60 protein-coding genes, 8 pseudogenes and 2 riboswitches (2 of these 70 running past the window's edge) are annotated in these 57,671 nt (G+C 37.0%); of the genes and pseudogenes, 47 read left to right on the top strand and 21 right to left on the bottom strand.

The genetic code is table 11. The annotated features are described in order from the left end of the window. Window positions 1-294 carry the 5' portion of a metallophosphoesterase family protein gene (locus AC3ANL_RS23035; RefSeq protein ID WP_488326659.1) on the bottom strand. It extends 1,074 nt beyond the left edge of the window, so the window shows 294 of its 1,368 coding nt (coding positions 1-294); it begins with the start codon at window positions 292-294; its stop codon lies beyond the left edge, outside the window. Between the two features lie 362 nt (window positions 295-656). On the opposite strand from AC3ANL_RS23035, the gene AC3ANL_RS23030 reads away from it, so the two are divergent. From AC3ANL_RS23030 to AC3ANL_RS22965, 14 genes and pseudogenes are all read left to right on the top strand, one after another. Continuing rightward, complete coding sequence (locus AC3ANL_RS23030; RefSeq protein ID WP_160725156.1) at window positions 657-848, top strand: hypothetical protein; 192 nt, start codon at window positions 657-659, stop codon at window positions 846-848. 294 nt (window positions 849-1,142) lie between these two features. Next, a riboswitch (glycine riboswitch) is annotated at window positions 1,143-1,244 on the top strand. 257 nt (window positions 1,245-1,501) lie between these two features. Further along, window positions 1,502-2,890, top strand: a complete 1,389-nt coding sequence (locus AC3ANL_RS23025; RefSeq protein ID WP_488326658.1) for an amino acid permease — start codon at window positions 1,502-1,504, stop codon at window positions 2,888-2,890. 112 nt (window positions 2,891-3,002) lie between these two features. After that, window positions 3,003-3,104, top strand: a riboswitch (glycine riboswitch). A 253-nt stretch (window positions 3,105-3,357) separates the two neighbouring features. Further along, window positions 3,358-4,608: a serine hydroxymethyltransferase gene (gene glyA, locus AC3ANL_RS23020; protein WP_488326657.1), complete on the top strand. Its 1,251-nt coding sequence runs from the start codon at window positions 3,358-3,360 to the stop codon at window positions 4,606-4,608. Window positions 4,609-4,689: 81 nt separating this feature from the next. Continuing rightward, window positions 4,690-4,929: pseudogene (locus AC3ANL_RS23015) on the top strand (formyltransferase family protein); the annotation flags it as partial. Between the two features lie 300 nt (window positions 4,930-5,229). Beyond that, a complete protein-coding gene (locus tag AC3ANL_RS23010; RefSeq protein WP_488326656.1) occupies window positions 5,230-5,820 on the top strand; it encodes a GntR family transcriptional regulator in 591 nt (196 codons plus the stop codon). Between the two features lie 11 nt (window positions 5,821-5,831). Then, entirely contained in the window at window positions 5,832-7,034 is a 1,203-nt protein-coding gene (locus tag AC3ANL_RS23005; protein WP_488326655.1) for a CaiB/BaiF CoA transferase family protein, read from the top strand. Next, on the top strand, window positions 7,035-7,937 hold the full coding sequence (locus tag AC3ANL_RS23000) for a hydroxymethylglutaryl-CoA lyase (protein ID WP_488326654.1): 903 nt from the start codon (window positions 7,035-7,037) through the stop codon (window positions 7,935-7,937). A 2-nt stretch (window positions 7,938-7,939) separates the two neighbouring features. After that, entirely contained in the window at window positions 7,940-8,971 is a 1,032-nt protein-coding gene (locus tag AC3ANL_RS22995; RefSeq protein WP_488326653.1) for a TRAP transporter substrate-binding protein, read from the top strand. A 13-nt stretch (window positions 8,972-8,984) separates the two neighbouring features. Then, complete coding sequence (locus AC3ANL_RS22990) at window positions 8,985-9,482, top strand: TRAP transporter small permease (RefSeq protein WP_488326652.1); 498 nt, start codon at window positions 8,985-8,987, stop codon at window positions 9,480-9,482. After that, window positions 9,479-10,753 (top strand): TRAP transporter large permease, encoded by a 1,275-nt coding sequence (locus AC3ANL_RS22985; RefSeq protein ID WP_488326651.1) that lies wholly within the window; start codon window positions 9,479-9,481, stop codon window positions 10,751-10,753. The genes AC3ANL_RS22990 and AC3ANL_RS22985 overlap by 4 nt, the downstream gene beginning before the upstream one ends. A 100-nt stretch (window positions 10,754-10,853) precedes the next feature. Then, window positions 10,854-10,979 (top strand): annotated as a pseudogene (locus AC3ANL_RS22980) (TetR-like C-terminal domain-containing protein); the annotation flags it as partial. Window positions 10,980-11,136: 157 nt separating this feature from the next. Then, complete coding sequence (locus tag AC3ANL_RS22975; protein WP_488326650.1) at window positions 11,137-12,159, top strand: DUF3231 family protein; 1,023 nt, start codon at window positions 11,137-11,139, stop codon at window positions 12,157-12,159. A gap of 55 nt (window positions 12,160-12,214) precedes the next feature. Next, window positions 12,215-12,340: pseudogene (locus AC3ANL_RS22970) on the top strand (hypothetical protein); the annotation flags it as partial. Between the two features lie 414 nt (window positions 12,341-12,754). Continuing rightward, window positions 12,755-13,153, top strand: coding sequence for a VOC family protein (locus AC3ANL_RS22965; protein WP_488326649.1), 399 nt, complete (start codon window positions 12,755-12,757; stop codon window positions 13,151-13,153). Between the two features lie 45 nt (window positions 13,154-13,198). Here AC3ANL_RS22965 and trmL read toward each other — a convergent pair whose 3' ends face one another. After that, on the bottom strand, window positions 13,199-13,669 hold the full coding sequence (trmL, locus tag AC3ANL_RS22960; RefSeq protein WP_488326648.1) for a tRNA (uridine(34)/cytosine(34)/5-carboxymethylaminomethyluridine(34)-2'-O)-methyltransferase TrmL: 471 nt from the start codon (window positions 13,667-13,669) through the stop codon (window positions 13,199-13,201). A 350-nt stretch (window positions 13,670-14,019) separates the two neighbouring features. On the opposite strand from trmL, the gene AC3ANL_RS22955 reads away from it, so the two are divergent. After that, window positions 14,020-14,682 (top strand): NAD(P)H-binding protein, encoded by a 663-nt coding sequence (locus AC3ANL_RS22955; RefSeq protein ID WP_488326647.1) that lies wholly within the window; start codon window positions 14,020-14,022, stop codon window positions 14,680-14,682. A 305-nt stretch (window positions 14,683-14,987) separates the two neighbouring features. After that, window positions 14,988-16,088: a glycerophosphodiester phosphodiesterase gene (locus AC3ANL_RS22950; protein WP_488326646.1), complete on the top strand. Its 1,101-nt coding sequence runs from the start codon at window positions 14,988-14,990 to the stop codon at window positions 16,086-16,088. A 170-nt stretch (window positions 16,089-16,258) separates the two neighbouring features. Here the strand turns inward: AC3ANL_RS22950 and AC3ANL_RS22945 are convergent, their stop codons facing one another. Both AC3ANL_RS22945 and AC3ANL_RS22940 read right to left on the bottom strand, forming a co-directional pair. Then, a complete protein-coding gene (locus AC3ANL_RS22945) occupies window positions 16,259-16,399 on the bottom strand; it encodes a hypothetical protein (RefSeq protein ID WP_488326645.1) in 141 nt (46 codons plus the stop codon). 107 nt (window positions 16,400-16,506) lie between these two features. After that, window positions 16,507-17,064, bottom strand: a complete 558-nt coding sequence (locus tag AC3ANL_RS22940) for a cupin domain-containing protein (protein ID WP_488326644.1) — start codon at window positions 17,062-17,064, stop codon at window positions 16,507-16,509. 84 nt (window positions 17,065-17,148) lie between these two features. Between AC3ANL_RS22940 and AC3ANL_RS22935 the strand changes: the two are divergent. The 5 genes and pseudogenes from AC3ANL_RS22935 to AC3ANL_RS22915 form a co-directional block, all read left to right on the top strand. After that, window positions 17,149-17,232, top strand: a pseudogene (locus AC3ANL_RS22935) (ferritin-like domain-containing protein); the annotation flags it as partial. Between the two features lie 81 nt (window positions 17,233-17,313). Then, on the top strand, window positions 17,314-17,736 hold the full coding sequence (locus AC3ANL_RS22930; RefSeq protein WP_488326643.1) for a DUF5661 family protein: 423 nt from the start codon (window positions 17,314-17,316) through the stop codon (window positions 17,734-17,736). A 289-nt stretch (window positions 17,737-18,025) separates the two neighbouring features. Next, window positions 18,026-18,424 carry a DUF5412 family protein gene (locus AC3ANL_RS22925; RefSeq protein ID WP_488326642.1) on the top strand — a complete coding sequence of 133 codons (399 nt, stop codon included), beginning with the start codon at window positions 18,026-18,028 and terminating at the stop codon, window positions 18,422-18,424. 65 nt (window positions 18,425-18,489) lie between these two features. Continuing rightward, window positions 18,490-18,816: a hypothetical protein gene (locus AC3ANL_RS22920; RefSeq protein ID WP_488326641.1), complete on the top strand. Its 327-nt coding sequence runs from the start codon at window positions 18,490-18,492 to the stop codon at window positions 18,814-18,816. A 20-nt stretch (window positions 18,817-18,836) separates the two neighbouring features. After that, window positions 18,837-19,121 carry a DUF6584 family protein gene (locus AC3ANL_RS22915; RefSeq protein ID WP_488326640.1) on the top strand — a complete coding sequence of 95 codons (285 nt, stop codon included), beginning with the start codon at window positions 18,837-18,839 and terminating at the stop codon, window positions 19,119-19,121. Between the two features lie 142 nt (window positions 19,122-19,263). Here AC3ANL_RS22915 and AC3ANL_RS22910 read toward each other — a convergent pair whose 3' ends face one another. Further along, the gene (locus AC3ANL_RS22910) at window positions 19,264-19,692 is read right to left on the bottom strand and encodes a DUF2383 domain-containing protein (protein WP_488326639.1); all 429 of its coding nucleotides are present in this window, start codon (window positions 19,690-19,692) and stop codon (window positions 19,264-19,266) included. A gap of 168 nt (window positions 19,693-19,860) precedes the next feature. Here AC3ANL_RS22910 and AC3ANL_RS22905 point away from each other — a divergent pair. Next, window positions 19,861-20,212, top strand: a pseudogene (locus tag AC3ANL_RS22905) (hypothetical protein). A 178-nt stretch (window positions 20,213-20,390) separates the two neighbouring features. Continuing rightward, on the top strand, window positions 20,391-21,356 hold the full coding sequence (locus tag AC3ANL_RS22900) for an NAD(P)H-dependent glycerol-3-phosphate dehydrogenase (RefSeq protein WP_488326638.1): 966 nt from the start codon (window positions 20,391-20,393) through the stop codon (window positions 21,354-21,356). Between the two features lie 1,359 nt (window positions 21,357-22,715). Here the strand turns inward: AC3ANL_RS22900 and AC3ANL_RS22895 are convergent. Continuing rightward, window positions 22,716-22,916 (bottom strand): hypothetical protein, encoded by a 201-nt coding sequence (locus AC3ANL_RS22895; protein ID WP_488326637.1) that lies wholly within the window; start codon window positions 22,914-22,916, stop codon window positions 22,716-22,718. 354 nt (window positions 22,917-23,270) lie between these two features. After that, on the bottom strand, window positions 23,271-23,546 hold the full coding sequence (locus AC3ANL_RS22890; protein ID WP_488326636.1) for a hypothetical protein: 276 nt from the start codon (window positions 23,544-23,546) through the stop codon (window positions 23,271-23,273). 173 nt (window positions 23,547-23,719) lie between these two features. Between AC3ANL_RS22890 and AC3ANL_RS22885 the strand changes: the two genes are divergently transcribed. Next, the gene (locus AC3ANL_RS22885; protein WP_488326635.1) at window positions 23,720-24,481 is read left to right on the top strand and encodes a CPBP family intramembrane glutamic endopeptidase; all 762 of its coding nucleotides are present in this window, start codon (window positions 23,720-23,722) and stop codon (window positions 24,479-24,481) included. Between the two features lie 142 nt (window positions 24,482-24,623). On the opposite strand, the gene AC3ANL_RS22880 is transcribed toward AC3ANL_RS22885, so the two are convergent. After that, window positions 24,624-25,022 carry a cupin domain-containing protein gene (locus tag AC3ANL_RS22880; protein WP_488326634.1) on the bottom strand — a complete coding sequence of 133 codons (399 nt, stop codon included), beginning with the start codon at window positions 25,020-25,022 and terminating at the stop codon, window positions 24,624-24,626. Between the two features lie 23 nt (window positions 25,023-25,045). After that, window positions 25,046-25,792: an SDR family oxidoreductase gene (locus AC3ANL_RS22875; RefSeq protein WP_488326633.1), complete on the bottom strand. Its 747-nt coding sequence runs from the start codon at window positions 25,790-25,792 to the stop codon at window positions 25,046-25,048. A 286-nt stretch (window positions 25,793-26,078) separates the two neighbouring features. Between AC3ANL_RS22875 and AC3ANL_RS22870 the strand changes: the two genes are divergently transcribed. Continuing rightward, the gene (locus AC3ANL_RS22870) at window positions 26,079-26,627 is read left to right on the top strand and encodes a TetR/AcrR family transcriptional regulator (protein WP_488326632.1); all 549 of its coding nucleotides are present in this window, start codon (window positions 26,079-26,081) and stop codon (window positions 26,625-26,627) included. Window positions 26,628-26,731: 104 nt separating this feature from the next. Here the strand turns inward: AC3ANL_RS22870 and AC3ANL_RS22865 are convergent, their stop codons facing one another. Next, window positions 26,732-27,802 (bottom strand): AI-2E family transporter, encoded by a 1,071-nt coding sequence (locus tag AC3ANL_RS22865; protein WP_488326631.1) that lies wholly within the window; start codon window positions 27,800-27,802, stop codon window positions 26,732-26,734. Window positions 27,803-28,436: 634 nt separating this feature from the next. Here AC3ANL_RS22865 and AC3ANL_RS22860 point away from each other — a divergent pair. The 3 genes from AC3ANL_RS22860 to AC3ANL_RS22850 all read left to right on the top strand — a co-directional run bounded on the left by AC3ANL_RS22860 (window position 28,437) and on the right by AC3ANL_RS22850 (window position 30,478). After that, window positions 28,437-29,297 (top strand): alpha/beta hydrolase, encoded by an 861-nt coding sequence (locus AC3ANL_RS22860; protein WP_488326630.1) that lies wholly within the window; start codon window positions 28,437-28,439, stop codon window positions 29,295-29,297. A gap of 93 nt (window positions 29,298-29,390) precedes the next feature. Further along, entirely contained in the window at window positions 29,391-29,768 is a 378-nt protein-coding gene (locus tag AC3ANL_RS22855; protein ID WP_488326629.1) for a hotdog domain-containing protein, read from the top strand. Window positions 29,769-29,992: 224 nt separating this feature from the next. Next, the gene (locus AC3ANL_RS22850; protein WP_488326628.1) at window positions 29,993-30,478 is read left to right on the top strand and encodes a peptide ABC transporter substrate-binding protein; all 486 of its coding nucleotides are present in this window, start codon (window positions 29,993-29,995) and stop codon (window positions 30,476-30,478) included. Window positions 30,479-30,601: 123 nt separating this feature from the next. Here AC3ANL_RS22850 and AC3ANL_RS22845 read toward each other — a convergent pair whose 3' ends face one another. The 6 genes and pseudogenes from AC3ANL_RS22845 to AC3ANL_RS22820 form a co-directional block, all read right to left on the bottom strand. Next, window positions 30,602-31,951, bottom strand: a complete 1,350-nt coding sequence (locus AC3ANL_RS22845) for an MFS transporter (protein ID WP_488326627.1) — start codon at window positions 31,949-31,951, stop codon at window positions 30,602-30,604. Between the two features lie 289 nt (window positions 31,952-32,240). Then, window positions 32,241-33,097: pseudogene (locus AC3ANL_RS22840) on the bottom strand (peptidase dimerization domain-containing protein); the annotation flags it as partial. A gap of 94 nt (window positions 33,098-33,191) precedes the next feature. Then, a complete protein-coding gene (locus tag AC3ANL_RS22835) occupies window positions 33,192-34,217 on the bottom strand; it encodes an LLM class flavin-dependent oxidoreductase (protein WP_488326626.1) in 1,026 nt (341 codons plus the stop codon). 156 nt (window positions 34,218-34,373) lie between these two features. After that, window positions 34,374-35,381, bottom strand: coding sequence for an LLM class flavin-dependent oxidoreductase (locus tag AC3ANL_RS22830; protein ID WP_488326625.1), 1,008 nt, complete (start codon window positions 35,379-35,381; stop codon window positions 34,374-34,376). Between the two features lie 30 nt (window positions 35,382-35,411). Continuing rightward, window positions 35,412-36,377 carry a TIGR03571 family LLM class oxidoreductase gene (locus tag AC3ANL_RS22825; RefSeq protein WP_488326624.1) on the bottom strand — a complete coding sequence of 322 codons (966 nt, stop codon included), beginning with the start codon at window positions 36,375-36,377 and terminating at the stop codon, window positions 35,412-35,414. Between the two features lie 20 nt (window positions 36,378-36,397). Beyond that, on the bottom strand, window positions 36,398-36,721 hold the full coding sequence (locus AC3ANL_RS22820; protein WP_488329812.1) for an ArsR/SmtB family transcription factor: 324 nt from the start codon (window positions 36,719-36,721) through the stop codon (window positions 36,398-36,400). A 227-nt stretch (window positions 36,722-36,948) separates the two neighbouring features. Here AC3ANL_RS22820 and AC3ANL_RS22815 point away from each other — a divergent pair, with 227 nt between their 5' ends. The 3 genes from AC3ANL_RS22815 to AC3ANL_RS22805 all read left to right on the top strand — a co-directional run bounded on the left by AC3ANL_RS22815 (window position 36,949) and on the right by AC3ANL_RS22805 (window position 38,663). Beyond that, window positions 36,949-37,311, top strand: a complete 363-nt coding sequence (locus AC3ANL_RS22815; RefSeq protein WP_488326623.1) for a hypothetical protein — start codon at window positions 36,949-36,951, stop codon at window positions 37,309-37,311. 188 nt (window positions 37,312-37,499) lie between these two features. Beyond that, window positions 37,500-38,480 carry an SDR family oxidoreductase gene (locus AC3ANL_RS22810; RefSeq protein ID WP_488326622.1) on the top strand — a complete coding sequence of 327 codons (981 nt, stop codon included), beginning with the start codon at window positions 37,500-37,502 and terminating at the stop codon, window positions 38,478-38,480. A gap of 18 nt (window positions 38,481-38,498) precedes the next feature. Then, window positions 38,499-38,663 (top strand): hypothetical protein, encoded by a 165-nt coding sequence (locus AC3ANL_RS22805; protein WP_488326621.1) that lies wholly within the window; start codon window positions 38,499-38,501, stop codon window positions 38,661-38,663. A gap of 87 nt (window positions 38,664-38,750) precedes the next feature. Here the strand turns inward: AC3ANL_RS22805 and AC3ANL_RS22800 are convergent. Next, a pseudogene (locus AC3ANL_RS22800) lies at window positions 38,751-39,010 on the bottom strand (hypothetical protein); the annotation flags it as partial. 988 nt (window positions 39,011-39,998) lie between these two features. Between AC3ANL_RS22800 and AC3ANL_RS22795 the strand changes: the two are divergent. The 10 genes from AC3ANL_RS22795 (at window position 39,999) to AC3ANL_RS22750 (ending at window position 48,275) form a co-directional block, all read left to right on the top strand. Beyond that, window positions 39,999-40,781 (top strand): SDR family NAD(P)-dependent oxidoreductase, encoded by a 783-nt coding sequence (locus tag AC3ANL_RS22795; protein ID WP_488326620.1) that lies wholly within the window; start codon window positions 39,999-40,001, stop codon window positions 40,779-40,781. A 983-nt stretch (window positions 40,782-41,764) separates the two neighbouring features. After that, window positions 41,765-42,199: an OsmC family protein gene (locus tag AC3ANL_RS22790; protein ID WP_369447247.1), complete on the top strand. Its 435-nt coding sequence runs from the start codon at window positions 41,765-41,767 to the stop codon at window positions 42,197-42,199. A 725-nt stretch (window positions 42,200-42,924) separates the two neighbouring features. Next, a complete protein-coding gene (trxA, locus tag AC3ANL_RS22785; protein ID WP_488326619.1) occupies window positions 42,925-43,239 on the top strand; it encodes a thioredoxin in 315 nt (104 codons plus the stop codon). A 250-nt stretch (window positions 43,240-43,489) separates the two neighbouring features. Then, entirely contained in the window at window positions 43,490-44,008 is a 519-nt protein-coding gene (locus AC3ANL_RS22780) for a DJ-1/PfpI family protein (RefSeq protein ID WP_119118298.1), read from the top strand. A gap of 122 nt (window positions 44,009-44,130) precedes the next feature. Next, window positions 44,131-44,643: a cysteine protease YraA gene (gene yraA, locus AC3ANL_RS22775; RefSeq protein ID WP_488326618.1), complete on the top strand. Its 513-nt coding sequence runs from the start codon at window positions 44,131-44,133 to the stop codon at window positions 44,641-44,643. A 99-nt stretch (window positions 44,644-44,742) separates the two neighbouring features. Further along, on the top strand, window positions 44,743-45,459 hold the full coding sequence (locus tag AC3ANL_RS22770) for an SDR family oxidoreductase (protein ID WP_488326617.1): 717 nt from the start codon (window positions 44,743-44,745) through the stop codon (window positions 45,457-45,459). A gap of 153 nt (window positions 45,460-45,612) precedes the next feature. Then, window positions 45,613-46,512 (top strand): aldo/keto reductase, encoded by a 900-nt coding sequence (locus tag AC3ANL_RS22765; protein WP_488329811.1) that lies wholly within the window; start codon window positions 45,613-45,615, stop codon window positions 46,510-46,512. Window positions 46,513-46,770: 258 nt separating this feature from the next. After that, the gene (locus AC3ANL_RS22760) at window positions 46,771-46,905 is read left to right on the top strand and encodes a BA3454 family stress response protein (protein ID WP_488329810.1); all 135 of its coding nucleotides are present in this window, start codon (window positions 46,771-46,773) and stop codon (window positions 46,903-46,905) included. Window positions 46,906-47,166: 261 nt separating this feature from the next. Continuing rightward, window positions 47,167-47,595 carry an RrF2 family transcriptional regulator gene (locus tag AC3ANL_RS22755; protein WP_488326616.1) on the top strand — a complete coding sequence of 143 codons (429 nt, stop codon included), beginning with the start codon at window positions 47,167-47,169 and terminating at the stop codon, window positions 47,593-47,595. Window positions 47,596-48,110: 515 nt separating this feature from the next. Next, window positions 48,111-48,275 carry a hypothetical protein gene (locus AC3ANL_RS22750; RefSeq protein ID WP_488326615.1) on the top strand — a complete coding sequence of 55 codons (165 nt, stop codon included), beginning with the start codon at window positions 48,111-48,113 and terminating at the stop codon, window positions 48,273-48,275. A 166-nt stretch (window positions 48,276-48,441) separates the two neighbouring features. Here AC3ANL_RS22750 and AC3ANL_RS22745 read toward each other — a convergent pair whose 3' ends face one another. Both AC3ANL_RS22745 and AC3ANL_RS22740 read right to left on the bottom strand, forming a co-directional pair. After that, window positions 48,442-48,768 carry a hypothetical protein gene (locus tag AC3ANL_RS22745; RefSeq protein ID WP_488326614.1) on the bottom strand — a complete coding sequence of 109 codons (327 nt, stop codon included), beginning with the start codon at window positions 48,766-48,768 and terminating at the stop codon, window positions 48,442-48,444. Between the two features lie 4 nt (window positions 48,769-48,772). Beyond that, a complete protein-coding gene (locus AC3ANL_RS22740; protein WP_488326613.1) occupies window positions 48,773-49,780 on the bottom strand; it encodes a DUF3231 family protein in 1,008 nt (335 codons plus the stop codon). A 943-nt stretch (window positions 49,781-50,723) separates the two neighbouring features. Here AC3ANL_RS22740 and AC3ANL_RS22735 point away from each other — a divergent pair. From AC3ANL_RS22735 to AC3ANL_RS22710, 6 genes and pseudogenes are all read left to right on the top strand, one after another. Then, window positions 50,724-51,068, top strand: a pseudogene (locus tag AC3ANL_RS22735) (group II intron reverse transcriptase/maturase); the annotation flags it as partial. Between the two features lie 98 nt (window positions 51,069-51,166). Beyond that, window positions 51,167-52,702 carry a spore germination protein gene (locus AC3ANL_RS22730; RefSeq protein WP_488326612.1) on the top strand — a complete coding sequence of 512 codons (1,536 nt, stop codon included), beginning with the start codon at window positions 51,167-51,169 and terminating at the stop codon, window positions 52,700-52,702. Between the two features lie 28 nt (window positions 52,703-52,730). After that, a complete protein-coding gene (locus tag AC3ANL_RS22725) occupies window positions 52,731-53,810 on the top strand; it encodes a Ger(x)C family spore germination protein (protein ID WP_488326611.1) in 1,080 nt (359 codons plus the stop codon). Window positions 53,811-53,836: 26 nt separating this feature from the next. Further along, a complete protein-coding gene (locus tag AC3ANL_RS22720) occupies window positions 53,837-54,925 on the top strand; it encodes a GerAB/ArcD/ProY family transporter (RefSeq protein ID WP_488326610.1) in 1,089 nt (362 codons plus the stop codon). Between the two features lie 568 nt (window positions 54,926-55,493). Next, window positions 55,494-56,078, top strand: a complete 585-nt coding sequence (locus AC3ANL_RS22715; RefSeq protein WP_488326609.1) for an ATP-binding protein — start codon at window positions 55,494-55,496, stop codon at window positions 56,076-56,078. Between the two features lie 428 nt (window positions 56,079-56,506). Beyond that, window positions 56,507-56,770: a hypothetical protein gene (locus tag AC3ANL_RS22710; RefSeq protein ID WP_488326608.1), complete on the top strand. Its 264-nt coding sequence runs from the start codon at window positions 56,507-56,509 to the stop codon at window positions 56,768-56,770. Window positions 56,771-56,830: 60 nt separating this feature from the next. Here the strand turns inward: AC3ANL_RS22710 and AC3ANL_RS22705 are convergent, their stop codons facing one another. Together AC3ANL_RS22705 and hxlB are read right to left on the bottom strand one after the other, a co-directional pair. Continuing rightward, window positions 56,831-57,550 carry a 3-ketoacyl-ACP reductase gene (locus AC3ANL_RS22705; protein WP_098933817.1) on the bottom strand — a complete coding sequence of 240 codons (720 nt, stop codon included), beginning with the start codon at window positions 57,548-57,550 and terminating at the stop codon, window positions 56,831-56,833. Window positions 57,551-57,666: 116 nt separating this feature from the next. Then, window positions 57,667-57,671, bottom strand: the final stretch of a protein-coding gene (gene hxlB / locus AC3ANL_RS22700; RefSeq protein WP_488326607.1) for a 6-phospho-3-hexuloisomerase. It continues 553 nt past the right edge of the window; 5 of the gene's 558 nt are visible here — the last part of the coding sequence; the start codon falls outside the window, past its right edge; it ends in the stop codon at window positions 57,667-57,669.

Here is a 57,671-nt window from a genome sequence, read left to right as displayed (position 1 = left end):
CAAGGCTATTGTTTCCGTTTTTTTCGAGTAATCCCCCCATGGTCGATCATGTTGGTCAATGTTGGTTAGTTGATTCATTTCCCTCTTCAAAAACCATGACTCTGTTCTAATAAGATCAAAGATATCACCTAATAGGACAATTTTTATGTCTTGTTCTTCAGCAGCTAAATTTTTAACCGCTTCCTTTGCCTGATATGCCAGCTCGGTAAAAGTATCTCTAAAGTTTTCTGCTTCTAACTGGTGCCTGCCGGCGGTTCGATCCATAAGATGTAAATCGCTAATAAAAATAAGCATCTAATAGGCACTCCTTTCAACAAAAGGCCAAATCCCCAATTATCCAAAATAGTCTAAGTAAAGTCATAGTATTTTGTTTACATATAAAGAATTGGAAAAGCGCTATTCTTCAACATTAATACCTCTATTATAATGGTAAAAACTCATTTAAGGTGAAAGGTATGGAATATTTTACAATTGATAAAAATATTGGTGTGTAACCCCACAAAGATGGTTCTTGTGCTTAGAAAATTCATTCAGGGTGTTATAAAATTGCCAATCCTCAGCTTGCCGTGGATTTTCAATATATAGATTTATTTAAATAAAGTTTAATCATGCTATACTTGGAGAACGAATTAGGTTTCTAAAAGGAGTTGGAAATTTTGAAGTATATAAAATCGCAAATGCAACAGCTAATCAAAGATAATAAAGAATTGCATACACGCTTAAAAGAGTTGAAGGCAGAACATGGCCTTGAAAAAAACAATGCCCTTAAGGCGTTGTACCATTCAGAAGTGGCTGACGGGGGAAAATACCAGTTAGCTTACCAAGCACTTGACCAGCCCAAAAAGTAGACTCACTTAAGGGCATTAAGGGTCGTAAAATCCCCGGATATTAAGTAGTAACAGAGAGTATGGAACAATTCCATACTCTCATTTAGTATGTTGAGGGTTCTTCCCTTGTTACTGCCGTTCAAACCTCCTTTACCCGTGTTTCAGTTAGACATTTAAGCCCATTTCTATTTTCCTGAAAAAAGAAAATTCTAAATTTTAATTATAACTCGATTGACAATGAAATGAGTCTATGAGAATATCATACTTAAGAATGCGCTTACATTTTTGATAATTAAAATAATTGAATATTTACGGTTGATTGTATTGGGAGAGAGTGATGAATATCGCCGCCGAAGGAGCAAATTCCATAAAATCCTTGGAATAAATCTCTCAGGTAAAATAGACCATTACATGACGTAGCTCTGGAGAGTGCATATTTCTTTATATGCCACCAAAGGGGATCCACTGCTTTTAGTGGGAAAAACTTTCAGGTAAAAGGACAGAGAGGGTAGAAACATTGCCCTCTTCTGTCCTTTTTTGTTGTAAAAAACAACCAATTCCTGAAATTTTACGAGGCAGCTCAGCATTGAGCATAATCAAAGTTGTTATCAACAACTTTGATTATCTGAATAGTAAAGAAATACATTCTAAGCTAGTAGGGAGAGGGGAGTCATATGCAAGAACAAACATTGTCGAGGGGTCTAAAGAATAGGCACGTGCAATTAATCGCTATTGGAGGAGCAATCGGAACTGGATTATTTCTTGGAGCAGGTAAATCGATTCATTTAGCAGGTCCGTCAATTTTAATTGCTTACTTGATTACAGGAATCATTTGCTTTTTAATCATGCGCGCACTTGGAGAACTGCTTTTAAGCAATTTGAAATACCATTCTTTTGTTGACTTTGTAAGAGACTATTTAGGTAATACGGCAGCATTTATTACGGGCTGGACTTACTGGTTTTGCTGGATATCAATTGCAATGGCCGATTTAACGGCAGTTGGTCTCTATACTCAGTTTTGGTTTCCAAGTGTACCACAGTGGATGCCAGGATTAATTGCATTAGTCATTTTGCTATTTATGAACCTGGCAACCGTAAAGCTTTTTGGCGAAATGGAATTCTGGTTCGCATTAATTAAAGTCATTGCAATTCTAGCATTAATAGTTATTGGGATTTTTATGATTATTAAAGGCTTTTCCACAAATTCAGGCGCATCCAGTTTCACGAATCTATGGAGCCACGGCGGCATGTTCCCAAATGGCATAAATGGATTTATCCTCTCGTTCCAGATGGTCGTGTTTGCGTTTGTTGGCATTGAACTTGTAGGACTTACTGCAGGTGAAACAGAAGACCCGGAAAAAGTTATCCCAAAAGCAATCAATAATATTCCTATTCGGGTATTAATTTTCTACATTGGCGCCCTAATTGTCATCATGAGTATTTATCCGTGGAACGCCATCAATCCAGCGAAAAGCCCATTCGTTCAAGTATTTGTGGCAGTTGGTATCGCAGCCGCAGCCGGTATTGTTAATTTTGTCGTTCTAACATCCGCAGCTTCGGCATGTAACAGCGCCATTTTCAGTACAAGCCGGATGGTATATTCACTTGCCAAAGATAAAAATGCACCTGTGCCATTTGCAAAACTTACTTCTCGTCAAGTACCTTCCAATGCCTTGTTCTTTTCCACTGTTGTCATTCTCATTGCCGTTATTTTGAACTATGTTATGCCAGAAGGAGTATTTACACTAATTACAAGTATTTCTACAGTATGCTTCATCTTTATTTGGGGAATTACTGTCATCAGTCATTTAAAATACCGCAAATCAAGACCTGATCTGGCAAAAGTCAACAAATTTAAATTGCCGCTATATCCATTTTCCAATTACCTGATCCTTGCCTTCCTGGCATTTGTTCTTGTCGTGCTTGCTCTTGCGGAAGATACTCGTATTGCCTTGTTTGTAACTCCTGTCTGGTTTATTTTGCTAATAGCCATTTATAAAATACGAAATATGGATGCAAGTCAGGAAGAACAGCTAAATCCGGAAAAGGTCGTAGAAAATTAAAGCAGCAACTTAAAATAGGTGTGTTCTTTAGTGACTTTGGTACCGTTTTCAATAAATGCCTTGACTTGAATAACTTTTACAATTATTCTGAAAAAAACAAAAAATAAAGCGAATGATGGTTGTGGGAGAGTGCATTTTACACGCCACCGAAGGAGCAAGTTCCAAAAAAACCCTTGGAATCAATCTCTCAGGTAGATGGAACCACAACTGGACGCAACTCTGGAGAGCGCGTATACCATTATGCCACCAAAGGGGAAGGTTCGAAACGGAACTAAACTCTCAGGTAAAAGGACAGAGAAGGGAAAAAAAGCTTTTAGCTACCCTTCTACTGTCCTTTTTTGCGTGCAAAAAAGCAGGCTTTCGTTCCAGTTTTCTTGGAATAGAAGAGCTGTAGTGATAGTGAGGTTAATCTTCGAGGTTTGACAGATCATGGGGTAGTTAGAACGATATTTCAAGGAGGAGTAAGTATGGGATTACAACAAAATGATTCAACTATTTTTGAAGCAATTAGGAAAGAGCAAGACCGCCAGCTCCAAACATTGGAGTTGATTGCATCTGAAAACTTCGTTAGCCAGGATGTATTAGAAGCAATGGGAAGCGTGCTGACAAATAAATATGCAGAAGGTTATCCGGGGAAGCGTTACTATGGTGGATGTGAATTTGTCGATGTGGCAGAACAAACAGCGATTGAACGCCTCACACAGTTGTTTGGCACTAAATATGCAAACGTTCAGCCTCACTCAGGTGCACAAGCAAATTTTGCTGTATTTTTCGCACTGCTTCAGCCTGGTGATAAAGTGATGGGGATGAACCTTTCACAGGGTGGGCACTTAACTCACGGAAGTCCTGTAAGTGTTTCAGGGAAATGGTTTGATATTGTGTCCTATGGTGTAAGAGAGGATACTCAATTGATTGACTATGATGAACTGGAAGCCATTGCGAAAAAGGAAAAACCAAAATTGATTATTGCAGGGGCAAGTGCTTACCCTAGAACGATTGATTTTGCCCGCTTTAGACAAATTGCTGATCAAGTTGGCGCAAAATTCCTGGTAGATATGGCGCATATTGCCGGGCTTGTTGCAGCCGGTCTTCATCCATCGCCAGTTCCATATGCCGATGTTGTCACGAGCACTACGCATAAAACGTTAAGAGGCCCGCGCGGCGGCATTATTTTAACAAATGATGAACAAATCATAAAAGCTATTAATAAATCGGTGTTCCCAGGGATACAAGGCGGTCCGCTCATGCACATCATTGCAGCCAAGGCGGTTGCCTTCAACGAAGCATTGCAGCCAAGCTTTAAGGACTATGCGAAACAAGTCATAGACAATGCAGCCACACTTGGCGAGACCTTGAAAAATGAAGGTGCAGCCCTTGTATCTGGTGGAACGGATAACCACATTGTCCTTTTAGATTTACGTCCGTGGAACCTTACTGGAAAAGAAGCAGAAAAGTTACTAGAAGAAGCGGGCATTACCGTCAATAAAAATACGATTCCGTATGACCCGGAAAAGCCGTTTGTGACGAGCGGTATCCGGATGGGAACAGCAGCTTTAACGACTCGCGGCATGAAGCAGGATGAAATGGTGAAAATCGGAAAAGCCATTGCAGCTGTTCTGAAGAGTAAAGGGGACAAAGCTGTGCTTGAGAAAGCAAAGGAAACAACTAAAACGATTTGTGCCGCCTATCCACTATTTGAACAGGCAATCACAGTCTAAGAAAGGGGCATGCGGATGGAATTTCAAAGTTGTTTTGACATTATCGGACCGATTATGGTAGGACCGTCGAGTTCTCATACAGCGGGTGCATTTAATCGTGGTGTAAAGTTAATCGGGGCAACTGCCCACTACGTAACGAATGATCTTGATGAAGGACCGATTATTGAACAAGATGTCCAACGGATAAATCATCGTTATGCAGTGGAAGATTTAAAGACTGCCGGACGTCATGTGGAAAAGAGGGTGCTTGCCGAAGCCGTTTCCTGGCATGTTGAAGATAAAGTACTGGTCCATGGTAATAAAACGATTGTTTTTGCATGAGTTGATATCATCTTGGGAAAGATAGGCTTTTTTTCTTATAGAACGAAAGATACTAAAGCAGTTGTGATTTTTTCTAGAAATCACGGCTGCTTTTTTTGGTTCCCGCTACCAAGACCACAAAGAAATAAATAGGGAAAAACAAAATAGATTGACTATTTTAAAATTTTATACTATTCTAAGAATTAGTTAAATGTAGACCGTCGACGAAAAACAAAGTGGGTGATTCAAATCGTTCAGGTTGTTAAAAAAGGAGCTACTTTAAAAACACAGGTATATAACTTTTTGAGGGAACAAATTTTCATGGGAGCGGTAAAACCTGGTGAAAGATTAATAGAGGAAAAAATTTCAGAAGAGTTGGGGGTTAGTCGCAGTCCGATTCGTGAAGCTATTAGAATGCTTGAAAAGGACGGATTATTACTTGTTAATATTTCTGGAGGAGTCACAGTTATTCAGCCTACTATCGAGGATTTTCAACATTTATATGAATGTCGAATTGAAATGGAGCCACTCGCCTCCTATTATGCTGCAAAACGCCGTTCTCAGGAACAGCTTGAAACCATACAAGCTTACCTATTAGATATGGGAAAGATTACGGAAACGAATAATTTGACGAAAGTACACGATGCAAACGAGAAGTTCCATGAAGCAATCGTAGCTGCGAGTGCTAATCCATTTCTAGTTTCCATGATTGCACAACTTCATGGGGTGAATAGCTTTTATAGAAAATCGTTTTTGGAAGAAACGCCGCCTCACATAGAAAAAGCAATGTATGAACACCAACATATATTTAAAGCAATTGTAGATCGAGACGGGGATGGAGCTAAGCGGTTAATGAGAGCACATATTGAAAGCGATTACAATTTATTTATGAAATTTAGTAATCAATTGTAGGAGGTTCTGAAATGTCAAAAAAAAAACCACTTGAAGGAGTCAAGATTCTTGAATTAGGTAATTTAGTTGCTGCTCCATTTGCTGGCAAGTTATTTGCCGAGTTTGGGGCTGAAGTGATAAAGGTGGAAGAGCCAACGAAAGGTGACCCTCTTAGAAATTGGCGGGTCATGCATAATGATACATCGGTATGGTGGTACGTCCAATCACGGAATAAAAAATCCATTACAGTAAATATGCGAGATGAACAAGGCCAGAAGATTATAAAACAATTGGTTGAAAAAGTTGATGTAGTTCTTGAAAATTTTAAACCTGGAACTTTAGAGAGATGGGGGTTAGGCATAGAAGAATTACGTGAAATAAATCCGTCCATCATCATGACGAGAGTTTCTGGATATGGACAGACGGGTCCTTATCGTGAGAAACCTGGATTTGGAAGTGTTGCTGAGGCATTTGGCGGCCTTCGATATATAACAGGTTATCCTGATTTAGCGCCTGTAAGAGTAGGTATTGCGATTGGTGATTTAACTGCAGGGTTATATGCAGTAATTGGAACACTACTGGCACTACGTGCAAGAGATCAAAACCCTGATAAAAAGGGACAACTTGTTGACGTAGCACTCTATGAATCTGTATTTAGTTTACTAGAAGGGATTCTACCTGAATACGACTTGACAGGAGTAGTCAGAGAGCGAACAGGTAGTACGTTACCAGGGATAGCTCCTTCGAATACATACGAGTGTAGGGATGGGAAACACCTGGTGATTGGCGGGAATGGAGATAAAATTTTCCAACGATTAATGACAGCAATAGGCAGAGAAGATTTAGCGAATGACCCTACATATTCTACAAACCAAGGTAGGGCGGACAATGTGAAGTTCATTGATCACATAATTGAACAATGGACGAAACAATATCCACTAAAAGAAGCCCAGCGAATATTAGATGAAGTATCTGTTCCAGTCGGACCTATCTATGGAATTAAAGAAATAGTTGATGATGAGCAATACAAAGCAAGAGACATGCTGCAGGAAATAGAATTACCGGATGGAAAGAAGGTTTTGGTTCCTGGAATTGTACCGAAATTATCTGAAACACCAGGAGAAATAAAATGGAGTGGCCCAAAACTTGGTGAACACAATGAAGAAATTTATACAGAATATATGAATTTCACTATTGAAGACTTCAAAAAACTGAAAGAACGGGGAGTCATTTAAATGGCAGATGTGAAAATTATTGACGTTAGTCCAAGAGATGGTTTACAAAATGACCCAAGGTTCATTCCAACAAATGAAAAGGAAAAGCTAGTGATGATGCTGCTCAAAGCAGGTGTGCAAACAGTTGAAGTTACTTCATTTGTTCACCCTAAAAAAGTTCCACAAATGGCTGATGCCTCAAATGTCTTAGAAGCAGTTACATCTTTTGAGAATCTTGAGGCAATTGCATTAGTTCCTAATTTAAAAGGATATGAAAGAGCTAAAGAACATTTACTAACTGAAGTGAATTGGGTGAGTTCAGCTACTGAGACATTCAACCAAAAAAACATTGGGCTGACTATAGATGAAAACTTTAAGCAGTTTGAATCACTTGTCACACAGGCAAAAAGAGATGGCATTAAAACCTGCTTTTCAATCGCAGTAAGTTTTGGCTGTCCATATGAAGGTGAAGTAACAGAAGAGCAGGTATTAAATCTCGTAAAACGGGTGAAAGCCGCTGGAGCAGATCGCATTGGAATTGCTGATACCATAGGGATTGCTACACCAGATCAAGTTGAAAGTTTAATGAAAAGTGTTTTAAAAATTGCTGGTGAAACGCCAGTTGCCATACATTTGCATGATACCAGGGGATTGGGATCAGCAAATGCTTATGCAGCTTATCAGGCGGGAGTTCGGATTTTTGAAACAGCTGTATCTGGTATAGGTGGTTGTCCGTTTGCACCAGGAGCAGCAGGCAATTTAGCAACAGAAGATTTAGTATATTTATTCCATAGAATGAACATTGAAACAGGATTGGATTTTGAAAAATTGCTCGATGCTGCAGACTATGCCGCAAGTCTCTCATCTAAAAATCCATTAGGACGCATCAGACACGTAGAAAGAAAACAATTAGGGGGAAATTAAAAATGAAAAAATGGATGAAATCTATGACTCTTGTAATGGGGACGACACTTCTATTGGCAGCGTGTAACACATCAAAATCTGAGCCGAGTGATGCTAGTGTAAATGAAGATGGATATGAAAAAACAACGATTCGTTTAGCCTACAATTTACCGCAAGATCACCACATTTCAAAAGGGATTGAGCAATTTGCAAAGGATGTTACCGAAAAGTCCGATGGTGCCGTAAAAGTTCAAGTGTATCCTGCTGGCCAACTACTAAGCGATAAAGACATGAACCAATCCATTTTGACTGGTGGAGTGGAGATGGGCGTGAATTCCGCAACATTATGGGAAAGTACAGTACCAGCAATGGGAATTTTTGATGTCCCTTATGTATTCACCAATTATGAAAAAGCGGGAAAAGCAATAAACGGTGAATTTGGTGATAAATTACGTGCAGCAATGGAAGAGAAAGGGGCAAAAGCATTAATATTTGCAGACTACGGTTATGCCCAATTTGCTAATAACAAGCGGCCATTAAAATCCCCTGCTGATTTTAAAGGGTTAAAGATTCGTAGTATTGGAGATATTCCTTCAGAAATGATTAAAGCGTACGGTGCTTCACCAGTATTTATGGGTGGTGGAGAGGTATATATGGCACTTCAACGTAACACTGTAGATGGAGCTACTTCTGGAACAACAGCGATGTTACAACGAAAATACAATGAGGTAGCGAAATATTTGACAATTAATAACTATTCTTACTTGGAATTCATTTTAGCTGTTAACCTAGATTACTGGAACAGTTTACCAAAGAAAACACAAACACTATTAAATGAAGAAGCAAAAGAAACAGAGGAATGGATTCGCAATCAGGCGAAAGCAGAAGATGAGTCAACAGCTAAACAGCTAGAAGAAAAAGGTATGGAAGTGTATGTAGTTCCCGCGAAAGACTTACCAGAGTGGAAAGAGGCTGCAAAACCCGCATGGGATGCTTTCCTTAAAAACGGTGGTGATTTAGGAAAAGAACTGTTAGAAATAGTTGATGAGGAGTAAGGGGGATTCAAAAATGAAGGCACTTTACAGAATATCTGATCAACTCATTAATATCGGAGCCTATTTATCCGGATTCTTCATCATTCTTACAACGTTTATGATTTTCTATGAAGTTGTATCGCGCGGGATGTTTAATCACCCAACCATTTGGGCAACAGAATTATCGATTTATGCGATAATGGGAAGCTGTTTTTTTGGAAGTGCCTATGCGGTGCGGACATACTCACACATTACGGTAGATTTACTAATAAATAATGTTAATGATCGTATAAAAACGATGCTTGCTTACTTGTCGAATGCGTTAGGTTTAGTGTTTAGCATCATTTTTACCTTTTATGGATTTCATCACGTGATGAAAACGATGGAACTGGGTGTCACTTCTACATCATTATTGCGAATCCCTATGTACCTGCCGGAATTAATACTTCCGGTAGGTGGGGTGTTGATGTGCTTGGCCTTTATATTGCAAATTGTAGACGGTGGAATCCATAAAGGAGGAGAGCACATATGAATTTCTTTTTCCTTGGTGGAATGGGCACCCTATTATTACTTGGATTACCAGTAGCCTTTGCACTTGCTTTATTAGCTGTAGCAGGTATGTACTTCTTTAATGGCGGCACATTTGCTTTTATGCAAATTCCTATTATCTCTTATAAGTCGCTTGATGATTTCTCCTTAACATCACTACCAATGTATGTGCTAATGAGTCAAATCTTACTAGTAAGTGGAGTAGGTCGTGATCTGTATGAAATGGCGAGCCGCTGGTTTAGACATCTACCCGGCGGACTAGCCATTGCGACACTTTTTTGTTGTGCTATCTTTGCTGCAATATCAGGTTCAAGTGTTGCAACAGCAGTAACCGTTGGTTCTGTGGCGTTACCAGAGATGGTGAAGCGGGGTTACAATAAAAAGCACGTCTTAGGACTGCTTGCAGCCGGCGGAACTTTAGGAATATTAATCCCACCAAGTGTTCCGATGATTATTTATGGATCTGTTACAGGTGAATCTATTGGAAAATTATTTATCGCAGGGATTGTACCAGGACTTATTTTGACACTTGCCTTTATGATATTTGCTTCTTATCAAACGCGTCATATTAAAGAAGTACCGGCAACATGGAAGGAACGAATGGAAGCTACCAAAACCGCTATTTGGGGACTCATGTTACCCGTTATCGTTATTGGCGGGATCTATACTGGTATTTTCACACCAACAGAAGCGGCTGCAGTAGGGGTGGTTGTGGGTTTTGCCATTTCGGCATTTGTCTATCGGAATTTGAATTTAGAAAACATCAAGAAAATTATTTTCTCTACGGTCAAAACAAATGCGATGATTTTATTCATAATTGTGGGTGCAATGTTACTTGGATACATTATGACGATATTACAAATTCCACAAACGGTTACGAATTACGCAACACAACAAGACATTTCCCCTTGGGTTATCATTATTTTCATTAATATCGCTCTATTGATTTTAGGAATGTTCTTAGAAACTATTTCGATTTTGGTTATTACCCTGCCAATTTTGTACCCTATCATTATGGCTTTAGGATTCGATCCGTATTGGTTTGCTATTATCATGGTTATCAATATGGAATTAGCTTTAATATCTCCACCTGTTGGATTAAACTTGTTTGTTCTAAAAGGAATTGATCGATCAAATACCATTAGCGAGATTGTTAAAGGGGTAATCCCTTACGCCATCATTATGGTACTTTTCATGGTTCTACTTTCCTTCTTCCCAGAGATTACAACATTCTTAATAGATAATGTGGAATAACAGCTAGTGATTATTACTCATTTGCAATAATAAATTGCAAATGAGTTTTTATTTTATTCTAAAGTGAACTTGTTTGTTTAAAAAAGAATATTAAAGGTGCGTTATACTTCAATTTATTGTTACCTCATATGTAGGGATAGTTGAATGGTGGATCATGAATGGAATGCCTTATCCAACTGATGTCATGGCAAAACAGGTGGGGATTTTGTTAGAGAGAAATCTGTAGTTCTCGCTAATCTGCATCAATTTAGGTAGGATCTGATTAAAATACTGTTTGTGAGTTGGCTTTTTTTGCTTAAGAGAGTATCAAAGGAAATAATACATATTACAGGCAATTTATGGGGAGTCTATCTTATATTATATCTTTTTGGGGGGGCACTCTGATGGAGGAAAAGGCAAAACAGATTAGGCTAACTGCAGGAGAGATTGCTCAACTTTGGGCTCAATACTTAAATGATAGTTCAAGTATATGTGTGCTTACATATTTTTTAGAGAAGGCTGAGGATGATGAGATTAAGCCTATTATTGAATTTGCTTTACAGTTATCTAAGTCACATGTGCAAAAAATTGTAGCAATATTGACGGAAGAAAAAAATGTAATTCCACATGGTTTTAGTATTAAAGAGGATGTTGATTTAACAGCACCAAGACTTTTTTCTGACAGTTTTGTTTTAAATTTTATAAACCAAATGTCTAAAATTGGTCTTACATTATATGCAGCGAGTGTATCAGCATCTGTAAGACATGACATTACAGCCTATTACAATGACTGCCTTACAGAAACAATGCAATTATATGCAAAATCAAAGGATTTATTATTATCAAAAGGATTGTTTATTAGGTCTCCTAACCTGCCCAATTTAGAGCAGGTTGAGTATGTAAAAAAGCAATGGTTTATTTTAGATGTGTTCGGCGAAAAAAGACCATTAGTAGCATCAGAAGTAGATAACATATTTGCTAATCTTCAAAGAAATGCTTTAGGAGTAGCTACCCTTACTGGATTTAGTCAGGTTGCTCAGAACAAGGAGGTAAAAAAATTTTTTATAAAAGGTCTAGAAATTGGGAATAAGCATGTTACATTATTTAGAGAGAAATTAGAGGAAAGTAAGCTCCCAGCACCAATGAGTTGGGATTCAGAAATAACAACTAGTACAACTAAAACATTTTCTGATAAACTCATGATGTTCTTTACAACTACTTTGATTGGTTTGAGTATTGGTTTTTATGGTACAGGTATTGCACTAAGTCCAAGAGGGGATCTTGTTGCAATGTATAACAGGCTATCCTTAGAAGTTCAATTATATTCTGAGGATGGAGCTAATATCATGATTAAAAATGAATGGTTAGAACAACCTCCAATGGCACCAGATAGGGATGAATTAATAAAGAAAAAGAATCAATCATAAAATACCTTAAAGTCCTTCTGCAAATAGCTGTAAGGGCTTATTTTATTTAGGAAAAATGCTTAAAGTAGAAGATCGAGATCAAATTGGTAAAGTCAGTAGGAAGATTCGACAAATCCTTATGGAAGTAGAAATTCCTTCCGCTGTTGTGAAAGGAGTTGCTCACTATCTCTCCCAGTTTGGAACAGGAAAATTTGGCTCGCGGTGTGTATGCTTGGCCCGATTGTTGGGCTGGTCACGGGGATGCTGGGTGTGCGATTTGCATAGTTAATGTGTTATAGATACATCCTTTAATATTAATAGTGACGTTAAGGAATAATACACCTTCCTGTGACATTTTATCGCCATTTTTATTTATTCTGGAGGCAAATGTAAAGTATTACACTTAAATTATCGGGGTGCGATAGTTTAAGATCACCAGCTGCTTCGGCGGCTTTTTTTCTTATTCCACTAACGGGCAGATTAGTGGAATAAGAAGTACGACTCGGATTGAATTATTTTTTATGGAATGTCATTATTAAGTTAAAGTCACCTTACGTATATTCATTATATTAATTAATGAAGGCTTTAATTAAGTGACTAAAGGAGTTGGTTTTTAATGGAAAAAGTTACACCATTCTTAATGTTTCAAGATGGTAAAGCAGAAGAAGCGATGAATCATTACCTATCAATCATTGATGATTCAGAAATTACAAGTATTGTTCGCTATGGAGCGAATGAAACTGGAGATGAAGGAACTGTAATGAAGGCTACTTTTACCTTAAAAGGGCAAGAATTTATGTGCATTGATAGTAATGTGAAGCATCAGTTTTCCTTTACTCCTTCATTCTCAATTTTTGTTACTTGTGATACTGAAGAAGAAATTAACAACCTTTATCAGAACCTTATCGAGGGTGGACAAGCACTTATGCCAATTGGCGATTATGGTTTTAGTCAGAGGTTTGGTTGGCTAAATGACCGGTTTGGAGTATCGTGGCAACTAAATCTTCCTTCGTGAAAGCCATAATCCAACAAAAAAAATCTTCCGTCTTGGAGGATTTTTTTATTTTAAATTGGGAAACCCTTGCTGGCGCAAAGCCTCATATACCAATATAGCCGCTGTATTCGAAAGGTTCAGTGAACGAATATGATTATTCATTGGTATTCTCAAAAAGTGATCTTTATTTTTTTTTAGTAAATCTTTTGGTAAACCTGTTGTTTCTTTTCCAAACATAAAATAATGTTCTTTTGATACATCACTGAAATCAAAGGATGAATGTGGTTTTTCACCAAACGTCTCAATATAGTAAAACTCACCTTGATTTTTTGAAAAAAACTCATCTAATGAGTCATAATACGTTATGTTTACAAGATGCCAGAAATCTAATCCAGATTTTTTTATCATCTTTTCATCTGTTGAAAAGCCAAGTGGTCGGATTAAATGCAATGCTGTATCCGTCGCGGCACAAGTACGTGCAATATTTCCAGTATTAGCCGGAATTTCTGGTTGATATAGTACAACATGTATTGCCAAGAATGGTCACCTCTATCTTTATTATCCCCTCCCAATTATAGCATACAGATTGTGAAGAAATGTACTTACGCTAACGGACTCGATAGTTAAGATCACCAGCTGATTCCGCGGCTTTTTTCTTCTTTCACGAACGGGGCAGGATAGCTCGGGAAGGAAAACTTTCCCGGAAAGTAGAATAATTAATAATCAATTGAAATTTATAACTTGGAAAAGAACACCGTTTTTAGCGGTTGGAATTATGACAGGTCCTTTAATAAATCACTTAGGGTTAATTAGTGGGGCATTGAATTACACTTAAAGTAATGGGTGAAAAAGTTAAAAAGAATATAAAATAAATTTAGGAGAAGAGTATGCACGCATTATTAATAGGAGCAACGGGAGCCACAGGTAAAGACTTGCTAGATTTATTGTTAAAAGACGATTCTTTCCATCAGGTAGATATTTTTGTTAGGCGTGATCTGGATATACAACATGAAAAATTAAAGATACATGTTATTGACTTTGATAAACCAGAACAATGGAAGCATTTAGTGAAGGGCGATGTTTTGTTTTCATGTTTGGGAACGACCATTAAAGCGGCCGGAGGTAAAGAAGCCCAATGGAAAGTTGACTACGATTATCAATACCAATTTGCTAAATTTGCCAGAGAAAACAATGTGAAAAATTATGTATTGGTATCTTCCGGTTTTTCTTCGCCGCATTCTCTTTTCTTTTATACAAAGATGAAAGGGCAGTTAGAAGAAGCTGTAAAGGCTTTGGGGTTTCCAAAGTTGTCCATTTTTAGTCCGCCTGTATTGATACGAAAAAATAGTGATCGAACAATGGAAGTTGCCGGATTGAAAGCCATCCAGTTTTTTAATAAAATAGGAATTTTTCGCTCTCAAGAACCTCTGCCGACAGAAATATTGGCTCAAGCCATGATAAATTCCGCTAAAACAAAAGAAAACGGCATTTTTACGCTAAAAGGCAAAGGGATTTGGAAATGTGCCGAAGCAAATAGGAATAAATATTAATGAATCATAATATATGAAGGATAACCCATCATCAAACGAGGGATTTTCCTTTGAAAAATTCAATTGCCATAGGCAGCTGTTCTGGGGAAGCATTTTGTAAAAAGTGAAGATAAAAAGAAAAAAGTTGTAAACTAATATACTTAAAGTAACGGGTCGAAGAGAATAAGAGATATTCGAGCCGATTGACCCGTGATAAACTACCTAAATTTCTTTACGACTTCTTATTAAGTTTTTAATAGAGAGTTTACCCTGTTCAACTAACCTTATAAAGTAGTATATTTTATAAGATTTTGGGAGTTGAGCAAATGAATAAGAAAAAGATTTTATTAGTAGCGATTACGGCACTTATGATTTCTACGGGGGCGGGTCTAGTACCTGCAAAAAATGCTTCGGCTGCTGAAAACCTGACCAGGTCAGACAGCTCTAAGGTCTACGGGCCCAAAGGTTTCGATCTTCAGGCACATAGAGGGGGAATCGGGCTTACCTCTGAATCTACTATCGCTTCATTTTCTCACGCTCTAGAACTTGGTGTCAGCACCCTTGAGCTGGACGTACAGATTACTGAGGACCACCAGGCTGTTGTCACGCATGATAGGAAGATTTCGAGTGCAAAGTGCCAAGACACCGCACCTGCTTTCGCAGGCGACACTGAGTATCCCTATGTCGGCAAGTATATTAAAAATCTTACCCTTGCTCAGATCCGGACTCTGGACTGTGGTTCTCTAAAGTTATCAGACTTGCCAGAGCAAAGGCTGAGCCCTGGTGCACATATACCACTTTTGACTGAGGTGTTTGATCTTGTTAAAAAGTATCACGCCAATAAGGTATGGATGAACATTGAAACCAAGGTAGAGGCTGGAGCACCAGAGGAAACGGCTCCCCGTGAAGAGTTTGTACAGATTGTTGCACGTCAGGTTCGTGAGGCTGGAATGCTGCATCGAGTATCCATCCAAAGCTTTGACTGGGGTTCGCTTATGCGCATGCGTGAGGTTGAACCGCGCTTGCCCATTGTGGCACTGACTAACGGTCCGCAGTTCCTCCAGCCTGGTCAGACAGGTGCTTCCCCTTGGTTAGGTGGAATCGATATAGACGATTTTGGGGGTGACATGGTAGCGGCAGCCCATTCTTTCGGAGCGGACGCCATCTCCCCTGTCCATGGTTTCCCTCAAAACGGGAAAATCACTGATGATAACTACCAGCCATATGTAACGAAGGCTATGGTACAGGAAGCCCATAAGTTCGGTATGAAGGTTATTCCATGGACGGTAGATGACGAGCCAACCATGAACAAGCTTATCGACGATGGTGTTGATGGAATGATTACCGACTACCCAGATCGTTTACGTTATGTTATGGAACAGCATGATTTTGAATTGCCCAAGAGCTACTCGGTTCCAAAAAAGTAAGATATACACTTGTCATTTTTACGACGGAAATTTTTCCGTCGTTTTTTATTTCCCCCAGTGTATACCTTTAGTACACAAAAAAACTCGCCGAGATCGGCGAATTTTTTTGCAGACAGGAATTAATATAGCCTTATTCAACAAAAGCATCTGATTGTTCAATTACGGTTGTTCTACATATTTTTGCTTTCCTGAAGAAGTTTGGATTCTCCTGTACGTTCCCATTCTTCTACTGTTTCATATGCTTTTTCAGGAGAATATCCCTTCCCTGCAAGAACGCCCATTAAAATAAACTCTTGAAGAATGTGTGTCATTTATTAATCCTCTTTTAACGTCTTCCAAGCCTTCTTTTATCAAAAACTCCGTATGTCTTATCCGTTCATCTGGAGTCTTCCCGAAAATTACTGTTTTCCCATTTCTATTACCCAAACCTTTCCATAGCCATTGCATCTTGCTTAGTCTTATGAACAGTACCAAATGGATGGTTTGGTGGGGCATAAATTGAGTATAGTTTCAACGGAACTTTTCCTGTATTTGTGATATTGTGCCACATTCCAGCCGGTACCATAATAGCAGAGTCATCGAAGATTCTCGATTGGAAACTTAAATTATCTTTACTTTTGCCCATCTGTACAATCCCCTGACCTTGTTCAACACGTAAGAACTGATCCACTTTAGGGTGCACTTCCAATCCAATATCTTCTCCAACATTGAGACTCATTAATGTGACTTGCAAATGATTTCCTGTCCATAGTGCAGTACGATACGTGTTGTTTTGTTTGGAGGCCTCATTGATATTTATAACAAAGGGGTTTGCTCCATAATCTTTTAATACGCTTCTGCCATCACCATAAAAGGAACGATAAGAACTAAATGCGAAATCATTAGGAAGAGTCTGATAACCATTAGGATTTCCGTAAGTATGCGTTGGTACATTTGCATAATAAGGATATTGATACGTATAGGGCACATAGTACATTTTCCTCAATCCCTTCATATTTATTATTTCTAAATTATCTTATGTACGGTAGAAGAAGAATGTACTTATTGATGTTAAATGATCTATGGAGCCAAAGGGGCATTAAATGCCCCAACATTAACCTTACCTCAGATGCTAACTTATGCTGTACAAGACGAATTTCTTGCTTGTTTAATCTTTAGGAAAACACGCTCATAAACCCGTAATTAACATATGTTATTGTTAACTACTATTTTAGGAGTGAATGATATGTACTACTATAATAATTTTCCGTATATGAATCAGTACCCTAATTATTCTAACTATCGTACGAATTTTACTCATTTATCAAATAGAAATTTACTTAACAATTATCCAACTAGGTTTAAAACTACTAATATTGCAACGAATAGTTTAAATAGGCACAGAACTAGCTTTTCAAAAGAGGAAGCAGCCGCAATAGCTTTACTTTTAGGTATTGACTTTACTAAAAGTAAGTTTGATTTAGAGGAGTTTTGGAGGGGAGTTAATACTGAACTTGAACACGGGCAACAATCCAGCCAGACTAATGTTACTGGGGATGACCCTCTAATTACGGGGAAGATTGCATTGGCTCATCTTAACGAGTTTCCTGATTATTATAAAAGATTAAAAGTTCTTGAGGAGGAAGCAAAAGCATATTGGAAAAAATAATTACCCCATTAAAAATTTGTATTGTTTTGTATACCTAAATATAAATTTTTGATTTGCCTAATTCATTCATCCATTTAATGGTGTTGATTGTGAAGAATTACACTTAAAGTAATGGGTACTTGAGTTTAATAAAGAGCCGTAGCTTCGGCTCTTTTTCTTTTTCCAATAAAAGAGCAGGATAGTTTAAGAAGAAATGGAAAAATTTTTAAATTTATACATAGAAATTCTATGTATATATGATACTATTACAAATAGTGTAGCTTTAATCTGTAAGGGAGGAGTGAGTTAAATGAAAAAGAAGACAAAAATTATCCTGACAACATTAATAGTTATAATAATTCTGTTTATAGCATTAATTATGGGGGTTATCAAGGTATTAGATACAGTATTTGGAGCTGCGTGTGGGAACCAGATTCAAAAAGAATTACCTTCCCCAAGTGGAGATAAAGTGGCTTATGTTTTCCTAAGAGATTGTGGTGCAACAACCAATTTTTCACCTCAATTATCTATTTTAAATAAAGGTGATGAGCTTGAAAATGAGGGGGGAAATGCATTTAGAGCAGATAAAAGTTTTTCGATTGAATGGCTTAATGAAAAGAATCTAAAGGTGATTTACGATAAAACTTCTAAAACCTACGAAATGGATAAAAGTGTTAATGGGGTTAATGTTGAATATTATGGCGAATAAATGAAACTTCGTACTCATCAACTAATGTATAATTTAGCTATGAAAAAGTAAAAGGAGAATGCCGTATGAATCGTCGCCTTTTTTTTATTACTTTAATTTTTGGATGGCTTGCGGTTTCAATTTCCCCTTTTTTTGATTCTGTGATTGTGTCAGATTCTATTGATTTATCTCATCTTAGATTTGGTTTTCCACTACCTATAATTGAACAGCACACATCGTTAACGCCCCTGGAGGAAGACTTTCCTCTCACAGTAAGGTTACTAAGTCCTCAAGAAAACGCAACTGATTTACTGGCTTTTAATTATGTTTTTTCTATATTAATTGTAACCATAACCACTTATGTCTCTATTCTACTTTTAAAATTTTTAGTTAGAAAGCTAATAAAAATCTAACCCAAAGTTCAAGGGGGTAGTTGAAAAAAGGTAAAGCGTGTAGTGAGTTTGAAAAATCTATGGGAAATGACCCTAAAAGAATAGCTAGAACTCTAAAGTATAAAGGCGATATTGAAATCTTAAAAAGACTAGAATTAGACAGCGAATATTCCCCAATAAAAAATAAAGTGAAAGAAAAATTGCTACAACAACCCGAAGATTCATTACAAGATAAATTAGTTACTGTTGGTTGTATATCAATCTTAACTTTAATAATTATGTTTGAAGTAATTGGAGTTTACGCATTCTTTAACTGGATATTTTGAATAAGCTTTATGAGGTGGATTGAATAAGGGTGCAAGTGTTAAAGAAATGATCGCTGCGGCGGTCTTTTTCTTGTTGTGCTAACGGGCAAGTTAATTAAATAAGATCACCAACAAGGTTGAAGGTCTTTTGTATCTTTATTTCTTAATGAAGTAAATGCCTTAACTGTTCAGCATGTCTTCGACTGTCATTAATTGTTTCATCGGCAATTTGTTTACTGCTTGGATCTAAATCACCTTTTACAAGCTCTGCTGAATAGTGAACTCCATATTTGTCCAAGCCCTCTATAGCTTCCTCAATGATTCTTCTTTCATTATCAGGGATCATAAATTTATGCATAAAGCTAAGCATTGATCCAGAGACACCTTCATCGTCAGCTGGAACTCCTCCCAGATTCTGAATTCGTTCTGCAACTTTTTGGGCATTTAGCTTTTGCTCTTGCTGAATTTGCTGAAAATTTCTTTTTAAATCATGATTATTTAACTTTTGGATATATTGTTCAAAACCACGTATTCCCATATATGTTCCTCTTAATAATGTGTTTAATTCCTCTATAACTGTCTCATTTGTCATTTACTCACATTCCTTTTTTACTTATTATGATGATTTGGGTTAGGATTATTCGTAATATTAACTTGAACAAACGGTGACTATAACTGAACAATGGGATCGCTAAGGCTATTTCCTGTTTATTGTACTAACCAGGTTAGCTAAAGAACAAACTCAATTAAAGGAGGACCTATGAGAGGAAATCCAAAAATAGTTATAGAATACGAAAGGCAATACAAAACCAAGAAAAACCCCAATGGTATCTTTGTGGCTAAACTTATTCAGAAGCCTAGGGAAAATGATTTACTGGACTTTGTGTTTATCATCAAAAATCTTAAAACTAAGCAAGTTGTATTTGAAAAAATACTTATAACAACGTACAACGATTATTTTCATTTTCGTATTGCACAAGGAAATATTGCATGGGTTTCCCTGTATACAGTGGGATACTGGGATAGTTTAGGAAAAAAGATTGTAGAAGTCTCGACAACAAAGTAAAGAGAATTTCATCCTTGACGACAATCATCGGTCTTCTTACCTTTGATACATTATTAAGCTAACGGGGCAGGTTCAATAAGGAATGGCAATCAGAAGGATATCTTATGAAACTGGTCGAATATAACCTTTATCCATTTGAAAAAATAGTTAACCCCTATTAATTCAAGAGATGGAAGAGCAATTTAAAAAAGGAAATGTTGAATTAAAAAAATGAGGGTGAAGTATTGAATATTTCAGTATTAGGTTGTGGACGTTGGGGAACCTTCTTGGCTTGGTATGCTAATAAAGTTGGACACAATGTTATGTTATGGGGGAGAGAAAGCTCCAAGAATTTTATTGGATTAAAAGAAACTCGAAGTAATGATTATCTTTCTTTGCCAGAAGATGTAGAACTAAATAATTCATTAGAAAAAACTATATCATTTGCAGAAGAAATAATAATAATTTCCATTAGTGCTCAAGAATTACGTTCATTTGCAAATCAATTAAGTACATTAAATTCTATACAAGGTAAAACATTTATTTTGTGTATGAAGGGATTAGAAGCTAATAGTGGAAAAAGGCTTTCCCAAGTATTTGGAGAAGAGGTTGGAAAAAATATAAATACAGCAGTATGGGTTGGACCTGGACACGTACAAGATTTCGTGAATAATATACCCAACTGTATGGTTATCGGTTCTGACAATATTGAAGTAACCAAAAAAATTATTCGAGAGTTGAATAGTGATTTAATTAGGTTCTACTATGGGCAAGACCTTGTTGGAAATGAGATTGGTGCCGCTACAAAAAATGTAATGGGTATAGCAGCAGGAATGTTGGATGGATTAAATTATAGCAGTTTAAAAGGTTCACTTATGGCAAGGGGAACAAGGGAAATCTCTCGGCTAGTTAGAGCAATGGGAGGAAATGATGTAACTGTATATGGATTAAGTCATCTTGGAGATTTTGAAGCAACCTTATTCTCTGAACATAGTCATAATAGAAAATTTGGTCAGTCATTAGCCGAAGGCAAAGAGTTTGGAAAATTAGCAGAAGGTGTTGCAACTGTAAGGGCATTGATGGAATTATCCAAACAATATGACGTACAACTCCCAATTTGTAATGCGTTATTTGAGATAATATTTGAGAATAAAAATGCAGAAGAAACATTAAAAGATTTATTTTTAAGACCTGTAAAATTTGAGTTTTAGTGAAATTATGCCATATCAACTTCTAAACAACCACGGTTTTTGTGTTGAAAATGAGTTGATGTGGCAGATCATTTTTTTAAAAGAGAATGATTGTGAATAATTGCACTTAAACTAATGGGTGCGATGCTTGATATAACTATTCGAATCTTTTAAGAGAGGTTATTAAAATGAAGGTAGAAATAAGTTATTTCCCTCCCAAAAAAATAATTACTGTACTGGGTTCAGAAGCCACTTATCCTTTTGAAATTAACGGTGAGTTCCAATATATCGTAGATTTTTTCTTGTTATATTGATGGTGATTATACAGATGCCCATGAAGAACTCTTTTGCAATTGGATGGAGAGACCAGAATATTACCCTATTTATTCACTTGCGGAAATCTATGATTTTCAACAAGCAGAGTATGAAGATAGGGGATATAATCGTGTTAGTATTTTTACTTCATATTTTGATAAGTTTTATGGTGTTAGGAATATCATTGGTTCCAGCACAAATTGTAGAAATTAAGAGTAGTACCGTAAAAAATATTGTTGGGATATCTGGATTATTAGGGATTATTTTAGTAGGTACAGGTATTTTCATTGGCATAGGAGAGTCTTTACATTCATATCTCTATATAACATTTATATTACAATTAATTATCCTATGTCTTTTCTTTTTACTCTACCGTCTTTTTAAAAAAGTGGGGTATTCAACATTAATAAATATCTGTTCAATTTGCTTAGTCATAATTAGTCATTTAACTTATGTTTACTATATTGTAGGGAGTTTTTTGTATTATTAAAAATTGATGTGATTTTCGGTATTTTTTATTAAACTAACGGGTGCTTTAGTATTTAGGAGAGAAAATTAAAAGGATGACAAAATTATGGAAACAACCTTTCCAGAACTATACTCAAAACTTGCGGTAGCCCCTTTGTATATTATTCAACTGATATTGTGTATTGGGTGGATGATTTACACTCGAAAAGAAAAAGGATGTATTGTATTATTCGGAAAAATTTATTCACTCATTATTATCGTTAATTATCTTGTTGCAATTTATTTTCGCTTTTTTCACTAATAAAAAAAGATGTTGTTATTCAATTAACGGGTGCGTTAGTTAAACAAGGAGCTTCAATAGACCGAGATAAAACTCGGTCTGCTTCTACTCTATTAATAAAAAGGAATCAGCCATTCAACTAACTGGTTCTCTTGAGGTGGGTTTTATATTAAAACATTCAAAATCGCCCCAATTATAGAAAGAAAATATCAGATAAAACAGCTTAAATTCAATAAAAAAGGACACCGTTTTCGGTGCTCTTTTGACATTTATTTAAGGTTCTAAGGAGTAGCCTACTCCTTTTTTGATGGCATTTGTCAACCACCTACTGTACAAGTCGCCCTTGAACTACCTACAGCAGAGTTTAATTCCAATAGTAACGCTGGAAGAACAGTCTCGTTAATCAGGTCCTCCAATGATTTTTCGGAGATGGGGACGTTGTATTTTTCAAAAGTATCTACTGTATTTTCCCAAACTTGAATAATCGCTTTTGGAGACATATTTGATTGAATTACCACATCTATCACTCCTTTTTTAGTAATTGTATCACTCTATAAACCTTTATCGAAAAAGAAAGTATCCTTCAATTTTGACATTTAAAAGATTCCCTTTTTGTTCTAAAATCGTCTATATTTTATTATACAAAATTACACCTTAAACATCGTGTACATAAATCATTGTACATTGCGATTTTTACTGTTAAAACTGAAGGGATTTTATATAGTGTTTTCTAAGAAAAGGCTCTATGTCAATGAAAATAGACCACTCCACCTATGGCGAAATGGTCTGCTATTTTGACTGTCATTTTGGGGTAAAACTTCCCCTGAAGGGAACCCGTTATCATTCAACTGATTCCTTTTAAGATTTGATCATTAGGGTCTTCCTGCTGCAGCACTATCTGTCGTTGCGTAGTCTGGGAATGCTGGGTCTGCTGGGTTTGACAAAGACTCTAATAACTTCGGTTGGTTAGAATTCCCTTTTAAATTCTGGTTGTACAGTGATTGGATTTGGCTCTTTATCTTTTCGATGTTTTCTGGTGAGGCAATGCTTTTTATTTGATTTATGGCTTTAGTACGAGAGTCCTTATTCCTCAAAAGGTAAGCTGCTCCACCTATTGCTAATGTGCCAACAATCTTATTTAAAATCATAATGACTCATCCTCCTTGTTTCTTTTTTTATACCCGTTAATCCAATTGTTAAACAGTATCATTCAAGTAACTGCTACTTATATACAGTTTAGTTGAAGGAGGATTTTCCCTTTTATTGGTAGAATTAGTAAAGATAATGTGCAAGAGTAACGTTGAAATGGGGAAATTTTTTGTTGTTAATTATTATTGCGGTTTTATTTTTTCTAGGGATTACTTCTATTTCCTACCAACAAGAAGTTTTTTCCTTATTTGTATTTATGGGATTAGTGATTTTGTTATTATTTCTCAATAGAGAAAAACGATTCGTTATATCACTACTGTTATCGTTTCTAATCGGTTTTTTGATATTTATGATTTCTAATGATTTCGTAAGAACGATGAACATTTCAAAAGAAATAAAAATCATTCTTAATCGTCTTTTTCTTGTTTTTATCATTATAGGAATCGTTTTTAACCATCTCTTCTTTAATAAGAAGGTTTCTTGGCACAATAAAAAACCTGATTGGCAAAATCCTATTGTCTTACCGTTTCATAAAGTTAATACATTTTGGTTTTGGATGATTGGAATCATTGTTAATGTAATTACATATATGTTTTTTATTATTCAAAAGGATATAGAGTATATTCAAATGCTATTATTGTTTTGTTTATTTTTTTCACTTATTAATGCAGTTTTTGAGGAAGTTATTTGGAGAGGAATATTGCTTTCGGCTCTTAAGGAACACACATCTACAGGGTATGCTGTTATCGTTACAAGTGTTGGTTTTGGACTTCTCCATCTCTCAATTGGTTTTTCTATTTCTCTTAGTTTGTTAATTTCATTTGCAGGGGTAATTTACGCATTAATCACACTTAAGACAAACAGTATCTATCCGAGTATTGTTTTTCATATCGTAATTAATATTGGAATGGTATATAGCGGATTTATAATCTAACAAAAAATGAGCTCCAATAGACCAAAATAAAACTCGGTGGTAAGAGTCCCATAAAATACGGGCTTCTTACCACCGAGCAAGCATCATAATATCTTTTGTCCATCTTTTTGGGGTCTCAAGATCGGCCTTTTTCTACGTCAAATTATAATTTATTATACGTTTCATCATCGACAGCTTCTAACCAATCGGTTTCTCCGGGTGTAAGGGCTAAGTGTACAAACCAACTGTCTTTTGTGGCACCGTGCCAATGTTTTACATGAGCTGGAATATTTACCACATCACCTGTCTTGAGTAATTGAGCTGGTTTCCCTTCTTCTTGATACCAACCCTCACCCCCAGTAACTAACAAAACTTGCCCAACCTTATGAGAGTGCCAGTTATTGCGAGCTCCTGGTGCAAAGGTTACATTCCCAATTGATGTGTTGAGTGGTGTTGGATCGGTAAACACCATTTGTAAGTATGCATCACCTATAAAGTTGTTTGCATCCACTTTTTGTCCCAATGGAAAGATGGTGCTTTGTTTTAATTGTTCATTTTTCATTTTTTTGCCTACTTTCTTTAATTTTAACCAACTTGTACAGTTGGGCGAATAATCATTTCATTGATACCAACATCTGCTGGCTGCTCAATGGCAAATGAAATGGCACGAGCAATGCTGTCCGCATCAATTGCAATTTTGTAAAATTCATCTAATCCTGCTTTCATCGTTTGGTCTGTTGTAGTTTCTAAAAGTTCACTGATAACTGCCCCAGGGGAAATATTGGTCACACGGATATTTGTGCCAATCATCGCTTCTTCTTGACGCAAGCCTTCGGAAATGGCTTTTACTGCAAATTTAGTTCCGCAGTAAACCGTTCCGCCAGGGTAGATGTTATGTCCAGCTACCGAAGAAAGATTGATAACATGACCGGATTTGCGTTCTCTCATGGAAGGAACAATAGTAGCAATAGCATAAAGGACGCCTTTGATATTTACATCGATCATCTTATCCCACTCATCAACTTTATTCTCTGCAAGAAATGCTTGTGGCATGATTCCAGCATTGTTAATTAATACGTCGATTTTTCCAAACTCATTAAGAGCATATTCGGCTAGTTCCTCCATTTGTTTACGAGAAGTCACATCTGTCACTTTATAAATAGCTTGTCCGCCATTATCTTGAATCTCTTCTTGCAATTTCTTTAAGCGGTCTTCACGACGAGCCGCCAATACTAGTTTAGCGCCTTTAGATGCAAGTTCTTTTGCAGTTGCTTCTCCAATCCCAGAAGAAGCACCAGTAATAATAACAACTTTATCTTGAATAGTAGACATAATAAATAACACCCTTTCTTATTTTTCAGGAATAACCTTATTAATCGTGCTCTTTTCAACACGTTCCATAAATTAAAATCCTACTTGAATTTAATTCAATTCTATTAATCCGAAATTGCTAAATTAAATCTCAGCAAAAATCAATACTGTTTGATTAATCAACATCTGTTTATTATTATAAAAAGATATAGATTGTATTCAATGGTTAATACAATGTAATTCGTTGATTAATCAACAAATCGATCAAAATTGTTGATTATTTTTAGGAAAAGTTGGTGAATTAGTAATGTCTAAAGTTGATAGAAGAATAACCAAAAGCCAAGCAGCCATAAAAAAAGCTCTTACTGAACTGATGTCTGAAAAAAGTTTTGACGATATTACCATTCAGGATATTGCTGACAGAGCAGATGTTAATCGAGGAACCATCTATCTTCATTACACGGATAAATACGATCTATTGGATAAGATGATACAAGAGCATATAAACGAGCTTAAGGAAACAAGTGAATGGGCCTGTCAAGAGGAATGGGTAGATGCAATCCAGATCTTTTTCGAATACTTTGAGACTAATTATTTATTCTTTTCGACCATGTTAACCAGTAAAGGAGCAGCCCCTTCTTTTCGTAGGAAGTTCCTAGAGCATGTTATCGAAGGGTACAAGGACGAGTTGCACAAAACAAACGGCAAAAATGAAGGTCTAAGTGAAGATGTTATTGTTAAATTCGCCGCAAATGCTTACGTAGGGGTTTTGGAATCTTGGTTAAAGGAGGGAATGCCTTCTCCGCCTCAGTCAATAGCTAAAGAATTGGGGATTTTGCTAGAGAGGATTCTATAGTTTTTCCTTAAATGGCCTTAGATAAAACAAAAGAACACAGTTTAATAATTAATCAAATAAAAAGGCCAGGTAGGAGTGAACTTACCTAGCCTTTATTATTTTGGCTACATATTCTCCATTCTCCTCAGCTTATAAAAACGAATGACATTTTTAAGGGTTACTTTAATAACCGAGTAGAGTGGAATGGCGATAATGATTCCTATAAATCCATAAATAGCCCCTGCAATTAATAAAATGAAAATAACCGTTAATGGATGAAGATCCAGCTTTTTTCCCATAACTTTTGGTGTAACAAGATTACCATCGATTTGCTGTGCAACGATTACCACTAAAACAACTTTCAGAACCATAAACGGACCTTGTAAAAGTGCGATAAGGACGGCCGGGACCATTCCAATCACAGGGCCAAAAAAAGGTACAATCGTCATACACATGGCGAAAATGGCAAGCACGAGACTATTATTCAGGCCAATAATGCAAAAACCGATATACAGCAAGATACCATCAGATAATGCGATGATACATTGTCCGATTATATAAGCGGATAATGTTTTATCTATATCTACAAGAATTAAATTTCCCTCTTCCACGTGTTCAACGGGAAGATTTTTTAAGAGAGCAGGCTTCAGTTTCTCGTCATCCCGTAAAAAATAAAAAACAATAAACGGAACAACTGCAAGCACCGTTGCTATACTAGTAACAATGGATAGGATATTCGTTATATTTTTTTCAACATGATGAAAAAAGGAGTTTGAGAGGGAACTTGCTTTTTCTTCAATCATTCTTAACGAACTGTTTCCAAAGCTATTATCCTTAACCATGTTATGGGACGCATTTGAGATCTTTTCAACCTTATTTGGAAATTGGTCCGAGAGTTGCTGAATTTGTTGTGCAATTGGGGTACCAGTAAAATGAACAAAAAGATATCCAGCCCCAATGAATAGTAAATAAACAATTAATATACTCATATTTTTGCTGATATATTTGGAAAAAAAGGTTACAAATGGCCTTATTATATAATAAATTAATCCGGAAATGAGAATCGGAAAAAATATAGTAGCAATAAATTTTTTAAAGGGCCAAACAAAGTAATCAATTTTCCCAAATAAGAAAATGATTAATAAAATTAACAGGGTACCCGTTGCATATTTAAAAAAAGGTCTCTTAATCCACATAACATCCACCCTAGGACAAAGTATTTTTAAAAAATGAAGAAATTTCATTCTCAGCTAAATTAGTTCTCTAGTTAACTATCCTCTTTTGGTTATACATAAACGTATAAAGAAAAATCTTCTACCTAATTTAACCCCACAATCAGATTGTTGGGATTTTTTGCTGTCTATCTCCCTTCAGCTTCAACCGCACACTGAGATTCCAAAAAAACTATATTTTCCGGAACGGTCGCTAAGAGTCTTGATAAGCGACCGTTTCTCTGATCCTAAAAAGAGTTCGGTCGATTAGAGCCTTGATAAACGACCGTTCCATTGATTCTAAAAGGAGTTCGGAAGCTTAGAGTGTTGATAAACGACCGCATGGCTGAATTTAAAAGGAATTCGGTAGATTAGAGCCTAGATAAATGACCGCATCGCTGAATTTAAAAGGAGTTCGGTCATTTAGACCCTTGATAAGCGGCCAGAACTCCTCTTTTCAGCAAGATCACAAATCCTTCCAATCTTTCCAACTCGAAGTAGAAAAAAGTATAATAAACGTTGTGGTTAGTGGAGATCGGCGCATAAGCCTTGCAAAAGTATAGTAGACATTCTCATAACTACATTTTTCAACTTGTTAACATCAGGAGGATTGCTTGGAATGATAACAGAAGGGACATTTAATGGGGGCGATGGAACAGAACTATTTTTTCGTGTGATCGAACCATTAACGGCTCCAAAAGCGGCAGTAATCGTAGTTCACGGACATGGGGACCACAGTGGAGGGCTGCAAAATATCAGTGAAAGTCTGATTAATACCGAATATATGGTTTATGCCTTTGATTTGCGCGGTCATGGAAAAAGCGCAGGAAAAAGGGGATTTATACAGTCTTGGGATGAATTTAGCGGAGATTTACACGAGTTTCGAAAGCGTGTTTCTCTCGATCAGCCCAATTTGCCTTTGTATATTGTGGGACATAGTATTGGCGGCCTGATCACTCTCGAGTATGCTTTAGACCATAGTGCGGGTATTGCAGGAATTGTTGCAATAGCACCTGCCATCACTTACGAAATGACATCTTTGGAGCAGTTAGGCATTAGCCTAATGGGGAGGTTAAGACCAGACTTTAGTATCAGAAAAACTGGCAGGATTCGATTACTGAAGAAAAAATCAGCGATTCGGGCTATTTACGAATCTGATAGTTTGCGTCATAATATCGTAACCCCTGGTTTAGGACGCAGCTTAATCCAAGCGATTTCACGAGTGATAAATAAAGCATCTTCGATTACCCTGCCACTCTTATTACAAACTGGCCTTGAGGATAAAATTACCCCGCCAACAAAGCTGCGCCATTTTTTTAACCTTGTGGCCTCAAAGGATAAACAGTTAGTTGAGTACCCTTTAGCTAAACACCGTCCATTTGATGAGGCGGGAAGGGAGGCGTTTTTAGAAGATTTGACCGACTGGTTAGATCGGCAGAATGATAAACAACAAAAGGTGACCTACAGGGGGTTCCGTTAGAATTGATCAAAAGGGCCATATAGTGGAATTATTTAATATTGTTTATCGTATTTAGATTATCATTTCGTATAAAACCTTCAGGGGGAGATGTATATGACATTAAAAGTAGGAGATATCATTAGTTTTGAACGGACTTTTACAGTAAGGGATGTTGAATTATTTACAGAGATTTCAGGTGATGAAGGGATTCATCATAGAACCCCAGATGAACAGGGAAGACTTGTAATTCAAGGGTTACTAACCGCAACTCTACCAACAAAAATAGGTGGAGATCATAATGTCCTAGCTCGTACAATGAATTTTGAGTTTTTAAGACCTGTGTTTACGGGGGATACAATAATTTGTGAAGTGAAGATTGAAAAATACAAAAGGCAAGAAAATAATAGAACAGCTATTACTGCATCCTTTATATGTAAAAACCAGAATGAAAAAGAAGTATTAAACGGAAATTTTTCGGGTGTAATACTTTAAACTCTTTAAATTAGACAAATACTTCTCTGGGACAAGGACCTGCAAGATACAATAGAAAGTAAAAATAAAGTAAAAGGGTACCCATTTCCTTTAGGAGATAAATAGAAGTTTAAGGCACAACCAGCTAATATGAACTGGCTGTGCCTTAATTTTTGTTGCCAATAATTGATGGAATGAAACCTCCCTCGATGGGTTCTCGTCTGAAATGTAAAGGGGGGAGAAATTTGAGAATTACTGTGGTTTCAATTTTGTTTATATTATCACTATTTCTAACTGCCTGTATTAACGGAGTAAATCCAAAAGAACATTTGGGGGAAATTTACACGGTTGCATTAGACTCGATAATGGAAAAAGACAAAGCATTGAATAGTAAAATGAAATTTATCGCTATTGATATGAGTAATTTCGAAGAATTGAATGAAGAGGATAAAAAAGAAATACTTAATTTTTTTAAAGAAAAATATAAAGTTGATACAATGAATGCTACTTTGGATGAATTGAAAGAAAAAGGATACTACGATCCAGAAAGATTAGCCATAGATGGGGTACTCCTTAGAATAGAGAAAGTGGATATTAAATTCAATAAGAATGTCTTTTTTCAAGGTTCTAAATATAAATCAGGATTAGGTGCTATTGGTGTAGAATGCACAGTCCACTACAAAGATGGTGTTTGGAAAATTAAAGAGTCTAAAGAGACTTGGATCAGCTAATGATAAAAACTGGCTCATTGTGTTAAATAATTGGTTAATAAGTATGAAAATGTCTATACGAAAAGGCCCCAGTAAATTTTTACTGGGACCTTTTCCTCTTAAGGTAAAAAAAGTCTAATTATGCTAACTTACATGGGCTTTATTAGATTTTAAGTTGGTATCGCTTTCATTAACATAAGCATATCTTACAGGCACCATTGCTAGAGCAACTGCTGCTATTAAACCAGGAATTGCAAATGCAATGAAATTTAAGTGAATGGGTAAAGAAATCGATAAGAGGAATCCTCCTAAAAGTGGTCCAAGCATACCACCAATTCTTCCAATGCCTGAAGCCATTCCTAATGCTGTCGATCTGACATATGGAGGATAGTACTGGGATACATAGGCCTGTACAATATTTTGGGCACCAATGGTAGCAGCGCCTGCGATTGCAACTAAGAGATAAATCAAAACAGAATTCCCTCCAAATCCAAGTAGAGTCAAAGCAACTGCACCCGAAGCATACATTGGAACAAGCATCTTTTTGGAACCGTATTTATCACAAAGTCGGCCAATTATAAGCGTTCCAATTATAGCACCGCTTTGTAGGGTAATTAAGAAGGCTAAACTGGAATTTAGTCCATATCCTGCTTCAATCATCAGCTTAGGAAGCCATGTATTTAAGCCATAAACCATTAACAAGCAGCTAAAAAAGGCAACCCAAAACATAACCGTACTTAAAGCTCGTTTTTCTTTAAATAAACCAATAATAGGAACCTTTGTATCTTGTACTTTTACTTCTACTATTTGATCATTTTGATTGAATTTAATACCAGGGCTTACCTTGGTAAGCGTCGCAATCAATTTGTCCTTTTTGCCGGTTCGAATAAGATAGCTGGACGTTTCAGGTAATTGTTTATGGATAAAGGGCAAAAGTAATAGAGGCAGACCTGCTACCCAAAAGATGGCCTCCCAGCCAAACTTAGGCATTAAAAAGATTCCTAATAAAGGAGCAAGGATACCCCCGACTGAATATCCACACAATACAATGGAAACAATCATACTTCTCATTTTTTGGGGTGCATAATCTGTCAATAATGCAATAACATTTGGCATGATTCCACCCAGTCCTAATCCTGCTAAAAAGCGAAAGGTTGAGAAAACAGTGGGTGAGTCTGCAAAGCCGCATAAGAAGGTAAATAAACTAAATAATAGTAAGGTAATAGCAATAACGTTTTTCCTTCCAATCCGATCTGCTAGTGTTCCAAAAAGGATTGCACCGAACATCATTCCAAATAATCCATAGGTTCCGATAGCCCCTGCTTCGACGGGGGTAAGGCCCCATTTTTCAATCAATGTGGGCAGAACGGTTCCATACACCACCAAATCATATCCGTCAAACGAAATAATAAAGAAACTCCATATAAGCAGGCTTAAATGAAAGCGGTTAAATTTACTTTTAGCGATAATTTCTGCGGTGTTAATCGTTGCCAAAATATTTCTCCCCCTTATGACGATCAAAATAATGATAGCGTTTTCTAAAAAATGCAAGTAAAATTGTAATTTCCTTCATTAACACCACCTTCATTATAATAATAGTGAATACTATTATCTATTTAGAGATTATAAACAGAGAATTATAGAAGGTCAATATAAAAATTAAAATATTTATAGTTTTCTGCAAATTATATAGTTTGAAAAAGAGGTGCGAATTGCACCTCTTTTAATTGATGTTTTGTCCTTCAAAACCGATTCTGTTAGTTTCATTTACCGATGCTTTTTATTATTCTTTTGCTTCTAGGGCTTTTCTTTCCTTGAATTCTCCTTTAATTTTCGCCAATGTATCGGCGTCCGTTATAAGGTGTAAGGCTGTTAAGGCCAATGCTTTGGCACCAGTGAGAAGTCCGTGGTCGCCTGTTGGAGACGCGGCTGCCTCTTTGAACGGGATGGTATGTGGGACAATCTCGTCTGCACCAATTTTAATATAGGGATGGATGGTTGGAACAACTTGGCTGATATTTCCGGTGTCTGTGGAGACAATGCCTTTGTCATCCACCGCGATTGTTTCACCCAATTTTTCGACGACTTCCTTGAATACAGCATCAAAATGATTATTTAATAGAAGATTATCGACTTCATTTTGAAAAGCAATGATGTTTACTTTTGCTCCTGTGGCTAAAGCAGCTGCTTCGGCTACAGCTTTAACCTTACGTGTGACTTCATTCAACCTTGTTCTAGTAGCAGCTCGAATATAGAATCTAGCTTTGGCATATTCAGGAATAATATTTGGTGCATCACCTCCATGTGTGATGATGCCGTGGATGCGGACATCGTCTTGGAACTGCTGTCTTAAAGCATTGATTCCATTAAAAAGCTGTATAACAGCATCCAAGGCATTGATTCCTTCATGCGGGGAATCGCAGCATGGGCCGGTTTTCCAATGTACTCAAAGTCGAGCGGATCAACAGCAAGCGATGTACTCGTCAGTCTTGTTTGGCCGTGCGGACGAACCATAAGGGCGGCGTCAATTCCTTCTACTAATCCATGTTTGACAAAGCTTCCTTTTGCACTGCCATTTGGACCGCCTTCTTCAGCGGGTGTACCGAAAACAACGGCTTCGCCACCGGTTTCTTCTAACACCTAAATTTCTTTAACAGGCACTTTTTTATATTCATTACAAAAAAATTTATAGAGATACATTAAAAGCTTGCCATAAGGATCGGCCAGTTTTGACCTATTTTAGCTGAGTAATTTCTGCCAATATTTCATAGGAATGGAGGCGGGCCTTATGATCGTAAACCTGGACGATTGCCATGATTTCATCGGCTTGAGTTTCATCCAGAAACTTTTCCAGCTTTTCTTTTACGGTTTGAGGACTGCCGACAATCGAAGTTCCTAATTGATTCTCAAGGGCAGCTATTTCATAGGCGCTCACTATATCATTAATATTATCCACTGGCGGCTGCAATGGGACTTCCTTCCCGCGCATCAAATTCAAGAACTGCTGCTGCAATGTTGTAGCGAGCCGCTCAGCTTCTTGATCTGTGTCGGCCGCAATTATGTTTAGCCCTAGCATTGCATGCGGCTTGTCCAGTACTTTAGAAGGCTTAAACGAACGGCGGTACAGCTGGATAGCCGGCAGTGTGTTATGCGGCGAGAAATGGCTCGCAAATGCAAACGGCAGTCCAAGCTCTCCTGCTAGCTGGGCACTGTATCCGCTTGAACCTAACAGCCAAATAGGTATGTTTAATCCCTCACCCGGAATTGCTTTAATATGACTATATCCTTGTGCCAGGGAAGGGTCAAAGTAATTACGGAGCTCAGCCAGCTGCTCAGGGAAATCTTCTCCTGAACTTCTCAAGTCACGTCTTAATGCACGTGCGGTAAGCTGATCAGTGCCTGGTGCACGGCCCAAGCCAAGATCAATACGTCCTGGATATAATGATTCCAGAGTACCAAATTGCTCAGCAATAACAAGAGGTGCATGATTCGGCAGCATAATGCCGCCTGAACCTACCCGGATTTTTGATGTACCTGCTGCAACATGGGAAATGACTACCGATGTTGCAGAGCTGGCGATAAATGGCATATTATGATGCTCAGCGAGCCAATATCGGTTATACCCCAGCTTTTCAGCGAGCCGGGCCAGCTCCAAAGTATTGCGAAAAGAATCAGCCGGAGTACTTCCATCTGCAATTGGAGAGAGATCCAGGACCGAGAATGGAATATCCGTAATTTGTTTTGTATCATTTTCAGGCATATGCTCATCTTCTTTCTTTAAATATTTCGTTTCAAACCTATAAAAAAATTTACAGGTTGTTTTCTTTGTCTGCTTTTACTGCTTCAATCTAAATCACATTAATTTAACTGAGTTAATATCTGCAGAAAATACAACCCTTATTAGACTAGACACTGTTTAATTTACTGCAGCCTGAGCCAAAATTTCATAAGAACGCAGCCGTGCCTTATGATCAAAAATCTCTGTATGAGCCAAAATTTCATCAGCGTCAGTCTTTTCTATTAATTCATGGAGCTGCTGCTTCACACCTGCAGGGTCCCCGATGATGGAAGTGAAAAGCTGTTCTTCAACCGCCCTGCGTTCATTATCGTTCCAAAGCTCGTCCATATTATTAACAGGAGGCAAAATGGGCGAAGGCTGTCCGCGGGTTAACAAAAGAAATTTTTGATACATCGAAGTGGCAAGCCTTTGTGCCTCCAGTTTCTCATCAGCAGCCACCACTTGAACGGCTAACAGTACATAAGGCTCCTCCAAAAATTGAGACGGACGAAAATAATCCCGGTACAGTTTTATGGCCTCCATCATGTTACCTGGAGCAAAATGTCCCGCGAAAGAGAATGGTAACCCAAGTATTCCAGCCAATTGTGCACTATAAAACCCTGAACCTAACAGCCAAATTGGCACATTTGTTTTTTCTCCGGGAATGGCGTGAAAGCTAAATGAACCATTCTTAGTGGCTGTTCCTGTACCATAAAGATATGCGATAAGCTCCTGAAGCCGGGCATCAAATTCAGGTTCACCAGCAACCCGCTGCCGCAATACATTTGCTGTATATTGGTCGGTGCCAGGTGCCCGCCCCAATCCAAGGTCGATCCGGCCAGGGAAGAAGGTTTCTAATGTTCCAAATTGCTCAGCCACGGAAAGAGGAGAATAATGGGAAAGCAGCATTGCGCCTGATCCAATACGCATTTTTTCCGTGACAGAGGCTACTCGTCCAATTACGATAGGGGATGCTGAACTCGCCATTCCTGCCCAATTATGATGTTCAGCAAGCCAAAACCGTTTATATCCCCATTGCTCTGTTTTCTTTGCTAGAACAAGCGTGTTTTGAAGGGAAAGTTCGGCTGATCCTCCCTCGACAATTGGGGAGGGATCTAGTACTGAAAGTTCTATTTTCTTTGTCATAATTCTACCTCCTTTTATACAATTTAATTTTTAAAGCTGGCCTGTACCTATATGGGTTGGAAAGTAGGGTAAAACAAATTCTCCAAGTTCCTGGATTACTTCCTCTGGAGGGCGCTTGGAAAAATACAGAACAAACGCCAAATGGTTGACACCAATCGCTTGAAATTGATGAAGTAGATCAACTAAACGGTTTCTTCCCACGGAATAGCCTAAGGGTATGGGGACAGGCATTTCATCGGGATTTTCCAATAAATTGATGAACAAGCTTTGAGAGAAGGGTTTAAAATCTCCTGGAGCATGAACTTCAGTTAAAGCACGATAATCCTGGATAAGCTGCGCCTGTTGAATAATGCTTCTTGGGTATTGAAGCCACCCATCCCCATTCCTGGCTATCCAATTGATAGACTGATTGCTAAATCCAGTCACCATGGTCGGAATCGAAGATACAGGCTTTGGGATTAACCTCATATCTGTACCATCAATCAGCCCGGCGTGGCTGTGGATTGTCGGCTGATCCTCTTTTAACAGCCGGTCGAGAATTTCGAAATTTTCTTTAAATAACGGACCGCTTTCTTGCTTAGATATCCCTAAAGCTGTAAAGTCTTTTTCCCTGTCCCCTGATGCCACTCCCATAATCAATCGACCTGGAAACAATTGATCGATTGATGCAGCTTCCTTGGCTACCCTGACGGGGTGGCGCAAAGGGAGAACTACACTTCCTGTCACTAACGCAATGTGCTTCGTATAGGCAGCAAGATACGTCAAATAAATCCATAAATCGTACTTTTGGCCGTTATCATCAATATTCAAATTCTGCATCGTAATATCACGGAGCCATAATGAAGCAAAGCCATATTCCTCAATTTTACGGGCAAGCTCCAGCTGATTCTCCATAATCGGATTTTTAGACATCCTAGCAGTCGGGAGGATAAATCCGAGTGTCATTTTGTCTTTCTGGTACATGCTGTTATAGGCACGATGATTTTGAAAACTCACTCTTGGTCCTCCTTAAAAGGTTATATTTTTAAGCCTATATACTTTTCAAACTGTTTAATGGTTTCCTCATTGCGTCGATAATAAGTCCATTGTCCGATTCGTTTCATTTCCACCAGCCCGCTTTGCAATAGGATAGACAAATACTGGGAGGTAGTGGACTGTGATAGTCCTACTTTGCTGCGAATATCACTAACACAAACCCCGCCATCAAAGCCTTTTTCTTTGATGACATGGGCCTGCGGGGAAAAATTAGTATCAGGTTCTTTCAACATTTGCAGAATATTTACTCTTATTTGATTTGACAGAGCCTTGAAAATTTCAACTGCCTGTTCATCATTTATCATATTTGATTCCCGATTCAACGCTGCCAGCCCCTTTCTGATCTTATTAAAATCTATTTTGCTTGGAATGCGTATAAACTAATCGAACAAAAGGATATTGATAATTTGCGATATCTCTATATTATTGTCCTTTATACCCAAAATCAAATATTATGCTTTAGACAGGGCTAGGAAACGGCTTTAAAGGAACTACACAAATTAGCTTAGAGAACAGGTGGCGGAGAGATGATATGTATGCCACGATGGATTTTTTAGAAACCTGTACATCGCAAGAGTTAGAAATCATAGAATGGGAGCTTAATGACTTAATGGATGATTTTAGTGATAAATACGGAGAAGGAGAATTCATCGATTTTCTTGAAGAGCTTGGAGGAAGAGAGTCAGAAAGTTCGTTAGAATCAGTTAGAGAGTTCAAAAACAATAAAAAAAAGAATTTATGGAACAACAAAACGTATTTTTTGTTATTCAGCAATAGGGACAAATCGTATTATGTGGTTAGCCGGTTTTTTCTGGTTGACCTATTTTTTTTAGGTACTATTCTTGATGTAGCCGGGATTAAAGAACTGTTAAGTAACAATAAGTTGATCCGTTAAAGGGGTAGAATGTTGAGTAAAGCTCCTTGTCCTAAAGGTCAGTTCAATAAAGAAAAAAGGTGTCTCTTTTGAGGAAGAATACGCTTCTGTGTTGAAAGTAAACAACTTTTTTCACACTTTTTTTACTTTATTTGTAGTGAACAACATATACATTCTATAGAAGAAAATTATTTCTATAGGAGGTTTCCGTGGATCAAAAGGATCAAAGTCGTCAATTAGACCAAATAAAGCAAATGCAACAAATGTTTAAAGCGAACATGAAAACTCAACCTTATCCCATGTACCCTAGCTATGGGAAAATCACACGTTACGAAGAAATTCCGATAAGTTTACCTGAACAGCGCCAGCTGAGCCATCCCGGAGTGGAAAAATTTATGGTACCCCTTCCAATTATCGAAAACCCGAACTATAAAGGGAGTGGAAAGTTAACAGGAAAAGTAGCACTTATTACAGGGGGTGACAGTGGTATTGGTGCCGCAGTAGCAATTGCGTTTGCTAAAGAAGGCGCAGACGTTGCTATCTCATACTTAGATGAACATGAGGATGCAAATAGAACAAAAACGAGGATTGAACAACTCGGACAACGTTGTTTTCTAATGCCTGGTGACTTGCGGGACAAACAACAGTGTATCTCCATTGTAGAACAAACAGTAAATACGTTTGGCCGTCTCGATATTCTTTGTAACCACGTTGGTATCCAATTCCAACAACTAAGTCTGCTTGACATTACAGATGAGCAATTCGATGACACCTTCAAAGTTAATATATACTCTCATTTTTACACAACAAGAGCTGCGCTTCCTCATTTAAAACCAGGCAGCTCAATCATTGGCACTTCTTCAGTGGTGGCGTATGTAGGTGAGCAGCAAATGATTGATTATACGGCCACAAAAGGCGCAATAGTTGGCTGGACACGTGCCTTGGCTAAAAATGTCGTGAAACAAGGGATCCGAGTCAATGCCGTCGCCCCCGGTCGAATTTGGACCCCGCTTATTTCAGCAAGTTTCTCGTCAGACCAAGTCGCTGTATATGGAGCATTTAATCCAATGGAACGAGTTGCGCATCCATTTGAACTTGCACCAACCTTTGTCTATCTTGCTTCTGATGATTCTCGTTTTGTTACTGGTCAAGTTCTTCATGTTGATGGGGGAGAATCCACACATTCCTAATGGAAGGGGGTTACCATTTTGAGATATGAATTTAATCCGGAAATAAAGCTATTGCTAGTAAACCAATCAAATGAAAAAGTAAAGATGGTCTATATGGAGGATTCCTGGCAAATGTCTAAAATTGCACTTAGACCACCATACTATTGCTACCCAAGTTACGAGCTGAATTATCCAATAATCTAAATAATAACAGACAAAAAGACTTCTATACACAGTGTGGAAGTCCATTCAACATTTCGCTTAGGGTTCGCAATTATGCTAACTTTCAATTCATCCATTTAAACTAATAAGAAAATAGGATAACGGTTTTAAAACGACTTTTATACAGTCGTCCTCACGATTATTAAACATTTGATAACCATGACTTGCTTATCCAAGGGCCACTTTGTGTGTGGGTAAAACTCGTTATTCGTTATTTTTTCAAAAAATTCAGGCACAAAATGTATGACTAATGCCTGTCCCATTCTCAGATTGATATTTCTAACCCAACCCAATGGAAACACATTATAGTTGCCTCCATATGTTCCTGATTTTGATGTGCCCGAATTTATGATGGATAAAAAGAAAGGTGAAAAGGTTAAAGTGGAATGTCCGCATTGTGGTGGCACCATGTTTGAAGCGAGGAAAAGTCCCAGGTGAATGTTGCTCACTTGGGACGTGGTTTAAGTCGCGTTAGCGATTTTGTTCTTTCAGGTGAGTCTTGCATTTCTTGGACACATTGGCATCCTGATTTAATCGCCAGCTTTGAGTAAAAATTTTCCCAATATTTACCTGAAAAAAACAGACAGATTTTTGACACGTATGATTGATATGCTGGAGTAAAAATGGGGGCTTGTCGCTGGATATTCAGTTCTCAATTCCACAGAAAGATCCAGCGTTACAATCTACTTCGTACTTTGGATATTCAATTCACTCATTACGACCAGGACTAATGAGAGTAGCAAAGTTTTGTGAGCGTAACATTAGAGTGACGGAGGCCGGAAAAGCGTTGGAAGTACTCCGCCTTGAACATCATACAGAAGTTGATGTATAAAAGTCACAAATTGCTTTAGAAGGTGCCTGGAGTGCCGGGTAAAACCCTTCTGCCGCATCCAATTAACGACTGTAGAAGCAAAGGATGCGGAAGGTTTAGTAAATAAAATCATCCAATCGATTCATCAATAAGTCAGGCTGACCCCAAGGTTCTTATGAACACTTACAGGGTCAGCTTTTTTATTTTCAGAGGAATTTGAGATATAATAAAGTTATATCCTGGAATTTGGAAGGAATTTATTTCTATGAAAAAAAGGGTTAAATTAGTGGTCGGGAGTTTCCTGATCTTTAACCATTCCAGGTTTTTAAGATAATGGATTATTTGGCTGGGCTTTATTAGCAAAGAAAGTAAGAATGAGTTTGGAAAAACTTAGTGGCTTCCGATGCACATAAAATTTTTAACTGCAGGGGAACTGATATATAAAAACTGTACATACTATCATAATCCTTTCGAAAATTTGAGTTTAAACCAAATGAGGTGGAAAAATGGCAAAAGAATTAACTGGCGTACATGCCGTTGTTACAGGAGGATCAAGCGGTTTAGGATATGCCATGGTAGAAGCACTTCTTGATGAAGGAGCAACTGTTGCAGTGGCATCCCGTCCGGGAGCAAAAATGACGGAAGCTGTAAAAAACTTTCAAGATAAGGGATATTCGAATGTTTTTGAACTTCCATTGGATGTCAGGTCAGAGGAATCGGTACAAGATGCAGTGAACTGGGTAAAAACGGAATGGGGTAAGATCGATGTCCTCGTGAACAATGCCGGGATAGGCATGAGGACTGTAAACCCAAAATTCCTTACAGAACCACAGCCTTTCTATCAGGTCTCTCCTGAAGGGTTTCGAAATTTAATCGATACAAATGTGACCGGTTATTTCCTAACCTCCCGGGGATTCGCTCCTCTGATGGTCGAGCAGGGAAGAGGAAAAATCATCAATATATCGATGAATTATGAAACCATGAAACGAAAAGGATTTGTCCCATACGGCCCTTCTCGTGCCGCAACCGAGTCCCTGTCATTTATCATGGCTGAAGACCTGCGTGAATTTGGAGTGATGGTAAATATGCTTCTTCCTGGCGGGGCCACCGTAACCGGAATGATACCTGATGAAGTGAGAAGGGAACTTGAAGGAAACTCTCAGCTTCTGAAGCCGGAAATCATGGCAAAACCTATCGTTTATCTTGCTTCCGAGCAATCTGAAGGATTAACAGGTGAACGCCTAGTCGCAACGGAATTTGACAGCTGGTTAAAAAATAGAACCAAATAAAATGAGTGAAGAGACTTCTTCTTTGGCAATATGAATGAATAGAGAAAGAGACTTATTTTTGCGGTTTTTCGTTCATCGGGGTTATGAATAGCTTTAGGACGGGTTGTCCTTATGGTTTTCTCATGATGATAAATTGGTAATAAATGATAAAAAGGCCAATAATCTATGGAAATGAGCCAATCTTAATCAAAAATGAGCCAGCACTGCTGGAAAATGAGCCAATCAAGTGCCAAAATTAGCCAATCCCCCTAAAAAATGAGCCAATAAGAAATTAGAGTTCGATTTCCTCGATTCTTTTTCTTGTTTTATGTAAACATTCATTCATAAGTTACTGGCTGAATATTAGGATAGTTGAACAACAAAAAGATGTTAATTACTTATTATATTCATTTATTGTCACCAGCATTGGACTGATTGGAGCAATAATTTATAGAATAGTATCTAGATTTTTTATAGGAACTTGATTGACAAGAACATTAAAGGCTGTCATTCAATTAGTTTGTATGATACTGTCCTTTGGCGTAGGAATGGCCTTTTTTTGTTTTTTTAAAACATTGGGGTGATTATTGTTGATGTTACCCTAGTTTGGTTTGGTGCTTTGGTACACAGTTTGTTTCAATTTTACAACTTATAAAAAATAGCCTCTTCCGAACGGCAGGATTTATTTACAGATAGGTGAGAAATTTCTTCTCACCTATCTGTACAAGACCTTCGATTCATTCGAATACTCTTTAGGCTCTATTCGCAAACTTTGTTGCTTTTTAATATATTATAGGTTCAAAATTCATTTAATATCGTATAGTTAGAAAGTAATTGTACCGAACCAACATTAATTGCGCGGAATTTGGTCTTAATTACACCGTAATCAATGTTTTGTACCGTATTTTTCATCTTTCGTGAACTACTTGCGATACCTGTAGAATAAAAAACACATGAACGAACATGTTATAAATATAATTTATTTATTTGAAGGAGTGTTAAACATGGCTGATATGAAAATAAATGTGAATGCTGTTTGGGATGGTGGAGTAAAAGGGAATGGAACCCTTAAAGCGGAGTATCTTGATACAAAAATCGCTATTCCTACATCTTTAGGAGGTAGTGGCAACGGAGCAAATCCAAAAGAGATTCTTGTTTCTTCGGTAACTACTTGTTATACAGCAACTCTTACGTTTGTACTTGCAAGCAGAAACCTGCCGGTTGCTGAACTTACAGTGAACTCAGAGGCAAATATATCTGATAATGAATTTAAAATTATCCATTATCCTCACATCGTTTTATCTAAAGATGCAACAGAAGAACAAATTCAATCCGCACAAAGAGCGACGGAAGCAGCAGACAAAGGGTGCGAAGTCGGAAATTTATTGAAAAAAGCAGATGTTAAAATTGAAATTCAAGGTAAAGTTTCTTTGAAATAAGCTGATTCATTCAAAGATGTAGTAATTTATTTTTAGACCTTTTAAATAAAACTGTTTATGGCACTATAAAAATGTAACGTATGGCATTTAATATGTGCAGTTCAAAGGTGCCTGCATAAATAAAAAAACCACTTGTCAACATTCCATAATACTCATACACTTCCTGTTGGGACAAAGTCGTGCAGGAGGTAATAAGGAGATGTTGGCAGTGGCCGAGATTAATTATATCAGACATGAGTTAACAAGAAAGATAGTACATATTCAGAAGCAGCGAAAAGAACGGGAAGGGATCCCAGGACTGTTAAGAAGTATGCGGAAATGGAGGATTTCAACCAGGCACCCAATAAGAGGCAGACGAGGACTGCCCGGGTATTAGGGGAAGTAAAACCGATTCTTGATGAGATTTTCATCGGTGTATACCTTGAGAATATCGAGTTAATTTTACTTGACTTCATAAACTGTAAATATTAAAATCACAGTAATTCCTTATGAACAGGAAGCAATCAATTTGAAAAGTGGCTTTTAAAATAGTTTAGTTTGTTAGGGACATTTACCAGACCATTGCTTCGTAATCTCTATACTGTAAACTATTTTATTACAGTACGTTTTATAAAAAATAAACTGTAACTTTTTTTATTACATTAAAAGGGGGTAATTTTGTATTTTTTGTAAACATTAAAAAATACTTTTATTAAAATTATAAGAATGAATTGGAGGATATAATAATGGCTATCTCACACGTAACAGATCATACATTTAGCACTGAAATTAAAGAGGGATTAGTTTTAGTGGATTTTTGGGCACCATGGTGTGGTCCTTGTAAAATGATTGCACCTGTATTGGAGGAAATCGATGGTGAAATGGGTGACAAAGTTAGAATTAGCAAGCTAAATGTAGATGAAAACGCAGGAACAGTAGGAAAATTTGGAGTCATGAGCATCCCAACGTTGATTCTTTTCAAAGACGGAGTGGCTGTAGATAAGGTTATCGGGTTCTATCCAAAAGAAGATTTGACAGAAATAATTACAAAGCATATGTAATACAGACTTTTTAGAAAGAGGATGAATCTATATCTGAGCATACAAAAAAGTATTTGATATACCATTCTCATTGCTAGACCTTTCACCGATTGCACGTTGGAAGTTCTCCAGCTGATGCTTTTCGCAATACACTAGAACTTGTACAGCTCGCTGAAATTTTAACTGAAATTGTTAATAGCCACAGGTAAAAATACGAATATATGAAAAAGTGTTATCAACAAATCTTTTTCTTTTTGAGGAGGAAAAAATAATGAGTAAAAAAGCACTCTTAATTATACCGCCAGAACGGTTTAATGAAGATGAGTTATTCAAACCAAAAGAAGAGCTTGAAAATGCAGGAGTCGAAGTAACCATTGCTAGCACCGTGGCAGGTGAAATTACTGGTGACTATGATGGGAAAGCAACTGCTTCGGTTATCTTTTCAGACGTATCGCCTACAGAATTTGATGTTGTTTCGGTAATTGGAGGATCTGGTACAAATGATCATCTATGGGGAAATCAAGAATTACAAGGCTTTTTGAAGCAAGCTTACAATGAGAAAGTTCTTGTAACAGGAATTTGTGCAGGGGCTGTTACAGTTGCTAAAACTGGTTTGCTTTCTGGAAGAGAAGCAACTTGCTATCCAGTAGATGTTCAAAAGAACGAATTGATAGCTGTTGACGTTAAATATGTTGAACAACATGTTGTTGCCCATGGTGATATTATTACTGGCGATGGTCCACAAGGTGCGAAAGAATTTGGAAAAGCCCTTGTTAAAGCATTACGTTAGTTCTATATTTTAGTTGGAGAGAGTGTGGTTCGGAAGTAAATTTCGAACCCCCCGCTTCCATTAAATATAAGCATTTTTTGTGAGAATTATAAATTTTTTGCAATTCAAGGAGGGTTTTTAGTTTGGGAAAAAAAATTGCTACACTTATCACCAATTTATTTGAGGATGTTGAATTTACAGAACCTGCAGAAGCATTCAAAGAAGCTGGTCATCAAGTGATTACAATTGATAAACATGCAGGAAATGAAGTAACTGGAAAAAAAGGCGCAACCCTAAAAATTGATAAAGCCATAGATGAAGTTAATCCTGCAGACTTTGATGCTTTGCTTATTCCAGGTGGTTTCTCCCCTGATTTACTACGTGAAGATGACCGCTTTGGTCAATTCGCAAAAGAATTTATCCAAGAAGGCAAACCTGTTTTTGCCATTTGCCATGGACCACAAGTATTGATCGATACAGACCTATTAAAAGGCGTCGACATAACTGGTTTCAAATCTATTCGTAATGATTTGAAAAATGCAGGGGCTAACTACAAAGATGAAGAAGTTGTGGTAAGCAATAATATTGTGACTAGCCGTTTTCCGGATGATATCCCGGCATTCAATCGTGAAGCGCTAAAACTATTAGCAAAATAAAATAATGAAGCGTTGGTTTATATTTTTTTCACTAAAAGTAGTATGTAATATTGTTTTTAGATACAACCTAAAAAGAATTTTTTAAGGAGGGTTCATACAATGTCATTAAAAGGAAAACGTGTGGTCGTAATAGGAGGTACTTCTGGTATCGGATTATCCGCAGCAAAGGCATTTCTTGATGAATCTGCTCAAGTCATTATTGCAAGTCGTTCTGATGCAAAACTATCGGAGGCAAAGAATGTACTTGGTGGTAATGTGGAAGCATACAATATTGATTTTCGCAGTGAAGAAAAACTAGCTGACTTTTTTAAAAGGGTAGGGAATTTTGATCACCTTGTCGTTACGGCAGGTGAAGGTGCAATGGGTCATTTTAGTGACTTACCTGTTGCGGATGTTAGAGAAGCGTTTGATAGTAAGTTTTGGGGGCAATACTTAACCGTTCGTGCTGCTATTCCGTACTTAAATGATACCAGTTCTATCACATTGACCTCTGGTGTTTATGGAATCCGTCCACCACAGGGGGCAACTACACTTGCTTCGATCAATTCAGCGATCGATGGATTGGTTAGAGGGCTTTCAGTAGACATGGCTCCTATTCGGGTAAATGTTGTTTCACCTGGTATCGTAGACACCCCACTCTACGGAGGGATGCCTGACGAGCAAAGACAAAATTTATACAGCAACATTGCACAACAGTTACCTGTTAATCGCGTGGCACAGCCTGAAGACATTGCTGAGGCCTACGTGTACTTAGTGAAAAATGGTTTTACAACTGGTACTGTTCTTCTTATTGATGGCGGGGCTCACTTGGTGTAAGTGAGCATAAATATGTTATTTTTGTGGCTATACTATAACAATGTATAGCCACATTTATTTTTAAAATAATCATCCGATTTTTCAATAAATGGTAATGATTGAAGAATTGCCAGTTCAAGAAAAACAAGGTGAGATATGAAAGGAATGATGAAAATGAGTTTACGTGACCATGAAAAAATATTGGGAATTAAGCATTCACTTGAAAAACGGGTAGTAACTTTACCTGATGGAACCTTTCTTCCAATTATTGGTCAAGGAACATGGTACATGGGTGAAAATCCTCAAACGAAAAACAAAGAAATCAAAGCTTTGCAACTTGGAATAGAACTAGGCATGAAGCTAATCGATACGGCTGAAATGTACGGAAATGGCGATTCCGAACGGTTAGTTGGTGAGGTAATCAAGGGGCGTAGAGATAAAGTTTTTTTAGTATCGAAAGTATATCCTCATCATTCCGGGTTAGATTTGATTGAAAGCGCATGTGAAAATAGTCTAAAACGACTAGGAACAGATCATCTTGATTTGTATCTTTTACACTGGAGAGGTCGTGTTCCTTTGGCAGAAACTATTGAAGGAATGGAGAGACTGCGCAAGGATGGTAAAATTGTAAGATGGGGAGTTTCTAATTTTGATACGGATGATATGATAGAGTTGTGGGATACCGCTAACGGAAAAAAATGTATGACAAATCAAGTGCTATATCATCTAGGTTCTAGAGGAATTGATTATGATCTCCTACCATGGCATCATCAACATAACATGCCAATTATGGCCTATAGCCCCCTGGCCCAGGGAGGGAGCTTAAGAAGACAATTACTAAGCGATCCAACCATCATTGAGATTGCAGAAAAATACAATGTGCAGCCATTACAAATTGCTCTTGCGTGGACCATTCGTTCGAACAACGTCATTGCTATCCCAAAAGCTGTTAAGGAAGAACATGTTTTAGCCAATGCTCAAGCTGCTACTATTCAATTGACTATAGAAGATCTGAACAGACTTGACGAGGTATTTCCAAAACCAACAAGAAAAATACCTTTGGATATTATATAAAATGAATAGGGACAAAGGATCTGTACTCTTTGCCTAGGAGAACCTGTCAATGTCCCTTCTCAAACTCTGATTTGTCAACAGACATTAACCTAACCTTAATTACTGTTTATTCTATCCTTCGGTATAAATAGAAATTAAAACTTTTGCCTATCTCGAGGAAGAGATCCGCAGTTTTTTGCCTCGTAGACTTCGCACATTTTCGAACGTCGAATGGCAAAAAGTGGCCAATTAATATTATTTCGGAAGGAGGAAGAAGTGATGATTGAAGTATTCGTTACAGTTAATTATAAAGATAAAAATTATAAAACCAATGTCATTGTAAATAAAGAAATGGCATGGGAAAAAATTAAACAGTTAGCAGAAGAACAAGTTAAAAAACAATGGGATTTTTAAACTTACTTATACAAAAATTTCAAAACACGAAAATTTGTTTACTCACCTTTAAGGAAGAGAACGTGATTCGTAAAGCTTTACAGGACGCTTGGAATTCCTTATTCATGGTTAAGAGTTGATACAACACTTCTAATTAGATACTTGACAAGATAAACTGTAATATTTATTATTACACTATGTTGATTGATTTTAAAAAAGATGCAGAAGCTATATGTAAAGCAAAAAGGTGATTTGCTGTGTTGATTTCTAAGGAGGCAGGCCATGAATAGTGATTTTACACTTGCAATTCATAGTTTAACTTATCTTGCGTTGCAGCCGGACCGTATGTCAACAAGTGATGGTATCTCAGAGAGTGCTGGTGTCCACCCAGTACGCATTCGTAAAGTGCTAAGCTTGTTAAAAAAACATGGATTTATAAAATCAAAAGAAGGAACCGGCGGCGGATTTATTTTTACTCTAGAGCTGAGTGAAGTTAATCTTTGGGATATATATATGATAACCTCAGAAGGTGCTTTGCAGCCTAAGTGTACTGATTCAAATGAAAAGTGTATTGTTGGAGCGAATATGAAAAGAGTATTATTTACAATTTTCTTAGGTGTGGAAGAACATTTGGGTGAATATTTAAAGAACTATACAATTAAAGAAGTTGTCGATCTTGTAAATCAAGAACAAAATAGCGGCTGTGACTGATGGCCGTAGACTTCTTTTTATTAAATGTAATAAAAAACATTACAGATTTATCTAGGTAATATATCCCCGATGACTGTAGCTTAAAAAAAGGTTCTTTCTTGATTACATTCATAAAATACAAAAATAACTCATATTGTTTTATCTTCTGATGCAACTCAAGAGCAGATCGAATCAGCACAAAGAGCGGCAGAAAAGGGATGCGAAGTGGGAAATCTATTGAAAAAAGCAGATGTAAAAATTGAGGTTCAAGCCAAAGTTTCCGCTAAGTAAAGCATTGACCTGAATATTTAAATAATTTTTTAGCGTAGAGGGGCAGGCAAAAAGGGAGCTTTGGATTCGAATTAGGGATGCCATTAAAGATGTACTTGATAGCACCACAATTGATGATTTATCCAAACATAGCGACGATATTGTTTCCGGCGGCTATATGGTTTTATTTAATGGAAAGAATTTTTTAAGAAATTGAAGGTGTAAAAATAGAGCGTATTTATCTCGATCATGCAGCAACCACTCCAATGCATCCAAAAGTGGCCGAGAAAATATTTGAAGCACATAATGTGAATTTTGGCAATGCATCAAGTATCCACTCATTTGGGCGGGAAGCACGTCACCTGTTTGACCAGGCTCGTGAGACGATGGTTGCTAGCATTGGGGCAAAGCAATTAACTCTAATAGTATGAAAAGTATCTCTTTGATGTATTTTCCATTAAACAATTGTCCAAATTCAGGAAAAGCGATGTACCAAAATAACCTTTCTTTTGCATCTACATTCTTCTAATCCTTTGCCTTTCGATTCCTTTACGGTATACATAGAGTCAAAACATAAAATTGAAAAATAACGATGATTTATTGTTTCTTTAATAACTTTTTTAGCAGTAGTCCTAGAATAACTCCAGGAATTACGCATATCATGGGAAACCAAACTGTTCCCAACATTATTCCAAATAATTTTACTTTCGCCGAATACATTATTCCCAAAGTAACAAAATATGCTGAAAGAACAAATGGTATGAAAGAATATGGTTCCTTACCTCCACCAGCATCTTTATAAGCGTCCCATATGGAAAAAAAGTATACAGAAGGATAAAACATAATCCATTGATAGTCGGTATAGTCAATCGCTTTTTCAATTTCACCGTTAAAACCAAAATAATCGTTCTTTTGCATCCACATTATTCTAATCCTTCGCCAAGTTTTCGTGGTCAGCGGCAGTAGGAGGTTGTTCCATCCAACCCTTTTCTATTAAAAGATTCAAACCATCTTCAGCGATTAAAGCAATTTCCATATTCATACGAGCGTAATCAGCGGACAAGTCTCTTCTTTGACACATTGATAAAGCCTCCCCATAATAACCAAGTGCGGCAGATAGTAGTGTTGCTATATGGAAAAGCATAAGCTTATCAGAAAAGGGAGGTACGGTTGAATCGGTTACTTCTGATTCAAATATCCTTGGTTCATGGAGATTCTCCTCTTCTAACATTAAACCTAGTATATGAAAGTGTCTTTTACAAAGTTTTCGAGCACGTTCGAAATACTCTCGTACTTCTTTAGATTGGCATACTTGACTGAATCCTAACTCTAAAACCATTTTCACCATAGTTTTTTGCATATTCAGATGTGCACCACTGATTTCGATTGCATTTATCGGTCTTCGCTTTCCGAACCAACCAGTTATGTAGTTTTGTTTCCTAATAAAATCAATCTTTTGTTTGTTATTTAATGTAGGCGGCTTACTAAGAATTCCCTTAGATAAAGCGACGGTAGTGACCCTATCATATAATTCCAACGTTTGAGAAGTACATTCAATAAGATATTTTCTGACATCTTCTCGAATACAAACGCTTGTTGCACCAGCATATCTCGTCAAACCGTGTATCGCCATAATTTGCAAATAAACAACCTTAAATGTATCCGTAAATAAAGTAGGGGCATTTACGGTTACATCTTCATCTGTGAACCCTATTGGAATAGGATAATTTTCTTCAGTTAAAAACTGTTTCACCTTTTCTATATGGGTTTGTGATAATTCTAAGGCAAATTGAATTACACCACGAGTGTTTTCATCCTTAGCATCATTTAACAAGTAGCGAAGAACACAATGTGACATAGTATCATTAATATATTGCGACCAGATGATAGCATATTCTGAAGCATTAATTTTTTCTTGGTTATTGATCTGTTCCATTTTTTTATCCCTCCTAACTTTTCATAAGTAGGTTAACCAATAACAAAAATTTTATTTGTTAAAAACTTCTGAGAAGATAAAATTTATTACTTCTATATATGAATTAACAACCAAGGAAAAGTATTGATATGTTTTAAAGGGTATAATAACTTTAGTGTTATTGTTTAATAACACTAAAGTTCAATGTGGAGGGATGTTTTTGAATACTTCATTAAGAGTCATAATGACAGCCCTAATTAGAGTGTTGGTTAGAATATATTTCTTAATTGAAAAGATAAGCGTTAAGTTATCTTCATCACTGAGTATGCCAACTTTAACATAGGGGACAGGTAATCCTGATATATTTCTTACCACATTGTTAAAAAAAGTGAGCACTTTGTGCTTGCTTTTTTAGTTGTGTGCCCGGCATGGGTACAGGCTCTAGGGTGCGAGTCCCGAACGGTGAAGGCAGTAGTAGCCGTAGCTTAAGACAAGGATATGTGGGGTGACCTTTATATCCGAAGGAAGTCGGCGGCAAACTTCGGCTCCGAGGAACACGAATCTCATATAAGGCTAGGTGACATTGGATGAGTCTGCAATACAAGACAAAGCCCATGCTGCCGAAGGTGTTACAGAGTAAATGAGGCGGAGACATGGAAGGAAAGTCTGTACTCTTACCCGGGGAGAACCTGTCGATATGCCGTACTCATGCGGTAAGCCTATCCGTGAGGATAGGTTGAACGATAGGCGTCAGCAGAAGCCATAGTACTTATTCGCTTAAGAGGATAAGGAAGGGCTGAACCGGTTACGGAAAATAGGAACTAGGCGTATCTTTCGGTTCGATGAAACAGAAAACATGGTACCTGTTTAATGGAAGAAACGGTGAATCCGCGGGGGTCATTAAACAGGGGGGAGAACGGAAAGGACACAAACAGAACACCTATTTACGCAGGAGGTTATATCAATGTTAATGGAACGAATTTTGTCACGGGAGAACCTACTTAATACAATTAAAAGAGGAGAAAAGAGTAAGGGAAAACATGGAGTAGACGAAATGCCCGTCACTGCTCTTCGTGGACATATTATGCTCAAATGGAGCGAACTGCGGAAATCCCTCTTCGAGGGGACTTATATCCCATCCCCAGTCCATCGAGTCGAAATCCCGAAACCAGACGGCAAAGGGAAGAGGAAACTGGGAATCCCAACCGTGACAGACCGTTTCATTCAACAAGCAATTACCCAAGTGCTTACCAGAATGTACGACCCAGGTTTCTCTGAGTGTAGCTTTGGCTTTCGCCCTAACAGGCGAGCGGCGAGCACATTATAAAACGGATTTACATAAATATGGGGATGCCTTTACATAATATAGAAGATAGGAATTCCTTTGTAATAGGGAGAGGTGATTGGATGTTCTTCAAAAAACAAAAGATTAGAAATAATAAAGACAAACAGGCCGTGACTGAGAATTCACAAGATATTGGCCAGCTGTTTGCTAAGGTTAAAAAATCCAGTGATTTTAAACAATTTCCACTTACGGATGAACCGGGACATTTAATCATTTCTTACTACAATTCACTGGTGGATCAACAACAACTCCAACTGAAAATTTTAATGATTTTCCGAGAGACCCCTTTTGTACTAGAAAGGCTAGAGAAAATTGATGACATAAAGAAAATCATCCCAATAGAAGATATTGTAATAACGGATAATCGGAACGAAGCCGAATCAAAGTTACTTAAAGGGTACGCGATACTTCAAATGAAGGAAAATGATCAAAGGGTTGCCTTAATTCTCTTATCTAATGATAAAGCTGGATTGCGTGAACAAAATAACGTTGAAAATGAGTTTAGTGTGGTGGGGCCACAAATTGGGTTTCTTGAGAATATTGATGTAAATATACATTTATTAAGACAACAAATAAATACAACTGATCTAATTACGAAGGAATTAACCATTGGTTCTACTTCAAATACTCGAGTTATTATTGCTCATATTGATGGGATTACGAGTGAGCAGCATGTTAATACCATGACCCAACGGCTTCAAGAGATTGATTTTGATGTCATTTTTGATACTTCTCAGCTGCATCAATTTATAGAAGATAATTCCCTTACACCGTTTCCTTTGCTTCTTCCAACTGAACGTGTGGATAGGGTGGTTCAAGCGCTTATTAACGGACAAGTAGCTGTTTTAAGTAGTGGGTCGCCATATGTCATTACAGGTCCTTCTACGATAATTGATTATTTTATTTCACCTGAAGATTACTTTCTCCCATGGATTCTTGGATCTTTTTTTCGTTTAATACGGGTATTCAGTGTCCTTTTCTCCATTTTTGGAACATCTATTTATATAGCTGTTATCACATACCATTACGAGATGATTCCAAACGATTTATTCGGTTCACTTAGTCATTCTCGTTATAATGTCCCGTTTCCACCGGTATTAGAGGTGATTTTTCTGGAATTCACGATTGAACTATTACGTGAAGCGGGAGTCCGGTTACCTACAAAGGTAGGACAAACATTGGGAATAGTGGGCGGTATTGTTATCGGCCAAGCGTCAGTTGAGGCGTCCCTTACAAGTAATGTCTTACTCATTATAGTCGCCTTATCTGCCTTAGCTTCCTTTACTACCCCAATTTATAAAATGTCGAACACTATACGTTTTTTACGTTTTCCTTTAATTGTCTTCTCATCTATTTGGGGGGGACTAGGTATCGTTATAGGGATTGCCTTTTTAATCATTCACCTTACACGGTTAGAATCTTTAGGAACACCCTATACCGTTCCATTTTATCCTTTTAGGCCTGAGGATTTAGCGGACACCCTGATCCGTTCCTCTTATAGTAAAACATCCAAAAGGCCAAATTACTTACGTCCTAAATCAATTTGGAGATACCACCCACATAATGACAAAAAAAAGAAAAGTGATTTTGATGAATAATCAGCAAAGGATAATAAAGGTGAATTAAATGAAATTATGTTTTCTGTTAGCTTTTAGCTTTACTTTCTTTTTATCAGGGTGTGGTAAATATGAGAGGATCATTGATGAAGTTCAGATAATTGAAGCTCTAGGATATGATCGGGAAGAAGGCAAAGTCAAAGGAGTTGCTATTTATCCTACTTTCGCAGAGCAGGGAAATGTCAAATTGAAGATTTATAAAACGGTGTCTGGTTCAAATGAAGACATACTCCCGAGAATGAATTCAAAATCAGCCCATCCTATTGAGACAGGAAAATTAGATTTTGTATTGTTCGGCAAGGAATATGCCACACAAGGGATCGAAGATGTTGTCACTAATTTTGCCCGAATTCCAAATACAGGGAGTCGAATGCAGTTGGGCATTGCTGAAAACACAGCCGAAGATATACTTCAATCCAGTGAACATGTGAATCTTTCATTCCATTTAAGTGAAAAAGTCAGACAAAACATTGAAAGTGGTAATTTGCCAAAAATGAATCTGCACATGTTTTTGAACAATTTTTATGAAGAAGGGAGGGATCCAATTTTACCTTACCTTATCCTAGAGGAAGATCAAATTAAAATTGACGGGTTAGCCTTATTAAAGAAGGGGAAGTACATAAATCATATTAATTTAAGAAAGTCCTTTATTCTAAAAACATTAATTGATGGGTCTCAAAATGGGCAATATAATACCAAAATCACACAAAATAAAAAGGAAGGCTTTATTCTCTTGAAAAACCTGGGAGCAAAAACTACATATACGGTTGAGAAAAGCGAAGGCATTCCGAGTATATTCATCGATTTAACCATCCATGCAGAGATTGAAAAAGCACCCTCCTGGTTTGATCTGAAAAAAGATAAAGATATTGTAAAATTGAAACGAATTTTAAATGAACACTTTACGGAAGAGGTCCAAAGTTTAATTTCACTGGCACAAGGATACAATGTAGATCCCATTGGGTTGGGAGAAAAGGTTAGAACTGCCTCAAGAAATTGGGACTATCAACGGTTTATGGACATATACCCAGAAGTAAAAACCACTGTACACACAAATATTTACATCCTAAATACAGGTATTGAAGAGTAAGTCTGCATGATAAGAGGAGAACCCACGTGAAATCATTACTAGACGAACGACATTTAGTATCTTCCTTTTATGTTTTCTTTCTGATCACCACGAATATTATTGGCATAGGAATCATGAGTTTTCAACGAGATATAACGAAGGACGCAGGTTATGATGCATGGATTTCCATCATTTTATCAAGTATAAGCATTCATATACTAGTTTGGATGATCTATCGTATTCTTGGAATTGCTAATAATGATGTCATACATGTTCACAAATTTTACTTTGGAAAATGGATTGGTGGACTGTTCAACATTTTTGTGATTTTCTACTTTCTTATATTAGCTTTAATTGTTTTCCGTGTTTATATTGAAGTTGTTCAAGTTTGGCTGTTTCCCTTAATGAAGACATGGCAAATAAGCCTCATTTTTCTAGTCCTCATTTATTACCTTGTATCTGGTGGATTCCGCGTGATTACTGGAATGTGTTTCTGGGGAACTATCATACCTTTTATTATCCTGTTTCCCCTTAATCTTTTTTCATTGGAATTTGCCAATTTTTACAATTTATTACCTGTCTTTAACCACTCTGTGAAGGAAATCGTATCATCCTCTAAAGCTATGTTGTTTCAGTATGTTGGCTTTGAGACCTTATTCATGTTCTACCCATTCATAAAAAATCCAGACAGATCACAAAAATGGGCCCATTTTGGACTTTTGTTCTCAAGCTTACTTTATCTAATAATAGCGCTCATCACATTTGTCTTCTTTAGTGAAGGACACTTAAACCAGATAATATGGCCAACATTAGCTCAAATGAAAATTGCAAAATTCCCTCTAATAGAAAGAGTCGAATTTATCGCTGTTTCGATTTGGTTACTTCTCATATTACCCAATATCAGTGTGAAAATATGGGCAGGTTGTCGTGCTATTAAGAAAGTAATAAATGTGAAACAACAAATAAGTCTGTTCATTGTACTGCTCCTATTCTTTATTATAGCTAATGTGCTCAAAGAGAGGAGTCAAATAGAGCAATTGAATGAAAAGTATTCAAACATTGCTTTTTACTTTGTGTATCTATATATCCCTTTTCTCTTTTTGTACATTCATATTAAGGATAAAATAACTAAGTAGGATAGAAAGCTTCTAGAAACTTATAATACAATCTGGGCAGATCGTTTTGTACGAAAAGGTCAGCAGTTACATTTGGGAAGGGGAACCATTCCAAATCACAGAAATTACAATGGATGATCCTAAACTAAGTGAGGTTTTAGTTCGCCTTATTGCGTCGGGGATTTGTCACACTGATGTTCTAATACAAATTAAGCTTACCATTATATATTTCACCATTGGTTCTTGTAAATTTATGTATCATAAAACGAGCAGTAGTTTTGAATAAGGAAAAATATAATCCGGTATTTAAAAAATTACATACGATTCTCCGGTCTATTTTAATATCAATGAGGTTTTTAATTAAATATATAATTTAAATGAAGAAGTAATCAATAAAATTGAAGGAGAGCCAAGCCTTCCAAAATTAAGCAACGGGGAACTTGTTGAAAATCGCCATATTTACTTTAATGAAAAACTTGAACTCACTTCTTCTAATACTTCAAAGGCAACAAAAGCAAGTAATGGTCCTTTTAATGGTGAATTTAATAGATTCCTGTTTAGATTTGAAACCAAATTAACAGATAAGCGGTTGGAATTTCTGTTATTAAATCAAGATGTAGAAGAAAATTCTAAGTATAAAACTGAACATTTTGAAGATATTTTGAAACAATATATGGGATATCTAGATAAATCAAACGTTACAATTATTGATTTGAGTGGTATTCCGTTTGAAGTTTTAAGCATTACAATTAGCTTAATTTCTCGTCTTATTTTTGATTTTGCATTTCATTATTCTAAGCTACAACATCAAAAGGATGAACTTAATGATATACCATTCATGATCGTCTGCGAAGAGGCACATAATTATATTCCACGAACTGGAGGTATTGAATTTAAAGCAGCGAAGAAATCAATAGAAAGAATTGCCAAGGAAGGGAGAAAATATGGTTTGAACTTAATGGTTGTAAGTCAAAGACCTTCTGAGATATCTGATACAATTCTTTCTCAGTATAATATTATTAATCTGCGTTTAACAAACATTAATGACCAAAATTATATTAAGAATCTACTACCAGATAATTCTCGCTCTATATCAGAGATTCTACCTACTCTTGGTGCGGGGAGTGTTTGGTGGTTGGGGCTTCTACTCCAATTCCGAGTATTGTTAAATTAGAGTTACCAAACCCTGAACCAAGATCACAGAGTATTAAATTTCATAAAAAATGGTCAGAAAGTAGGAGAACACCGTCGTTTGAAGAAGTAATAATGAGATGGAGAAAAGAAAATGGATAACTCGTCTTTTTTACTAGTAACTTTTATTACAAATCAATACTTTAACAAGTGAATTTCATGAGGATTGGTTATTAAGAATTGAAATCCTAGAGCTATTAATAAAACATAATCTTTTACTAGAAAAACAAGAGATTCTTTTAAATCAACTCGAAGAAATTAAGAAATTGAATGAGGAATACCCAGTTTTGATTCAAAGAGGACTAATGTTGGCATCAAAATAAGCAATGTGGTTTCAATGTATAAAGATCGTGCAATTTGAACCTTGTTTTAGAGTTAAACTAACATATACTGACTTGGAGGAGTGAGATTATGTACTTGCAAGGGACCATTATTTCAGGTGAATTTGATTCAAGTATGAATGAATTTTCCTTACAGAAAGTTAAAAATTTCAACACAGAATCGGTCCTTAAAGAAAACCAAATAAATAATATCTATCATTATTTAAAAAAACATCAGCATGAAGAGGATGGGCAAATTATTACTTTATACGATCAAATGCTTGTACGCTTAGCACAGAATGAAGTTAACCAGTTAATTGTTGATTTAGAGAAAGTAATGTCCTTGTATCACTGATGCATATAAGAGTATTTTGTACGAACTAAAGAAGCAGACCCCACTGGATCTGCTTCGGTTTTATGATGGATTTGTTGACCATAATCCAGCTGTTTTAACGAATACTCTTGGATTAAATTTTAAACTAGCCACGACTAATTCTGCAAGGTCTTCTGGGTGCATCACGTTTTCTTCATTGCCTTTAACAAGATTTGTATCAATGGCTAAATCTGTAACGACCGTACTTGGTGTTAAAGCAGTAACACGGACATTATGTTTTCTTACTTCTAGCATAAGTGATTCTGTTAGCCCTAAAACAGCGAATTTAGAAGCACTGTAAGCACTTGTAACAGGAGCACCTTTTTGGCCGGCAGATGAAGAGATATTGATGATATCTCCTGATTTTCTTTCGATCATTCCTGGTAATACTGCTCTTGTTACATTATACACACCCATTAAATTGACTTGGATGATTTTTTCCCATTCTTCTGGTGTTAGATCAAGGAACCCACCAAATTTAGCAACACCAGCATTGTTGATTAGGATATCAATTAGGCCAAAGTCTGATTTGATATGTTCAACAGCATGGGTAACGGATTCAAGATCGGTCACATCTGCTGTTGCTGCAGAAACCTTTACATCAAATTGTGCTAGTTCAGCAGCTACCTTTTCTAGATTAGACATATTTAAGCCGATTAGGCCTAAATGAACGCCTTCTTTTGCTAAGGCGATAGCAGTAGCACGTCCAATGCCTCTTCCTGCGCCAGTAACTATTGCAGTTTTTCCATTTAAAGAAATCATTTTATCACTCCTAAAATTATTACAAATTGAAGTAGTTCATTCTAACAGAAAGACCGCAATCTTGCATGGAAACAGCTTGCGGTCTTTCCTATTTAGAACTCCGAAGAATAATATATTTATT

It is taken from the genome of Neobacillus sp. DHD-1R, from assembly GCF_057747995.1.
The sequence above is the reverse complement of the archived record's forward strand: the minus strand, read 5'-3'. Positions and strand labels throughout refer to the sequence as shown.

Coding starts and splice junctions, on each gene's coding strand:
- AC3ANL_RS23025 (WP_488326658.1), top strand. CDS start 1,502: ATGCAAGAACAAACATTGTCGAGGGGTCTAAAGAATAGGCACGTGCAA.
- glyA (WP_488326657.1), top strand. CDS start 3,358: ATGGGATTACAACAAAATGATTCAACTATTTTTGAAGCAATTAGGAAA.
- AC3ANL_RS23010 (WP_488326656.1), top strand. CDS start 5,230: ATGGGAGCGGTAAAACCTGGTGAAAGATTAATAGAGGAAAAAATTTCA.
- AC3ANL_RS23005 (WP_488326655.1), top strand. CDS start 5,832: ATGTCAAAAAAAAAACCACTTGAAGGAGTCAAGATTCTTGAATTAGGT.
- AC3ANL_RS23000 (WP_488326654.1), top strand. CDS start 7,035: ATGGCAGATGTGAAAATTATTGACGTTAGTCCAAGAGATGGTTTACAA.
- AC3ANL_RS22995 (WP_488326653.1), top strand. CDS start 7,940: ATGAAAAAATGGATGAAATCTATGACTCTTGTAATGGGGACGACACTT.
- AC3ANL_RS22990 (WP_488326652.1), top strand. CDS start 8,985: ATGAAGGCACTTTACAGAATATCTGATCAACTCATTAATATCGGAGCC.
- AC3ANL_RS22985 (WP_488326651.1), top strand. CDS start 9,479: ATGAATTTCTTTTTCCTTGGTGGAATGGGCACCCTATTATTACTTGGA.
- AC3ANL_RS22975 (WP_488326650.1), top strand. CDS start 11,137: ATGGAGGAAAAGGCAAAACAGATTAGGCTAACTGCAGGAGAGATTGCT.
- AC3ANL_RS22965 (WP_488326649.1), top strand. CDS start 12,755: ATGGAAAAAGTTACACCATTCTTAATGTTTCAAGATGGTAAAGCAGAA.
- AC3ANL_RS22955 (WP_488326647.1), top strand. CDS start 14,020: ATGCACGCATTATTAATAGGAGCAACGGGAGCCACAGGTAAAGACTTG.
- AC3ANL_RS22950 (WP_488326646.1), top strand. CDS start 14,988: ATGAATAAGAAAAAGATTTTATTAGTAGCGATTACGGCACTTATGATT.
- AC3ANL_RS22945 (WP_488326645.1), bottom strand. CDS start 16,399: ATGACACACATTCTTCAAGAGTTTATTTTAATGGGCGTTCTTGCAGGG.
- AC3ANL_RS22940 (WP_488326644.1), bottom strand. CDS start 17,064: ATGTACTATGTGCCCTATACGTATCAATATCCTTATTATGCAAATGTA.
- AC3ANL_RS22930 (WP_488326643.1), top strand. CDS start 17,314: ATGTACTACTATAATAATTTTCCGTATATGAATCAGTACCCTAATTAT.
- AC3ANL_RS22925 (WP_488326642.1), top strand. CDS start 18,026: ATGAAAAAGAAGACAAAAATTATCCTGACAACATTAATAGTTATAATA.
- AC3ANL_RS22920 (WP_488326641.1), top strand. CDS start 18,490: ATGAATCGTCGCCTTTTTTTTATTACTTTAATTTTTGGATGGCTTGCG.
- AC3ANL_RS22910 (WP_488326639.1), bottom strand. CDS start 19,692: ATGACAAATGAGACAGTTATAGAGGAATTAAACACATTATTAAGAGGA.
- AC3ANL_RS22890 (WP_488326636.1), bottom strand. CDS start 23,546: ATGATTTTAAATAAGATTGTTGGCACATTAGCAATAGGTGGAGCAGCT.
- AC3ANL_RS22880 (WP_488326634.1), bottom strand. CDS start 25,022: ATGAAAAATGAACAATTAAAACAAAGCACCATCTTTCCATTGGGACAA.
- AC3ANL_RS22875 (WP_488326633.1), bottom strand. CDS start 25,792: ATGTCTACTATTCAAGATAAAGTTGTTATTATTACTGGTGCTTCTTCT.
- AC3ANL_RS22870 (WP_488326632.1), top strand. CDS start 26,079: ATGTCTAAAGTTGATAGAAGAATAACCAAAAGCCAAGCAGCCATAAAA.
- AC3ANL_RS22865 (WP_488326631.1), bottom strand. CDS start 27,802: ATGTGGATTAAGAGACCTTTTTTTAAATATGCAACGGGTACCCTGTTA.
- AC3ANL_RS22860 (WP_488326630.1), top strand. CDS start 28,437: ATGATAACAGAAGGGACATTTAATGGGGGCGATGGAACAGAACTATTT.
- AC3ANL_RS22855 (WP_488326629.1), top strand. CDS start 29,391: ATGACATTAAAAGTAGGAGATATCATTAGTTTTGAACGGACTTTTACA.
- AC3ANL_RS22835 (WP_488326626.1), bottom strand. CDS start 34,217: ATGCCTGAAAATGATACAAAACAAATTACGGATATTCCATTCTCGGTC.
- AC3ANL_RS22830 (WP_488326625.1), bottom strand. CDS start 35,381: ATGACAAAGAAAATAGAACTTTCAGTACTAGATCCCTCCCCAATTGTC.
- AC3ANL_RS22820 (WP_488329812.1), bottom strand. CDS start 36,721: ATGATAAATGATGAACAGGCAGTTGAAATTTTCAAGGCTCTGTCAAAT.
- AC3ANL_RS22815 (WP_488326623.1), top strand. CDS start 36,949: ATGTATGCCACGATGGATTTTTTAGAAACCTGTACATCGCAAGAGTTA.
- AC3ANL_RS22795 (WP_488326620.1), top strand. CDS start 39,999: ATGGCAAAAGAATTAACTGGCGTACATGCCGTTGTTACAGGAGGATCA.
- AC3ANL_RS22790 (WP_369447247.1), top strand. CDS start 41,765: ATGGCTGATATGAAAATAAATGTGAATGCTGTTTGGGATGGTGGAGTA.
- trxA (WP_488326619.1), top strand. CDS start 42,925: ATGGCTATCTCACACGTAACAGATCATACATTTAGCACTGAAATTAAA.
- AC3ANL_RS22780 (WP_119118298.1), top strand. CDS start 43,490: ATGAGTAAAAAAGCACTCTTAATTATACCGCCAGAACGGTTTAATGAA.
- AC3ANL_RS22770 (WP_488326617.1), top strand. CDS start 44,743: ATGTCATTAAAAGGAAAACGTGTGGTCGTAATAGGAGGTACTTCTGGT.
- AC3ANL_RS22765 (WP_488329811.1), top strand. CDS start 45,613: ATGAGTTTACGTGACCATGAAAAAATATTGGGAATTAAGCATTCACTT.
- AC3ANL_RS22760 (WP_488329810.1), top strand. CDS start 46,771: ATGATTGAAGTATTCGTTACAGTTAATTATAAAGATAAAAATTATAAA.
- AC3ANL_RS22755 (WP_488326616.1), top strand. CDS start 47,167: ATGAATAGTGATTTTACACTTGCAATTCATAGTTTAACTTATCTTGCG.
- AC3ANL_RS22750 (WP_488326615.1), top strand. CDS start 48,111: ATGCATCCAAAAGTGGCCGAGAAAATATTTGAAGCACATAATGTGAAT.
- AC3ANL_RS22745 (WP_488326614.1), bottom strand. CDS start 48,768: ATGTGGATGCAAAAGAACGATTATTTTGGTTTTAACGGTGAAATTGAA.
- AC3ANL_RS22740 (WP_488326613.1), bottom strand. CDS start 49,780: ATGGAACAGATCAATAACCAAGAAAAAATTAATGCTTCAGAATATGCT.
- AC3ANL_RS22730 (WP_488326612.1), top strand. CDS start 51,167: ATGTTCTTCAAAAAACAAAAGATTAGAAATAATAAAGACAAACAGGCC.
- AC3ANL_RS22725 (WP_488326611.1), top strand. CDS start 52,731: ATGAAATTATGTTTTCTGTTAGCTTTTAGCTTTACTTTCTTTTTATCA.
- AC3ANL_RS22710 (WP_488326608.1), top strand. CDS start 56,507: ATGTACTTGCAAGGGACCATTATTTCAGGTGAATTTGATTCAAGTATG.
- AC3ANL_RS22705 (WP_098933817.1), bottom strand. CDS start 57,550: ATGATTTCTTTAAATGGAAAAACTGCAATAGTTACTGGCGCAGGAAGA.